Raw genomic sequence first — 54,135 nt, forward strand, 5'->3', positions numbered from 1 at the left:
CTCACTTTCTGCTTCGTCCTACTCCACATAATGCAGAATTTCCAAGAACAAAGCTGTGAAATGCAACCTCACAAAGGATGATGTGTCCGCCTGCGCCACGCGGCCAAGGCCACCAGAACGCACGACATCGCCGCACAATAGGCTGGCCCCGCATGGTCTGACGTCGCCACAGCGCCCAAAGACGCCTGCGCATAAAGGGACCCTGTGCCGCCGCCGGGATGCGCGCGCCCCATGCGTTTGCGCCACCGATCAGACACATCCGCCTGCGCGATCAAACGTTCGGCAAATACCGGCTGATCGGCAGGTGGCACCATCATCACAGCCCGTGCCGCCATATCCAAATCCGCCAGTCCGACGGCCCGCATCACGCAGCCACATCAATGCCCGCATAGGGTCCCGGCCCATATATGTCTGAGATTTGGGCGACTTCGATGCGAATATCACCGCCCCCGTCCAGCAGCCGAAGGATATCCGAATACCTCCAGCTTGGTTCAGACACCGTGGCCCGCCGCACAACGTTTCCATTTCGCGTCACAACAACCGCGTATTTCTCGAAGGCTTCGGACAAGGGCGTTTCTTCCCCATCCCAGCTGTCGCCATCCTTGCGTGTGCGCCGCACCCAAGACACCTCGAGAGCACCGCTGGTCGACGTTGTGCGCAGATGGGCCACGCGGTAGGGGCGCAAACCGGCCCCCTCAACAGTGTCCACACGGTACTGATAACTGGGATCAGACATCGGACGCGTACCAGGGCCAAAGCGAATATGTTGTTCCACACCGCGGGCGCCCAACGTCAGTTGTTCAGGCGTCCCGTTGAGAAGCACAAAGACTGACCCCTCGGGCCATTCGTCCGGCGCAATCCCGTCGGTGCCCGCTTGGCCGCGCAACCGCAATGACAGCTCATAGGTGTTCGGCGCAATAAGGTCGGCACCGGCGAACTGAAAGACCTCCCAGTTGCCAAGCGTGCCATCGCCAATGGCCGCCGTGTTTGCCCCGCTCAGCAATTGCTCAATCGACACCGAAGACAAATCCCCGCGGATCAATTCAACCTGCAAGCTGGGCCCGCGGTCAATCACACCTGGGCAGGCCCGCGTCATCACCGTTTTCGTCAACCCCATCACGGACGCAGCAGGCAGCAAACGGTTCAACTGATAATCCGCATCCTGCGGTGCGGAATAGACCGCAACACTGCCCGGCCACGGCACACCTGCCGCTGCCGCATAAGGGGCCACAGGGTCTTCATCCCCGCGCAAAAGGGGCAAGTCCATCAACACCATTTCCACCGGCACAGGCGCCACGAAATCGCGCAGATTGAACGTCTTTTCTGTCACGTCCTGCGGCTCATAGATCGCAGGCTCAATCCGGACCGCCTCAAGGGCCTGCCGGTCCGTCTGTTCAGCATGGTCGATCCGGAACAGACCGTCGCCATGCGCGTCCGGCAACCGGACCACATCGCCTGCGCCCACGTTCATCAAGGATGGCGGCAAGGTGAACCGCGCCGTATCCCGCGCCACGCGGGCTTCTGACAACCATCGCTCTGCGATGCGCTGCCCCTCGGCGCTCGTAAGAACCAGCGGCAATTCCGACGCCGATGTCGTCAGGCCCCGATCGTCTGCAAAAATGGCTTCCGTGGTGCGGACCTCATAATCGGCGTCCGCCTCGACAAAGCCCAAACGCACGCGGCCCGCGACCTCAGCCTCCTGCGCGCGGGTCAACTCAATCGCGCCCTCCGCGTCGGCCTCATAGACCAGCTGTGACCGGTCCAGATCAGCGTCCAACCGCGCCCCGCGCGTGCGGAACACTAAAACGCCGTCCCGTTCAATCGCATCAAACCCGTAGGCCACCATCAAGGGCTGCAAAGCAGACCGTGCCGTGGTCACATCATCAACGCCGTAGCCACGCACCACACCATGCAGCGCGGACACATCGTAGGACGTGATCCCTGCCCCTTCGCAAACCTCGGCCACGACAGACGGCAAAGACCGTGACGCCGCCCGCCCGTTGATCCAATGCCCCCGCGAATAATTCACATTATCCGACCACAGGCCCCCATTGCCCGGAAAAGCAGGGAACGGCCGCGCATCCCACGCCCAGACATGGATACGGTCCGGATCGACCATGCGCACGCCAGTGACGTCGGACACAGGGTTCAGGTCCTCATCCGCATAGTGCTGGTAGATCGCCCGCAGGTATTGCATTTGGATATAATCATCCCGAATGCCATTGGACGCGCGGGGCAGCCCGCTTTCAGAGGATTTCAAATCCACAAAGCGGTTCGGCTCATTGGTGGCTTTGTCTACCGCCGCACAGCCGATTTCGGTAAACCAAATGGGCTTGGACCCAGGCTCCCACGCGGTGGGCAAGGCCGCACGCACGCCGTCCACACGGTCGTGATGCGCCCGCAACCACCAATTGCGCAGGTCTTTGTAGCGACAGATCCATGGCTCACCCTCCCCGTCCGTGATGGGCGTGCGGATTTGCGCCTCAACCGCTTCGGCGGAATGATAATACCAATCATAGCCTTCGCCGCCTTCCACGTTGGCAGACAGATAATCAAGGTTGTAGATCGACCCATATCCCGCATCGAGGTGATCTTCCCCATCGCGCCAATCGGACAACGGCATGTAATTGTCGATGCCAATAAAATCGATCGCATCATCCGCCCACAACGGGTCGAGGTGGAAAATCTTGTCCGCTGTCCCCGCGGGCTGATAGCCGTGATATTCGGACCAATCCGCAGCATAGCCGATCTTAACGTCCGGCCCCAAAATCTGCCGGACATCGCCCGCCAGCGTCACCATAGCCTCCACCGCAGGAAAACCATTGGCGCCGCGAATTTGGGTCAGCGACCGCATCTCGGACCCGATGCAGAACGCATCTACTGATCCCGCAATCGCACACAGATGGGCGTAGTGCAGGATGAACCGGCGATAAGACCACTCGTTCGGGCCAGAATATATCACGTCTTCGCCGTTGATCGTGAAATCGCCCGGCTGGGCCGCGCCAAAGAACGCCGCGACCTCTGCATCGGCTGTCGCAGTACGGTCCGGCGTGCCAGCCTGACCGGGGGCCAATGACGTGGTGATCCGCCCGCGCCACGGCAAACGCGGCTGGGTCCCCGCACCGGACCATGGATCAGGCAGCGCGTTGCCCTCCAACTGCTCCATCAAAATAAACGGATAAAACACTGCTTTTTGGCCACGATCCGTCAAATCACGCAAGGCTTCTATCACTGACGCATCCGCAGGGGTTCCGCCGTAAACGGGTCTTCCTGCCTCAGTCGGGACAACCTCGGCGGCCGCACGGGATGTGCCCGTCACCCGCCATGCCATTTCATCCCCATCCGCGTCGACCTGTTCGACCTTGGGCTTGATCTGGCAATCCCCGCAGCGCAAATCATCGCCAAACCACGACACAACCATCGTCACAGACCCGCAATTGGGCAATACTTCTTCCAGCGCCTCAACCGAGGTCAGGTAATCCGTCTTACCTGACGGGGTGTTCACATTGGTCGACCGGCGTTGACCAAAGCCGGAGGACACCGTCACAGGTGTCGTCGCCAAGGCATATTCCCCCGTCCCCGGCACCAAAGCCACCCCTGTGACCAAGGACGCCATATCCGAATGCACGGCATCATCACCCTGCCCCGGTCGCATCACCTCGAATGAGAACTGCGGCACGCGGTTGCCAAATTGCCCCAGATCCAAATCTTCAAGTACCACATAGGCCGTTCCACGATAGGCTGGCACTTGGCCTGCCCCCTCAACCGCTTCCATCTTTGGGTCAGGCATCTGATCCAAGGACCCGCTGTAGACACGCATGTTCAAATCATCGCGCGCGATCTCGGCCCCGTCGGCCCAGACCCGTCCAACACGGGAAATCTCACCCTCGCCCAGCGCAATCGCCAATGACACTGTATAGCTGTAGGTGGTCGTCTTGGGCTGCTTCGGCCCACCTTTGCCGCCGCCTGTAGTCACAGAGGCTTCTTCAAACTGCGTGGCCCAGATCACCTGCCCCGCAACCCGCATCCGCCCATACAGCCGCGCCATGCCGGCCCCTTCGCTGGCGCCTGTCAGACGGAACCGGTCCACACGACCGGTCTCAACAGCCTCACTGCCGGCGCCCATCAACCGCTGGTCAATGGCACGGCCCAATGTGGCACCCGCCGCACGGCCAATGGTTGCCATGCCAATGCCCATGACAGTTCCGCCAACGGACCCGCCCAGTGCCATTCCCGCTGCAGATAATACAATCGTCGCCATGATGTTCAGACCTTTTGTTGTTGGGGCACAGGCACGGAAAACCGTGCCACAACCCGCCGCTGCCAAGGGGCCGTCAGGGCGTTTTCAACCACCCCATGTCCCTGATACGCATGAATAAATGTGGGCCGTAGCCCGGTCTCGGCCTGAAGGCCCACGTGCTTGGCCACAGCCCCGCTTTGCATCCGAAAAAGTAACACATCACCGGGCGCTGCATCGGCCTTGTCCTTGCGGTCAAGCAATGCGGCCATGCCGCGCCACAACCGCTCATCCCCTTGGGGTTCCGACCAATCAGCCGTATAAGGCGGCACCGCAATCAGCGCGTCATCGGTGACCGCAGACCACACCCCCCGCAACAGCCCCAGGCAATCACAGCCCGCCCCCTTGCGGGCTGCTTGATGCACGTAAGGCGTCCCGATCCAGCGTCGGGCCTCGGTGACAACAGCACTCATCTTACACATCTCGGCGCAGGCTGCCGCCTGAGGATTGCCCGCTGCGCACTGGCGTGCTGACCAGCCAATCATCCCCCGGAATGTCAGGGAAACCCTGATAGTTCAGCGCATTGCTGAACTTGGACCGACAGGTGTCAAACCGCTTGTCACAGCCTGCTTCGATGCGGACCAAGTCACCTGACGCAATGTCTGTCCGAAACGCCTCCCAGACCTCGATCTGACGTTGGGCGCCCACAAAGCGGTCACGTTTGACCATCCCGACCAGCCCTTGGGCCGCGCCGGTCATCATCCGCAGACGTCCGCGTTCAAACCACGCAGGCTCAAACGTCGCCATGTCGTCAAAAAGGAACCGCCGCCCCTCTTCAATGGCCTCCACCGCGACTTCGGCAAAGAACCCGTGGGCGTTCAAATCAAAACGGCACCGCCCGTCCCCCAAGATCGCCGCACAGGGCGTCTGATACACCCGCCCCTGAGGCTGGTTCAGCATCTCGGTCAGGCCACGCAATTCTGCATGAAACGCGCCACCCGCGCGGCGCAATTCCCCGATGGATCCCGCAAACCGCAGGCTGCGCATCTCAACATCGGCCCAGTTGACCAGCCAGGCCTTGACTTCGGCCCCATCGAAGCGCCCGGCCTCAATATCAGCCTCCGTAATGGCCACGTCGCTCAGCGCACCCATCGCCTCGGAATTGTCGACAGACAATCCCGTAGCCGACACGATCGCCCGCGCCGTCATCCCACTGTCCGCCTTGAACGTGATCCCTTCGAAGGTCAGCGGCCCGTCATGGTCCGTATATCCAAAAACAGTCCCGTCACGCCGGATCACCGCCCAACAGCGGGCAAGCGTCGTCACACCTCTGTCCAAATGCCCCTGAAACGCGGTCATACCCGCACCTCGACCACCGGAATATCGGGGACTTCACCGGCCTGAAACGTCGCCATTGAGGTCACAATCGCATCCGTGTCAAACCGCACGGGCACGTCAAATTCATAACCCGCCGTGACTTCACCCTGCAAATCCGGCGGGTGATTGAACGTGACGATGCCGGTCAGATGATCGACCTCAAAATCGACCCCTTCCACCAGTGCTTCGCCACCCACGGCGACCAGGACACTGCCCAAGACAGGCTTGGTCACAGGCCGTGCGTAGTTCGCCGTGCCAGAGGCATAGTTCTTCACCAGCTGGAATGCGGTCTGCACCTCATCCCCCATCCCGATGACCTGATCCTCACCGGTGATCTGCGCCTTGGGTGCAGCGGATCGGAAATCCGCCCAGTCTTTCCAGCGAAACCCGAACATCTGCCCCTGCCGCGCCTCAAAGAACGCAACAACGGCTTCGACATCATCCAGCGACCGCAGGCCCATGCCCGCATCATACCGACGGCGCGAATGCTGCCACGGCGTGTTGCGCTCCTCGAACCCGTTGGACAGTGTCACGATCTCGGTGCGCCGCTCGGGTCCACCAAGGGCTCCAAAACTCAGGTTCGTAGGGAACCGTACCTCATGAAAACTCATCTGCTTGCTCCCTTACCGATTGCGCTGGCCACGGCTCAAAGCGCGGCTCATGGAGGCCGCGATTTGGCTTTGCGACCGCTGAAACCCGGCCACATCCGGGGTCGAGATATTCATAGTGATGTGCACCGATTGCCCGCCCTGCGCTTTCACGCCAAGGCTGCCATCGGCCCCACGGGTCAGCGGCATAATCGCCTCCGGCCCCGCCTCACCCATCAGGCCGGTGCCGCCCCGCATCGGGAAGGTCGTGGCCCCGTTGACCACCCCGCCCTTGGCAAAAGCCCGTTGTTGTCCACCCGAAAACGCGCCACCCTTTTCAAAAGGCATCAACGCACCGACCAGCGCATTCACACCACCGGCCAGAATACCGCCGAAATGATCCGTCACAGGCTTCATCGCGTTGTTGTAGACCGTGCGGGACATGGCCTCTCCCAAGGTCGAAAACGCGTCCGACAGCGAATTGCCGTCAAAGACCAGCCCGTCAAAGGCCTTGCGCAAACCGCCCGAGAACCCGCGTTCCAGATTGCCCAGATCGCGCGTGGTGTCGCCCAAAGTGCCCTGCATACGGCGCAACTGGCCGTCAAAGGCATCCGTCATCGCCGTCACCGACCCCAGAGTTTCCTCCAGCGCCTTGGCCTCGGTCTCAAGGGCGTCCAACCCGTCGATGTCATCCATAACTCGCTCCTTCATCCGCAACGCGGTCGGGATAATCCGCCGCCAGTTGATCCAACCGGCCCCGTCCCATGGGCATTTCGCCCGCCTCAGGCCCCAACAGAAGCCATAACTCGGCTGGCGTCAGCGCCCAGAATTCATGTGGTTTCAGCCCCAGATCGCGCATGCCGGTGCGCATAAGGCCCGGCCAATCGAAACTCGCCCCGCGGCTCATGGTGTGGCAAAGGCGCGGGCCAACAGCTCGGCTGCCGCCTCCGCTGCCCGCACCGGCCCGCCTTCGATCTCAGCGCACAGCAAATCCCGTGCCGATCCGCGCCAGCCACCCCCACGCAGGCCCGCCACGATCAACGCCAAAACGTCCCGCGTGGAAAATCCGCCCGCTTCAAACCGCCCCACCAGCGCCACTAAAGTATCCGCCTGCAAAGACGCCTCCAGCTCCGCCAATGCCCCCAGCGTCAGCTTGCAGGTGTGCGCCGTTCCATCCAGAATGAGCGCCACCTCCCCCGCCCAAGGGTTTGCCGGGGGCATGTGCGTCGCCAAATCCATTACGGGAAGGCCACAAAGGTGACTTCACCGGCGGACGTCATCGACAACTCATAGGTGGCTTCACCGTTGTAGTTGCCCGCATACTCGATCGAACTCACAAGGAACGCGCCTTCAATGGTGCCAAAATCGGGAATGATCACCTGAAAATCAGGCGTCTCACCGTCAAAGAACACCTGACGCACGCGTTCATCGCTTGTGGCGTCCTTGAACACGCCCGACCCACTGATCGAGGCGGATTTCACACCGGCCCCGCCCAGCACTTCGCGCCAGCCGCCAGTGCTGTCCAGTGACGTCACATCCACGGTCTCTGCGTTGAAACTGATGCGCGTGGCCCGCAGGCCAGCGGCTGTCTCGAACAGGCCATCACCTGTCATGTCGATCTTGATCAACAGATCCTTGCCATTTTGGGCTGTCATAATCCGTACTCCGTAAGGGTTAGAAAGAAAGATTTAATCGTCCGCCACACGGGCGTTGAACGTCAGATCAATGCGCCGCTCATCTGCCGCACCCACCCGCACCGCCTTGGCGCGGTAGAAATTCAGCGCGACCAGTGTGCCGCGGTTCAGGGTCAGATCAGCATCGACCAGCGCGTCAGACACAGCACCCGCCGCTCGTTTGGCGGTGGCAAAGCCTGCGGTGTCAGTCACCACGGAGACAGTGAATTGATGCATCGCACCCCCACCCGTCTTGTCCGATTGGTCCTTCACCAACTCCGGCCCCAGCGCCACGTAGAGAGGCGGCAACGTGCCCGCCGGAAACGCATCATAAATGTGATTGCCAACCAAAGAGGTCAGCGTCGCATCCGCAGAAAGTGCTTGATAAACAGCCGTTTGCAGGGCCGCAGAAACGCCATAGCTCATGCCACAGTCTCCTCTTGCGCGGTGCATGCCAGATAACGTCCGTCCGCATCGTCCTCGGCCACTGCCAAAATGCGGAACACCCGCGTGCCTTCGACAAAGCGCTGATCCGGCTTCGGGCGCGCTTGAGACCCGACAGGGGCCGCACGCACAAAAATCTTGTAAGACACTCGGCTCAGCGGGGCCGCAGTCCCCGCCGCCTCCCGGCCAGAGCGTGCGACCACATGGGCCCACAAATGCCCCAGCGGCATCCAGCTTTGGGTAAACCCGCCCGCGCCATCCGCCACCCGTGCAGGTGTCTCCAGCAGCAGTTGGCGGTTCAAACGATACGCCATTACACCGCACCCCCGCCCGTCAGGCGCATCACCCGGTGACGTTCAATCAAGGCGCTGACACCAAAGGGCATGCAGCCGCCATCGTACTGCACCTCGTGGCGGTACTCGTAGTAATGGGCGGCCAACAGCAATACGGCCTGCGCCAGATCTGCGGGCAAATCGCTCCATTCGGGGCCAAAGCCCGCCAGCATCTGCACCTTCACCGATCCCGCCTGGGGGATCGTCGGCAGTGCGGCGGCGACAGACGCCAGCACGGGCCTCTGCATGTCAGGACGCAACTGATAGCTGTCCGCATCGACGACGGTCTCAGCGCCCATACGGTCCACCAGAACCACATCCACAATCGCACTCACCGGCCCGATCGGCAGCGCCTGCGCACTGCCATCGCGCCACCGCGTCAACGTCCAGCTGAACGTGCGCTCAATCAGCGCCTTGCCGGTCCGCGCCTCAATCGCCGCCATAGCAGAGCGCAAAAAGCTCTCGATCAGCGTGTCCTGCAGTCCGTCATCGGAAAAGCCCGATCCAAGGCGCAGGTGTTCTTTGAACAGGGCGACCGGCAAAGCCCCTGTCGGCACCGTGGTTTCTTCAATCAACATCATTGGGTCTCTCCGAAAACGGTCTTCAAATTGGGTCCGCCATTTGGCTGAAAACCCGGACGCGTGCTCCCCGCATTGCTCGGACGGAAGGAAGCAGCTGGACAACGCGAAGATGAACTCGCGCCCCGCACGCGCCCGGATCCGGCCCTGCCCGAAGGCAGAACCGTTCCGTGCAGCAGCGCGTTTACGCGGTGCCGAACTTCAGCAGCTTGATCGCCGCATAGTCGGAAACAGACCCGCCCACGCGCTTGGTCGCATAGAACAGCACATGTGGCTTGGCGCTGAAGGGATCACGCAGCACGCGCAGATCAGGACGTTCGGCCACGGTGTAACCGGCACCAAAATCACCAAAGGCGATTGGCGTGGTGTCAGACCCGATGTCGGGCATGTCTTCCGCGATCAGAACGGCATAGCCCAGCAGACGTGCAGGCTCACCTGCCGTCAGACCGTCGGACCACAAGAAACGACCGTCATTGTCCTTCAGCTTGCGCACAGCACCTGCCGTTTTGGAATTCATGACGAACGTGCCATTGGCGCGGTACTCAGCCCCCAGCGCATAGACCAGATCGATCAGCGCGTCGGCCCCGTCGAAATCACCATCAACGCCGGTGACGACGTAGCCAAGGTTGCCCAAAGCCCAAACGTCATTGTCCACAGATGGCGCTGTCAGGAAGCCGGTGGGCTTGTCGATGCCGTCACCGTTTACGAAAGCAGCGGCCTCGGAACGGGCAAACTTGTCGGCGATGCGACCGGCCAGCCATTCGTCGATGTTGAAGGCGCTGTCATCCAGCAGACGCTGGGACGCTTTCGGCAGCGCGGATAGTTCATGCAGCGGAATGGTGATGCGGTCGATGGATGGCGTGCCAGTCTCAGCGGTGGACCCCGCCTCAGTGGCCCAGCCAGCACCCATTTCGGTGTGATCAATCAGCACATCGTAGGACGTGGCTTCCACGTTCACGACATTGGCAATCGCACGGATCGACGCCGTGGCGGCCAGTGTGGATTGAACGGTCGCAGATGTCTGCGGGTCCACCAGATAGCCACCGTCAGCGGCCACAGCCGTGGACATGGATTTGCCTTCCATCTCAAGGCCACGCAGCGCGTCATCATCGCCGGAACGCAGATAGTCCTCAAACGCCTTTTGATGGGGCGCCTCAACAGAGGCAGCGGTGGCCAGCGCGGGGCGTGCGCCAAAGGTAGATTTACGATCAAGTTTGGTCATGCGGTCATCCTGCTCTTGCAACTTGGTTTGAATGTTGGTCGTGAAGCCTTTGAATTCGCTCACAAAGCCCGCCATCGCGGACTTCAGCTCAGCGGCTGGGTTCGGGCTTGGGGTCGCCGCACAAGGCGCATCTTCCCCAGCCCGAGCCTTGCACTCGGGTGTCGTCATGTTGGTGATCCTTCAGATCTTTTCGGTGAAAAGCCGGGGCTACATCCCGCCCAGCACGGCACGGGCATCCTCAAACACCCCTGCCAAATCACGCATGGCAGTCTCAAAGGGGTCATCCCCCTTCGCGCCCACCCGCGCATCAGGAAGCATCGGGAAGGTCACCAGCGACACCTCCCAAAGCTCCAGCTCCGACAACAGGCGACCGCCCGTGTCATTCTTCGTGGCCCGCACCGTGCGGTACCCAATGGACAGCCCGTCAATGGCGCCCGCCTCAATCAGCGCGGCGGCCTCACGGCCCTTTTCCACATCTGTCAGAATGCGGCCCTTGACCCACAGGCCCGCCTCATCCTCACGGACCTCATCCCAAACCCCAATGGGCTGTTCAGGGTCGTGCTGCCACAGCATCTTGACGCGATTGTTCTTCGCGGCCATGCGTTCCAACGAATTGGCATAGGCCCCTTTGGCCACCACATCGCCGCCCTGATCGGCCTTGCCAAACAGCGACCCATAGCCCGAAATCTCGATCCCGTTTTCAACCGGCTTGGCATCCCCAAGGGCGATAAATTTATGTTCCAAAGTCATCTCAAATCTCCCTTAGGGGGTCGCCGTCAAAATGGATTCAAACGCCTGCGCTAGGATCACACCGACCACGCCGTAGACCGTCAGCCACAACCGCCGCTCCAGCCGCTCCATCATCGTTTCAATCTTGCCCAGCTGGGTGTTCAGCTGCGCAAATTGCAGCGCCGCCAACCTCTCATGGGCCTCGATGCGCAGGCTGGGGCCACATTCAAACGTGTCGCGCAGATCATTCATCGCCCACCTCCAGCGCAGGCAATCCCAGCAAATGACGCTTTTCTGCGTCAGTCAGGAAAGACGCCTCGCCCACCCGTTTCCATTGCGCGTCCCGCTCGGACGCCAAGGCCGGCACCTGATCCAGATCAGGCTTCAGATCGATCCGCTCACCGGAAAAATCCCCCAACCAATCGGCAATCGCACCCGTCACCCGCGTGACCAACGGCAAGACCGTCAAACGGTAAAACGCGCGGTTCGCCTCTTGATAATTCGCATAGGTCGCATCGCCCTGAATCCCCAACAGCATCGGCGGCACGCCGAAGGCAGTGGCGATCTCACGGGCGGCCCCTTCCTTGGTCTTCAGAAATTCCATGTCCGAGGGGCTAAAGCCCATAGGCTTCCAATCCAGCCCCCCTTCCAGCAACATCGGACGGCCCGCGTTCTTGGCCCCTTGATGCTGTGTCTCCATCTCATGCAGCAACCGATCGTACTGATCGCTCGACAGTTGCGACTGCCCATCAGCCCCGCGATAGACAATCGCGCCCGATGGCCGTGCGGCATTGTCCAGCAAAGCCTTGGACCACCGGCTGGCCGCATTGTGCACATCCAGCGCCGTGGCAGCCGCCTGCATCGGGCTCAACCCGTAATGGTCATCCTGCGGGTGGAACGACTTGATATGACAAATCGGGGATGCACTCTCACCCACGGCAAAGCGATGCTTACGCCCGCCCACGGTGTAATCATAGGCCACAGGCCAGCCATCCGCACCCGGCACAATCGACATCCGGTCCGACCGCAACACATGCAGCTCCACCGGCCCGTCTTCGCCGCCCACTGCCTCAACATAGCCATTGCCCGTCAACAACAGCTGACCAAACAACGCCTCAAACAACTCCGCCCGGCCCTGCGCGCCATTGGGCCGCTGGATCAGGTCCATGACCGGATGGGTCTCATACCGGCGCTGCTCATCTTGCAACACCAACGGCAGCGCCGCTGCCGCCTCCGCGATCATCTTGACCGCGCGAAAGCCCACGGGGTTCGCCGTAAACCCGACCCGCGTCAGGCTGGCCGCATCGCGCGCGCCCCAAACCGTGCGACCCGCAGCCCCCCAAGCGGCAATCTTGCCCGTGGCCGATGCCTTCACCTCAGACGGTGCCGCCTGTGCTGTCTCAACATCAGATCGCTTTAGAAAATCAAACATCCAACTCTCCCTTGGGTCCCGCCCTCTGGCGGCCATCGCTGTAACTTGAATAGAATTTGCACCTTAAAGGTTTCGAAGGTCTGATGGCCCCGCACGGTGCCCCTGCAACACCCTACGAAAGCCCTTGTTTACAGGCCCCTAAAGCCCCCGCACCCGTGGCGCGCGCCATTTGGCAGACGGATCAAGAAACAAATCCGTCAACGCCCAAACCAGCGCATCCACGCGGTCGGGGGACCCTTGTCCATCAAACCCCTGCGCCGTCATCTGGCACATCTCGTCTTCCAACTCACCCAGACCGGACACATGCCGCACTCGGCCCTGCTCGTACAAAGCCGCCACAGGCTCTGCCCGCGCAGATTTTCCGCGCGTGGCATGAACCCCGCGATAGGACACCGTCGGATCAATTGACCGCACGATGGTTTCCACCATGGCACCGCCCTGATTGACCTCGGCGACCATCCGGTCCGCCCCGTGCCGGTCCATCGCGGCCACCGCAGCTGCAGCCCAACCATTGGGCGACAGCCCTTGGACAGTGGCGTCTTCCAACACATAGACACGCCAGTCTTTGACGGGTCCCTGCATCACAATGCCCGCAACCACGATCCCGCAGGCATCCGACGTGGCACCCGATCCCGCAGGCGGGTCCACCGCCACGACGATCCGGTCCAGTTCAGGCACGGTTTTCACATGCACGGTCTCCAACGCATCCGACGTCCAAAGCGCGCCTTCCACATCAGGCAGCAAAATGCCCTCCAATTCCTGTCGACCATAACGCGATCCGCCGAACTGCTCCTGCACGGCCTCAATAAACCCGTCCGCCAGATTGGCGCGGTTCTCGGCGGTGGAGGCATGGGTCTGCACCGTGCCCTCCCGCGCCAACAAATCCTTCAGCACTGCCACGTTCTTCGGTGTCGTGGTCACGCAGGCCCGTGGCTGGTCGCCCAACCGCAGACAAAACTGCAACGTCTCCCACGTCTGGGCCGCTTTGGGCCATTTCGCCAGCTCATCCGCCCAGACCGCATCAAACTGCGGCCCACGCAAACGCTCGGGATCAAACGCGGAATACAACCGCGCCTCAGCCCCGTTGGGCCACGTCAGCATTTGCCGCGTGGCGCTCCACTTGGGGCGACGGTCCGGCGGCGAACAGGCCAAAATCCCGCTCTCCCCGAAAACCATCACCTCGCGCACCTGCTCCATCGTCTCACCGATCAAACCGATCCGCCGCGCCGGGCCGGGGTCGCGCGGACGCGACCCCTCCACCATCGATCTCACCCATTCTGCACCCGCGCGCGTCTTTCCTGCGCCGCGGCCTCCCAGAATGACCCAGGTCCGCCAGTCCCCCTCTGGCGGCACTTGATGGTCCAACGCCCAGAACGCGAACAAATAGGGCAAGGCCCTCAGTTCAGCTTTCGTCAGACCGTTCAGAAACGTCGCTTGATCGGCAGCATTTGCGGATGCGACCAAGGCGGCACCTGATTTGATCCCGGACGGCATCGAAATCGATGTCCCCGTCCCGAAGTCCTGTTCCGTGTTGCTCATTGAACTCTGCCTCTTTCTTATTGATATCGAGGTACGCCTGATGCAGTTGCGTCATCTGTTTCGGCAGCGATGCCACCTCCTTGAGCTCTCCCTGCTCAACCAGATCCAAAACTGCTTTCAGCGTGTCCCGAATGCTTGAATGAAGCCGCCTAGCCTCCTCAATACGTTCGGCGGCCGATTTCTGTTCGGTGGTGTTCCCACCGCTTTGGGTTGTCATGGGGCAATCCCCTCTCAGGTTGCTCCGCCCGATCGTCCAACGAAAAACAGGCCTTGGGGTGAAATGCCCCAAGACCCGTCCAAGTCTCTTCCAGCATGGGGGAAATCTACCCCCGGCTGTCCGTTTTTCCAAATGTTAGCAAAGTGTTAGCGCACGCCCCATGGGACAATCCGTTAACCTTTTAATTGTCAGATGACGCGGCACGCTCCGCTTCCAGACGACGATAAATCGCGACATTGTCGTTGTGTTCGGCCAGCGTGACAGCGAAATTATGCCCGTCACGCGGGTCCAGCGTTTTAGCCACAAAGAAGATGTAATCAGTGTCCGCCGGGTTCAACGCGGCCTCAATGGACCCCGCCCCTGGGTTGGCAATGGGCGTCGCCGGCAAGCCGTCAATCACATAAGTATTCCAAGGGTTATCGGCCCGCAGCTCGCTCTGGCGCAGCCCACGTCCAAGAACCCCGCGCCCTTCTGTGACGCCGTAAATCACCGTGGGGTCCGTCTGCAACCGCATCCCTTGGTTCAACCGGTTCACAAAGACCGATGCCACGTCAAACCGCTCATCCGAGGTCGAAGCCTCTTTCTCAATGATCGACGCCAGAATCAGCGCCTCTTCGGGGCTGTTCAACGGCAACCCATCGGCCCGTGATGCCCACGCCTCAGCCAAGGTGCGCTCCTGCGCGGATTGCATATCCGCCAGCAATTCCGCCACCGAATCCCCCGCGCTCACCTGATAAGAATCAGGTGCCAGCAGCCCCTCGGGCGGAATTTCATCAACCTGACCGTCCATGAATTCCAGCGCGTTCAGCGCCTGAACCACCTGCCAGCTTGTCACCCCTTCCGAAATGACAACGCGGTACTGCGTATCGCTCTGCTCTCGGGTTTCGGTATAAACCGCAGGCGTGTCTTCAACCGCAGGCTCAAAGCTCGCCAGTTGTTCAAACCGGCCCGACGCGGGGTCCAGTTCACGCACCTGTGCCAAGGTCCGCGTCACACCCACACGGTAGACAATCTCGGTCCCGCAGGTGCTTGCCCCGCCGCGCGTCACGATATCCACGATCTCTTCCATGGAAGACGACGCAGGCACCAAAAAACTGCCCGCTTTCAACTGGCTGGTCTTGTCGGAATAATCCGCACCCATCCGGAAAATCGAAGACGACGAAATCGCCCCCTCCCGTTCCAGATTTTCACTGACCCGCCGCATATTGCTGCCCGATGGGACCTGCACGCAGATCGCCTCGTCCAAAGGACCCTCGGCAGAATACTGATTGGTGCCCCAAACGATGACACCACCCAGCAAGAACAGCCCCACAACCAGAAACGTCAGCGCATTGCTGGCGATATGTTTCCACATGGTTAGGTGACCTTACCAAACAGGACGGAGGCATTCGTGCCGCCAAACCCGAACGAATTCGACAGCGCCACATTGATCTCCCGTTCGACCTTGGCATTGGGCGCCAGATCGACCTTTGTTTCAACCGCCGGGTTGTCCAGATTGATCGTCGGCGGTGCCACTTGATCGCGGATCGCAAGGATCGAGAATATGGCCTCAATCGCGCCTGCAGCCCCCAAAAGGTGCCCCGTGGCCGACTTCGTGGAGGACATCGTCACCTTAGACGCAGCCTCCCCCATCATCCGCTCCACCGCGCCCAATTCGATGGTATCCGCCATGGTCGATGTGCCGTGGGCGTTGATGTAATCAATATCCGCAGGCTCCAGCCCCGCATCCTTCAACGCCATCCGCATGGACCGCTCGCCACCTTCACCATCCTCAGACGGGGCCGTGATGTGATAGGCATCGCCTGTCAGGCCGTAGCCCAGCACTTCGGCGTAAATCTTGGCCCCGCGGGCGACCGCTTGATCGTAGTCTTCCAACACGACCATGCCCGCACCCTCACCCATCACAAACCCGTCGCGGTCCGCGTCATAAGGGCGGCTGGCCGCTTTCGGGTCATCCGCACGTTTGGTCGACAGCGCCTTACAGGCGTTAAAGCCCGCGATCCCGATCTCGCAGATCGTGGCCTCGGCCCCGCCTGCAATCATCACATCCGCACGGCCCGATTTGATCAACTGCGTGGCATCGCCAATGGCATGCGCGCCCGTGGAACAGGCCGTCACAACCGCGTGGTTCGGCCCCTTAAATCCGTATTTGATTGCGATCTGGCCAGAAATCAGGTTGATCAAAGCGCCCGGCACAAAGAACGGCGATACACGGCGCGGCCCTTTTTCCTTCATCATAATCGCGGTGTTGGCGATGGAATTGAGGCCGCCGATGCCCGATCCGGTCAGAACACCCGTGCGCTCCAGATCAGCCGCGTCCTCAGGCTGCCAACCGGCATCCTCAACCGCCTGCTTGGCCGCCGCCATGGCGAAGACGATGAAATCATCAACCTTACGGCGCTCTTTTGGCTCCATATAGGCGTCAGGATTGAACGTGCCGTCGCTGCCGTCGCCATAGGGGACTTCGCAGGCATATGTTGTGCCAAACCCTTCAGGGTCAAAATGCGTAATGGGCCCCGCACCGGATTGCGCATCCAAAATACGCTCCCAGCTTTTTTCGACCCCATCTGCAAGGGGTGTCACCAACCCCAAACCTGTAACGACCACTCGACGCATGCCACACCCTCACGCTTGCTTTTCTTTGGGTCCATTTACCCCGCTTCCTAAGCTGGGGGCAAGCCCATGGCCGATCTCTCAGTCAGATCGGCGGCCTTAAGACTTTGGAAAAGATTCATCATTAACATGTCGACAGTTTTGCTGGAGGACCCGTGCAACCCTTTAGATCCCTCATGTCGGTTTTGCTGATTGGCGTCGGCTCCTCAGCGGCAGCGGGCATATGCGACATGATCAAAACTGTGGATGAGATTGAAAACCGCGCCGCCGTCGGACCATCCGCGCAGATGGACGCGGCGTTGCAACAACTGGCCGAAGGCACCGAAACCCTAAACACCTACTTCCCAGACAATCGCGCCCTTCGCGCCGCAATCCGCGACTACACAGCCTCCGTCGACCAAATCCTGTCCGCCACCGATACGCCTCCCGCCGTCAAGCGGACCCAACTCGCCGCCCCCGAACCGCGACGTCTGCTGCGACAGATGTTATCGGCCAGTTTTTCTTTGTGTGGCTCGCACTCCTACCTGATGCTCTCCGCCCCCCGCCCCGGCGCCAGTGCGCCCACAGACCTGACAACCAGCGGCATCAGGGGCGGTTTTTCCGCGTGGAAAGCCGAACTGTCTGCCTACGCCGCCCTTGTGATCGTCACGCTGATCATCCTCGGAGGGACCTTTTACCTTTTCCGGAAACGGGGACGGCGCGCGAAACGGTTCATGTGCAATATTTCCGCCTCTGTTCAACTCGGGGATACCTGTTTTCAAACGCGGGTGTTCGATATCAGTGCGAAGGGTGCAAAGATTAAACTACCAGATTACCCGATCCCCTCGCAGGAGGCGACGATGACCGTGGGCGGCATCAAAATCGCCGCAAAACTTACGTGGCAGAACGGACATTTCGCAGGCGTGGTGTTTCAAAACCCGCTGGTGATGTCGGTCGTCCGGTCGCTTGTTCGCAACAAATAGGCCGGTGTCGTCTGCCCCTCCGGGACCCCAGTACGCCTCAGGCCCGCAGCAACGAAAAAGGGCAGCACCATCTGGCGCTGCCCTTTTCTCTAACCGTCAAAGACAGGGTCGCTTAGGACGCTTCTTTGATGAACTTTACGGCGTCGCCGAAGCTCTGGATCGTTTCGGCTGCATCGTCAGGGATTTCGATACCGAATTCCTCTTCGAAGGCCATAACCAACTCAACTGTGTCAAGGCTGTCTGCGCCCAGGTCGTCGATGAAGGACGCGCCTTCAACAACTTTGTCTTCTTCCACACCCAGGTGCTCTACAACGATCTTGCGAACACGATCTGCGACGTCGCTCATGTCAAATTCCTCACATAGTTCAGGGCTTTGCGCCCGTTGGTCAGCCCACCGTCACTCCCGCAACACCGGACCATTTGCGCCCCCTTCAGGGGCCCGAAGTCCCCGACGCTACGTCACGAACCTCAATTCTGCGTGGCCTATAGCAGAGATTCACCGCTTGGCAAACGCTTTCAGACCGTTTGGTCAGGACCCCAATATAGGGTCACAACATCGCCATACCACCATTGACATGCAAAGTCGTGCCTGTGACGTAGGCCGCCCCGTCGCTGGCCAAATAAAGCGCCGCCGCCGCAATTTCCTCGGGCGTGCCCATGCGACCGGCAGGGATTTGACCGTTGATCTTGTCCTTTTGATCGTCCGTCAGCTTGTCGGTCATGGCTGTCGCGATGAACCCCGGTGCGATGCAGTTGACGGTGATGCCGCGCGACGCGACCTCATAGGCGATGGATTTGCTCATCCCCACCATGCCCGCCTTCGAGGCTGCGTAATTGGCCTGCCCGGGATTGCCCGTGGCCCCCACAATAGAACTGACGTTGATGATCCGCCCCGACCGCGCCTTCATCATGCCGCGAATGACGCCTTTGCACAGCCGCATCGTGGACGTGAGGTTCACGTTGATCACATCTGACCATTCCGCGTCCGACATCCGCATGAAAATCTGGTCGCGGGTGATCCCTGCATTGTTGACCAGAATATCGACCGATCCCATGGCCTCAGCGGCCTGCTTGGGCAGCGCATCGACAGCCTCCCCATCGCTGAGATTGCAAGGCAGCACATGGGCGCGTTCGCCCAATTCAGCGGCCAAGGCCTCAAGCGGTTCCACACGCGTGCCAGACAGCCCCACGGTGGCACCTGCGGCATGCAAGGTCTTGGCGATCTCACCGCCAATCCCACCAGAGGCCCCGGTGATCAGCGCGTTTTTCCCAGTCAAATCAAACATCTCGTTGTTCCTTTCACTTGCCACAGGCGGGCAAATTTTTTTAAAATTTGTGCTCAGAGTTTCCTTGAAACTCTGCTACCCCGCCAAGCTTTCCGCCGCGGCTCTGACATCATCGGGCGTGCCGACGGCGCGTGTCGCCAGGCTGCGATCAACCCGTTTGATCATGCCGGACAGGGCTTTGCCTGCCCCGATCTCCCAGCTTTCGGTGACGCCAGCACCGGCCATCCACTGCACGCTTTCGCGCCAGCGCACCGATCCGGTGACCTGCTCTACCAAAAGCGTCTTGATCTCATCAGCGTCCACAGCTTCGGCACGGACGTTCGCAATCAAAGGCACCGCAGGGGCCGACATCGTCACATCCGCCAAAGCGCCTGCCATGGCCTCGGCCGCAGGGGCCATCAGGGATGAATGGAACGGGGCGCTCACGGGCAGCAACATGGCGCGTTTGGCGCCCTTGGCTTTGGCGATCTCAACCGCGCGTACCACAGCGGCCTTGTGACCGGACACCACCACCTGAGACGGGTCATTGTCGTTGGCCGCTTGGCAGACCTCGCCTTGTGCGGCCTCCTCGGCCACGGCCTGTGCCGCCTCGAAATCCATGCCCAGCAGCACCGCCATGGCGCCCACGCCCACTGGCACGGCCTCTTGCATGGCCTCTCCGCGAATGCGCAACAGCCGTGCGGTGTCTGCCACACTCAACGCGCCCGATGCGGCCAGCGCGGAATATTCCCCCAAGGAATGGCCCGCCACAAAGGACGCCGCTTCAATCGAGACGCCCTCCGCCTCAAGCGCGCGCATGGCGGCGAGCGACGTGGCCATCAAGGCAGGCTGTGCGTTGCGCGTCAGGGTCAAATCCCCAATATCGCCCGTCCAGATCAGATCGGACAGCGTCTCACCCAAAGCCTCGTCCACCTCATCGAACACAGCTTTGGCTGCCGGATAGGCGTCGGCCAAGGCCTTCCCCATCCCGATCGTCTGTGCGCCTTGGCCCGGAAAAACAAAAGCTCTCATGCGGCTTCTCCCTCATTGCTTGCCACAAGGGGTATAGCCACGACCCGAAAGGCACAAGACTTAGGGCGTGTACAAATAAAAACGGCCCCTTACGGGGCCGCCCTCATTCGTTCAAAGGCGGGCTCAGGCCGCCGCCAGTGGTCCGGACCAAATAGCGTCTCGGCGCGACGGACCTTGCAGGCCGCAATCATGGGCGATCCGGTCCCGCAGGCGGTTCAGGCCCACAATCGCCCCGTCACCGGCCACAATCGTGCCATAGCCGGACACCTCAACGTGCACCTGACCAAAAGTGCGGTCGAACCCCGATGCGACCACCTTGACCGATGTCACCGCGTCCAGCCCGTGACAGGTCAAAACCGCCCCACTGCCTACCCGACCGCCAGTCACCTGCCGGATTTCGCCTTTCTGGGTGTCCAACTGAACCTTGATTTTGCGGCAGCGCGCCGCCACCGTCCACGCCAAGCCTGCGGCGCAAATCAAAACCAAGGCGGCCAAACCGCGTGACGCCGCATGCACATCGGGGGCAAGTCCTGCCGGCATCACCATCAAACCAGCCGCCGCCGCTGCAAACACAATCGCTGTGAAAATGGCCGTCATGCGGATGACCGCAGCCGATCCAAGTTCGGCCTGTGACATGGACACTTCGTACCCCCAAAACCTCTCATTCACCTGCGGCAGAACCGAAATCTCACCGGCTGGGGCGGATGTCATCTTGTCGAAAAACGAGGATGGATCGGGTATGGCTGTCATGTCTTCGGTCTCCTGTCTGTCCCGAACACGTTGCCGCCCAAAGGGGGCCAAAAAAGGACAGCTTTGCGACCAATCAAAGTTAATGAACCGTTACCATCAGCCCAGCGTCCCTCAGCCCCAACACGTCTTGCGTCTTTCGCTTGATCCCCCAGCCCACATTTGTATAAGGCCCCATCGGTCCCGCGGTTTTTTATGAACTGCGCAGTCTCTCGTGGGTGAGGGCGGGGCCGCAAACCTCGCCCTATGAAATGCGCCGAATATGACTGGAGTTACGCATGCCGCTTTATGAGCATACGTTTATTGCGCGTCAGGACTTGTCCAACACGCAAGCTGAAAGCCTCATCGAACATTTCTCCACAGTGCTGGCCGACAACGGCGGCAAGGTGGTCGAATCCGAGTACTGGGGCGTCAAGACCATGGCCTACAAGATCAACAAGAACCGCAAGGGCCACTACGCCTACCTGCGCTCCGATGCACCGGCCACAGCCGTGCAGGAGATGGAACGTCTGATGCGCCTGCATGACGACGTGATGCGCGTTCTGACCATCAAGGTCGACGCGCACGAGGAAGGCCCCTCGGTTCAGATGCAGAAACGTGACGAACGCGACAGCCGTCGCGAGCGCCGCTAATCCATCAGTTGAAGAAAGGACTGTAAGTCATGGCTACTAAACCATTTTTCCGTCGTCGTAAGTCCGATCCGTTCGAGGGCGAAAACGCCCCGAAGATCGACTACAAAGACACACGTACCCTGCAGCGCTACATCTCTGAGCGCGGCAAGATCGTTCCCTCCCGTATCACCGCAGTCGGTGCAAAGAACCAGCGTGCCTTGGCACGTGCGATCAAACGCGCCCGGTTCCTCGCCCTGCTGCCTTACGCTGTTAAGTAAAGGACCGACATCATGGATATCATCCTTCTCGAACGCGTAGCCAAGCTGGGTCAGATGGGCGAAGTCGTCTCCGTCAAGGAGGGCTATGCCCGCAACTTCCTGCTGCCCCAAGGCAAGGCGCTCCGTGCCAACGCGCACAACATGAAAGCCTTTGAAGACCAGAAAGCGCAGCTTGAAGCCCGCAATCTGGAAACGAAGAAAGAAGCCGAAGATCTGGCCGCAAAGCTGGACGGCGAAACCTTCATCGTGATTCGTCAGGCCTCAGACGGCGGCAACCTCTACGGCTCCGTGTCCACACGCGACGCCGCAGATGCCGCAACCGAGGCTGGTTTCTCCGTGGACCGTGGTCAGGTCGCCCTGATCGCCCCTATCAAAGAACTGGGCATCCACGACGTGAACGTGACGCTGCACCCTGAGGTGTCCGCGATCGTCAAGCTGAACGTGGCACGCTCCACCGAGGAAGCCGAACTTCAGGCCGCTGGTAAATCCATCGCTGAACTGGCCGCCGAAGAAGAAGCCGCTGCTGAGTTTGAAATTCAGGAACTCTTCGATGACATCGGTGCCGCTGGTATGGATGACTTCGGTGACGACGAAGCCCCTGCCCCTGCGGCAGAGGCAGAAGACGCCTCCGACGAAGACTAATCGTCTTTCCTCAACTCACAACATTGGGCCGCGCAGTAAATTGCGCGGCCCTTTTCGTTCAAATTGTTCCAATTCAGTCAAACTTAACCAGTGACCTTTAGAGGTGGGGATGGCCTTGGGCCGCCCCTATGGAATTGGACATAATATGCAGCCAGTTGGACTAGTCGCGCTTGGCGCCGGTGATGTTTTGTATGAACAAGGCGACGGGAACACCGATGCCTATTTTGTCGCGTCGGGTGAGGTCGTGATGTATCGCACCGAAAACGGCCAGCGGATCAATTATGAAACCCGTGGGCGCGGCGCTGTCTTGGGCGGTTTGTCTGTCCTGACCCGCCATCCGCGATATGTCGGCGCGCAGGCTGTGACCGAAACGGTCGTATTCCGCATTTCGTCCGATCTTATCCTGACAGATTTCGACAACGTCAGCCCGCTTCTGCGCGCCTGTGTCGAAACCTCCATCGCCTTCAACGCCCGACTGGCAACAGTGACAAATGACAACCTGCCCACCTTGCCTGTGGCCCAAGCGAAAGTGCAAAATGCAGATGATCTGATTGAACAATATAAATTCGAAATCGACCTGCTGCGCAGCATCGCCAAGTCCGAACTGACCATGGTTTATCAACCCATTGTAACCCTTCAGACCGGTGACATTGTCGGGTTTGAGGCGCTGATGCGGTGGACCCATCCTGACCGTGGCTTCGTCTCTCCCGAACGGTTCATCACTGTCGCAGAAGACCTTGGCGTGATCGGATCACTCACTGAATTCGCTTTGCACGAAACCTGTAAAACCTTGAACAAGATCGACATTGCCCGGCACAGGGATGTGCCCTTCTTTGCCTCGATCAACATTTCCGGACACGACGTGGCGCGGCCCGGTTTTGCGGCCCAGCTGGCGGATATCCTGACACAACACAATATCCCCCCCGAACTTATCAAACTTGAGGTGACAGAAACCGCCTTCGTGCCCGACAACGAAGACGTTCTCGACAATTTGCACGGCATCCAAAGTCTTGGCTGCGGCCTGTCGATCGACGATTTCGGCACCGGTTATTCCAACCTTGCCCACCTCAAAACAATGCCCCTGTCCGCGCTCAAAATCGACCGCGCCTTTGCCGGTGACGCCCACTGCAACCGCGTCTCGGGCAGCATCGTGTCGATGTTGGTCGGGCTTGGAACCGCCTTGGACGTTGATATTGTTGCAGAAGGCGTTGAAACCGATGTGGACGTGCAAACCCTCTCCGACTTGGGCTGCTCCCTCGCGCAGGGGTATTATTTCCACCGCCCTGCAGAGGGCAAAGACCTGCTCAGCCTGCTGAATGCCCGCCCAAGCGGATCAGAACTCGAAAGCGTGGCCTAACGGTCGAATGTCTCCAGGGTGACGGTGCCCTCGCAGGTCGTCTGTTCCCGCGCCCCGACCCAGACTTGCAACGGCCCATCAGGTGCGCCCCAAACGACCACCTCTTCGCGGTCGTTTGCCGTCTCGCCAACGTGCCACAACCCGTCCGCCGATCGCACCGCCAAAATGGGCGCGCATTGGGCTTCGGCCATGACCATCAAGATGTGGGGACCCATCCCCTCAAGATCAAAAACCGCCGTTGGGGCTACAGGCAAATACCCGTCCAAATCCACCGGTGCTGTACCCTGCAGCACCCATTGCGCACACGGGGCGATACGCTCACCTGCGACCTCTATCGGCCAAGACTTAGGCGCAATCAAATCAGGACCCGTCGCCTCGAACCGTGGCGCATCTTGGGTGGGGTCCGGACAGGACGCCGCAGCACCGCTTGCGTAGCCGATCAAACACAATGCAATCAATCTCATTCCCGAACCCTAGCCCAACCCACGGCAGATCGAAAACCCGTCATCCCCTGACAATTGTGTCAACACGAACAAAGCCGCCCCCTGTCGGGGACGGCTTCGTCATTCATTCTGCCAGACTTTACTGGGCCTGAATGATCAGGTTCGCGTCACAATAACCACCATCATAGGTTCCCACCCAGATGTCGATCTGCCCGCTGCGCGGCCGCGTCAGAACGATCTGCGGGTCCAGATTTCCTGCGTCATCGTCGTCGTAATACCACGTCGCAGTGCCGGTGTTGATCAACAACGCACTGTCGCAATCGCTGTTCACACGCAGCACCAACCGGTTGCCTTCGATGTTGTTCGCGAAAATCCGGACATCCGGCGAAGACGTGAAATATCCCGCCCCCGTATCCGTTTGCGGGTTCACGTTCGGACAGTCCCATACGTAGTTGTTGCCCCCCGCCTGCAGGCCAATCCGCTGGCCGGCCCGCATCTGGCCCAGTGACAAATTGTAGGACCCGTAATTGGGATCCAAGTTCCAATTCGGGCAGGCCTGCGCCGCCCCTGCAAAGCCCACCAATGCTGCAACCGTTGCTAAGAGTTTTTTCATGTTCTTTCCCCAATATCTAAAACGTAAATGAAGTTTATCCAAAAGGTCAAAATTGACCTAGCGGTAATTCGTGGAGATCGGGTCAGGTTTTCCGTAGTTTTCGGCGTTTCGCGGTGCGAGACAAAGAAAAAGGCCGCCCCAACGGGACGGCCTTCGCATCGTCAGTGCGAACTGACTTATTCTTCTTCGAGGGCCTCAACAGCCTTCTGCAGATCATCCTTGGAGACCTCTTTCTCGGTCACTTTGGCGCCCTCAACGATATGGTCGACGACCTTATCTTCGAACAGGGGTGCGCGGATTTGCTGCTGCATCTGTGGGTTTTGCTGAACAAATTCAAAGAACTGGCGCGCTTGGTTGCCGTACTGGCGCGCCTGGTTCATGACCGCTTGGGTGAATTCAGCGTCGGCCACCTGAACTTCGGCCTTCTGACCGATTTCAGCCAAAAGCAGACCCAGCTTCACACGGCGTTCTGCCAGCTTTGTGTGCTCTTCTGTTGGCGTGATTTCGGGGTGATCGTGGCCCTGCACGTCAGGGTTTTCCTCGTGCCACAGCTGGTGGGCAATCTGGCCCGCTTCAGCCTCGACCAGGGACGGTGGCAGTTCAAAGGACACGGCCTTGTCCAGTTCATCCAGCAGTGCGCGTTTGGTCACGGCACGGGCCGCACCTTTGTACTCTTCTTCCAACTTCTCGGAGATTTGCCCCTTCAGACCGGCCAGATCTTCGGCACCGAACTGCTTTGCCATCTCGTCGTCGATCTCGGCGGCCTTTGGTTCTTGGACGTTGTGGATTTTGCACTCGAACACGGCTTCTTTGCCCGCCAGATGTTCGGCGTTGTAATCCTCGGGGAAGGTGACCGTGACGTCTTTTTCATCGCCGGCTTTCACACCGATCAGACCCTCTTCGAAACCGGGGATGAACTGACCGGAGCCCAGCACCAGCGCGTGGCCTTCAGCGGCACCGCCGTCAAATGCTTCGCCGTCGACTTTGCCCAAGAAGTCAAAGATCACCTGATCGCCGTCTTTCGCCTTGGAACCCTTCTTGCGGTCTTCAAAGTTCTGCGCGGTCTCAGCCAGAGAACCCAAGGCTTCTTCAACAGAGGCGTCATCGGCCTTCACCACCAGCTTTTCGAGCTTGATGCCGGAGAAATCGACCTCAGGAATTTCAGGCAGCTTTTCGTAAGACACGGACACGACAACATCGTCGCCCTCTTTCCAGTCTTCGTTGGTCATCTTCATCTCAGGCTGCATCGCGGGGCGATCGCCGGATTCTTCGAGGTGCTTGTTCATGGCACCGTCGACCGCTTCCTGCATGGCTTCGCCCAAAACCTTTGGGCCGAACTGCTTTTTGAGCAGCGCCATAGGAACCTTACCCTTACGGAAGCCCTTCATCTCGATCTCTGGCTGCGCTTCCTTGAGCTTGTCGTTGACTGTGCCATCAAGTTCGGCAGCGGTCACCGTAATCTCATAGCCGCGCTTCAGGCCGTCGTTCAGGGTCTCTTTGACCGTCATGGGTATCGTCCTTTTTGTCTCTCACGCCCCGAAATGGGGCAATTTTGGTGCGGGTGAAGGGACTTGAACCCCCACGCCTTGCGGCGCCAGAACCTAAATCTGGTGCGTCTACCAATTCCGCCACACCCGCTGTATTTATAAGGGGACGGCAAAGCCATCCCCCCAAGTTGGGCGCGTCTTAGCAAAGAGCGACAGGGGATGCGAGAGGAAAACGCCCTGCCCCACAAGGTCTTTTGCCGCTACTGCCGTCACGTCTTTGGGGTTGTTTTCGATCGTTTCATCCGTGACGAAAAAGACTCACATCCCATCAATGCCCTGCAATGATACGAATTATGTCCCACCGGTAACGTTTTCTTGCCATATTTCAGGGCAAAACATTGAGCAGACATAAGCTGAGAGCGAGAAACGCCATGCACCTGGGACGTACTGAAGACTTTGATGACCGCACAATCGTTGCGACACCCCTGAAATCCGTCAGCCGCAAGAATGTGGCCGGTTTGACCCAGGGCACCACGGTGATGACGCTGGATGGCGAAAAACCCGTCGAAAACCTCAAAGTTGGCGACCGGGTGATCACCCGTGACGCAGGCATGTCGGTTCTGCGCGAAATTCGCAGCACCAAAGCAAAAACATCCCCTATCAAGATTAAGGCCGGGTCGCTGGGCCACACCCGCCCCGAGGACGATATGATTGTTGGCCCCGACACGCTGGTCCACATCCGCGATTGGCGCGCCAAGGCCCTGTTTGGCGCAGATGTCGCCACGGTTAAGGCAAAACGCCTGCTGGACGGCGAATTTGTGTCCGAAGAGAGCGAAGCGGCCATGATGGTCTATGAGGTGGTCTTTGACCGCCAGCACATCATCTACGCAGACGGCCTTGAGGTTGCCAGCACCAACGTCTGATCGTCCCGCCTCTGACCTCAAGGGGCGCTGACGCGCGCAGTTTTATAGTCTTTGGCACCGTTGCGTGCCTGTTTCAACGCAGTCTTTCGAGGCTGCGTTTCGCGGTTTAGGGCTCTGCCCTCGCGCTGCGCGCTCACCCGAGGTATTTGCAAACCAGAGAGGCAGGCGGTGCTGCAAATTTGGACGCATAATATCAGGCATCTCGCACCGAAGATTCAATTTCGCCCGCCCTCGCATCTATTTGCCTAATTTTTAAGCAAACACTGTCAAATCGTCATTTCCCTTTGGGCGCCTGACTTGGGTTGAATTGAGCCGCCGGTCCGAAAGTGGTCTGACCCAACCAAACACATGATCCAAGGGGAGTCGGCCGATGAAGAAGATCGAGGCCATCATCAAACCGTTCAAACTGGACGAAGTTAAGGAAGCCCTGCAAGACGCCGGCATCCAAGGTCTGAGCGTTGTTGAAGTCAAAGGTTTCGGCCGCCAGAAGGGCCACACCGAATTGTATCGTGGCGCGGAATACGTCGTCGACTTTCTGCCAAAGGTGAAGATCGAAGTGGTTCTGGCCGACGAGCAGGTCGAAGGCGCCATCGAGGCCATCATCACAGCTGCCAAGACCGACAAGATCGGTGACGGCAAGATTTTCGTATCCGATGTCGCGCAAGCGATCCGCATCCGGACCGGCGAAGAAGGGGACGAAGCGCTCTAAGGCGTTTCATCCCACCTCAACCAACCCATTATTGACCAGGGGAAACTCAAGTAATGACCAACAAAGATCTCGTGAAAATGATCGCTGACGAAGATGTCGACTACGTTGACATCCGTTTTACGGACCCACGCGGTAAGCTGCAGCACGTCACGTTGTGCTCCGACCAAGTGGACGAAGACTTCCTTGAAGAAGGATTCATGTTCGACGGCTCTTCCATCGCTGGTTGGAAATCCATCGACGAATCCGACATGAAGTTGATGCCAGACGTGACCAGCGCCTACATCGATCCGTTCTATGCTGAAAAAACGCTCTGCCTGCACTGCTCCATTGTTGAGCCCGACACCGGCGAAGGCTACGACCGCGACCCGCGCGGCACAGCCGAGCGCGCAGAGGCATACCTCAAATCCACGGGCATCGGTGATGTCGCCTACATGGGTCCTGAGGCGGAATTCTTCCTCTTCGACGACGTGCGGTACTCCGTTTCCATGAACAAAGTGGGTTACGAAGTCGACGCGATTGACGCCGCTTGGAACACAGACACCGAGTACGAGATGGGCAACACCGGCCACCGTCCCGGCGTCAAGGGCGGCTATTTCCCCGTCAACCCAATCGACGACGCACAAGACATCCGGTCTGAAATGCTGTCCACGATGAAGCGTCTGGGCATGAAGGTCGACAAGCACCACCACGAAGTGGCGTCTTGCCAGCACGAGCTCGGCTTGATCTTTGACAGCCTGACCAAACAGGCCGATGAGCTGCAGAAATACAAATACGTCATCCACAATGTCGCCCAAGCCTACGGTAAGTCCGCGACATTCATGCCCAAGCCCATCGCAGGCGACAACGGCACCGGTATGCACGTGAACATGTCCATCTGGAAAGACGGCAAGCCGCTCTTTGCTGGCGACAAATACGCGGACCTGTCTCAGGAAGCGTTGTATTTCATTGGTGGTATCCTCAAGCACGCGAAAGCGCTGAACGCCTTCACGAACCCGTCCACCAACTCCTACAAGCGTCTGATCCCAGGCTTCGAGGCCCCCGTTCTGCGCGCCTATTCCGCCCGTAACCGGTCCGGTTGTGTGCGTATTCCATGGACCGAAAGCCCCAAAGCCAAGCGCGTTGAGGCCCGTTTCCCTGATCCCGCAGCCAACCCCTACCTGTGCTTCGCAGCACTGCTGATGGCTGGCCTTGACGGCATCAAGAACAAGATCGATCCCGGTGCGGCGTCTGACAAAGACCTGTATGATCTGCCTCCAGAAGAGCTGGCCGAAATCCCAACGGTCTGCGCGTCCCTGCGCGAAGCGCTCGACGAGCTGGAAAAAGACATGGACTTCCTGCTGGCCGGTGACGTGTTCACCAAAGACCAGATCGCAGGCTACATGGATCTGAAGTGGGAAGAAGTGTACGAATACGAACACACACCCCACCCTGTCGAATTCAAGCTGTACTACAGCTGCTAATTCGCACGAAAACCATCTGAAGGGCGTCCCATCGGGGCGCCCTTTTTCATTCTGAATCAGGCTCTTGCCGGAATATGCGACTGTGTAATTCAGCCCTGCAGCCGGCAAAGAATTGTTGAAGAATGGACACAAACGAAAACCGGTGGGCCATGATCGTGCCATAGTTTCTTCGCCAATTAACCTTGACGTTAACGTGATGTTGACCAACTCAGATGACACGACGTCAACATGAGTAATGTGAACCAGTATACCCCGCCGTCGTCTCCCTATGAATCCACTCATGGTTTCGGGACCCACCGATCGTCGAACATTCCAGCCTCCGCAGTGCGGGCTGGGGCTTCAACCATGCCTCAGGCATGGCAGTCGCGTGGGATCGCGACAGGCGGCGTGGGATCTTTACGGTATGGCGATGAACCGCGCAGCTTCCTTGACATGATCAAAGATCCACTGCGGTGGTGCTTTTCAAGTTCGATCAAATCCGCTGCGACCATCGGTGTCATGTGCGGCCTGATCCTGATCGCTGTGTTCTGAAGATACGTCGACCACAAAAGTGTGAATGACAAACGCGACCGCATCCTGAACGCCCAGCCGTAAGACAGTTTGGCGTTCGCTTCGGATGAAGGGGGCACTGGGATGTCCAACGGGACGCTGATCATCTTCTGCGCGGGGCTGGAATAAGGTCGGATCGAAATACCGCAGATGATTGGCGCGCCACATGGGCTGCCCCTGTTTCACCCCGTCAAACAGCCGCTGTACCCGTGCAGCAATGCCTGCATCGTAGTCCGCCACCGGTTTGTGGATGCGGACCAAAGGCTTGCCGATCTTCTGCGACAAAGTCCAACTGGCCGGAAAACACAGGACAGCGCCCGTCAGCACATGTTCATCCCCCTGTTTTTCCAGAATACACACATCCTGTTGCAACACATGGCCCGCGGTCAGCAGCGGCGCGTCCCAGTCAATCGCGACGCGCGCGCCATCCGGGCAGCGCAGGTGGTCCGCTGAGGCCTCAAACCCGTCCGGCAAAGCCGTCAAAGCCTCCTCCAGAAAGGCACGCGCTGCGGGCAAACCTGGTGTCAGCTGGGCATAAACCTCCCCCCGCCGCTTGGCCAGCAGCCGGCGCCGCTCTGCCATTTGCGCGCCATATGCGTCATCCATGCGCAGCCATGGACCCTGCACCGGCTGCATAGATGGCAACCGCGCAGCCGCGCGTTCCGCCTGCCCGTCAGGCAATCGCGCTTGTAAAATCGGCCCCGCGTCTTCGCCCATTTGCGCCACACCCCGATGTCGTTTTTTGACCGGACAGGTCATTTTTCTCCCGCCACGCTGATCCCAACACCAGCACGGGAGGACGACCATGAACACCCATTACCGCGACACGCGCAAGATTGATCCCACCCGTGGGGCCACTTTGGGCGACGGAACCCCCAATGACGCCGACAGGATTGAAATCGGCCCAACCCAGCTGGCTTTCCAAGAATGGGAGGCCGCGGGCCTCACCCTGCCCAATCTGTCCGCCCTGCGCGACTTTCGCTGGCGGCGTTTGACATCGCACATCGTCGACCGTGGATACGGCGGCTTGTTGATGTTTGACCCCCTCAACATCCGCTACGCCACCGACAGCACCAACATGCAACTGTGGAACACCCACAATCCGTTCCGCGCCGTGCTGCTCTGCGCGGATGGGTATATGGTGATCTGGGATTACAAGAACTCCCCCTTCCTCAGCACGTTTAACCCTCTGGTGCGCGAACAACGCTCCGGCGCGGATCTGTTCTATTTCGATCGTGGCGATAAGGTGGACGTGGCCGCTGACGTCTTTTCAAACGAGGTCCGCACCCTGATCGCAGAGCACGGCGGCGGCACCATGCGTTTGGCCGTCGACAAAGTCATGCTGCACGGGTTGCGCGCGCTTGAGGCGCAGGGGTTTGAGATCATGGAAGGTGAGGAAGTCACCGAAAAATCCCGCGCCATCAAAGGCCCTGACGAAATCCTGGCCATGCGCTGCGCCAACCACGCCTGTGAAACAGCCGTGCGCGCGATGGAGGATTTCGCGCGCGGCCACGCCGGAAACGGCACCACCTCAGAGGACGACATCTGGGCGGTGCTGCACGCCGAAAACATTCGCCGTGGCGGTGAATGGATCGAAACCCGCCTGCTGGCCTCCGGTCCACGCACCAACCCGTGGTTTCAGGAATGCGGGCCGCGCATCACCCAGCCCAATGAAATCATCAGCTTCGACACCGATCTGGTGGGCAGCTATGGCATCTGTATCGACATCTCGCGCAGTTGGTGGATCGGCCCCGACAAACCCCGCCCCGATATGATCGAGGCCATGAAGCACGGCGTCGAGCATATTGAAACCAATATGGAAATGCTGAAAGCGGGCGTGAATATCGAAGACCTCAGCCGCAACACCCATGTGCTGCACGACAAATATCAGGCGCAAAAATACGGCTGCCTGATGCACGGCGTGGGGCTCTGCGATGAATGGCCCCTCGTGGCCTACCCCGACAAAATGGTCCCCGGCGCGTTTGATTACGAACTTCAGCCCGGCATGACCCTGTGTGTCGAGGCCTTGGTGGGCGAAGTCGGCGGTGATTTCTCCATCAAGCTCGAAGATCAGGTGCTGATCACCGAGGACGGCTATGAACGTCTGACGACCTATCCATGGGATGCTGAACTTATGGGTCAGTAAACCCGATCCGCGCCACGACCCCGTAATGGTCCGACCCCATCAGCGGCCGCACCTCCAGATCGCCGGTTCCGCCGGTTGCCAATACGTGATCGATCCCTAATGGATACCCTGACAGGGAAAATGTCCGCACCAATGGCCCCACCCGCTGCGTTTGCGTGGCCGCTTCGATCAGGGCAAGGCTGTGGCCGCGCGCGACCATGTTGAAATCCCCAGCAACGACGGTCACACCTCCGTCCAAGGGCGCCATTTTTCGTTGCAGATCAAGAACCTGTGCCAGCTGTGGCTTGGGCCACGGCCAATACAGGTGAAGCGCGTAGACCTGAACAGACCGCCCTGCGATCTGTGTTTCGGCCCGCGCAATCCCCCTGCCTGCCGCGCATTGCTGCGCAGTAAGCGTGGTCTTTGACAAAATCGCGACTGCAATTCCGTCATAGCCATCGCACAGGAGCTGATGGGGATAGGCGGACTGCAAGGCCTCCAAAAGCGGGCGGTTGTCCAGACTGACCTCTTGCAAGGTGACCACATCCGCATCGACCAATTCCACATCCGCGACAAAGGCAGTTCTGTCGGCAGGATAAATGAGCAGGTTCTTTTGATAGACTGTCACATCGGCAGGCCCATTCAATGCCGACCTGTTTACAAAACCCGCGGCGTGCACCGCGCCCGCGACCAGACCAATTACGACGCTCATTCGCCCCAGCCTGCGGGTGCGAACAATCAATCCCAAAAGGAAAATGCCGATAACGATCAAAGGCCTAAACACCGCAAGGCTGTCACCAACCGGATGCAGCGCCCCTGCAAAACTGCCCGCAAAAAGAACCAGCACCGCGACCAAAAGCCCGTGCGCACCCCACTGCCACATCTTTCACCTCTCCGTGACGCCACCGTCACATGCCTTGCGGCCTCTGTGTCACGGGTCCACGTTCATCGCAACAGAAGGACCCAAATGAATGCCCACCGAACGTTTTACCTTCCCCGGCCACGACGGCCAACTGCTTGCCGCACGCCTTGATCTGCCCGATGGGCCGCATCTGGCGACAGCGCTTTTTGCCCATTGCTTTACCTGCTCCAAAGACATCCCCGCCGCGCGTCGCATCGCGGCACGGCTTGCCTCCATGGGGATTGCCGTGCTGCGGTTCGACTTCACCGGCCTTGGCCATTCAGAGGGTGAATTTGAAAACACAAACTTCACCACCAATGTGCAGGATCTCATCGCCGCCTGTGCAGAACTCGACAAACGCGACATGTCCCCCTCCCTGCTGATCGGACATTCGTTGGGCGGCGCAGCCATCCTCAAGGCTGCTCCGCAGATGACGTCAATCAAAGGCGTGGTCACCATCGGCGCACCCTTTGATCCCGAACATGTCACTGAAAACTTCGCAGACAGCCTACCCGATATCATCCGTGACGGCGTGGCCGAGGTCAGCCTTGGCGGTCGCCCCTTCCGCATTTCCAATGATTTCCTCGAAGACATCGCCAAGGGCGAACTTACACCGGCCATCGGGTCGCTTGGCGCGGCCCTTCTGGTGCTTCACGCGCCCCGCGATGCCACCGTCAGCATCACCAACGCGTCCGAGATTTTTCTGGCCGCCAAACACCCCAAAAGCTTCATCACCCTTGATGACGCCGACCATCTGCTGGGCCGGGCCGAAGACGCCGAATATGCCGCCACGCTGATCGCAAGCTGGGCCACCAAATACATTGACCTACGCCGTCCCGCCCCCCCCATCGGCATCCCCGAAGGCATCCTGCGCGTGTCAGAGGCCGACCCCGCAGGCTTTCTGCAAGACATCCAAAGTGGCCCCCACCATGTGCTGGCCGACGAACCCGCAGCCTACGGCGGCACCAACAAGGGCCTCACGCCTTACGGCTTTTTGTCCGCAGGTCTGGGCGCCTGTACCTCCATGACCATCCGCATGTACGCCCGCCGCAAAGGCTGGCCTCTTGCTTCAGTGAGCGTCGATGTCACCCACGACAAAGTCCACGGCCAAGACGCGGAAGCCAAATCCAAGATCGACAGCTTCACCCGCACCATCCACCTGACAGGCGATCTGGACGACACCCAACGCGCGCGCCTGCTGGAAATCGCGGATCGCTGCCCAGTGCACCAAACCCTGGAACGCAGCAATCACATCAAAACCGATCTTGCATAATCGCCTGTTTCGTTTTGCTGCAAATACTCCCGCCGGAGGCGCATCTTTCAACCCAGGACCACGCCTTCAGAAATGGGCTCACCCCAGCAACAAGTGCCCATAAACAAAACGAGGCGCGGAGCATCGCTCCGCGCCTCTCATTTTAACACCCATAAACAGGTCTTAGCCGCGGGCGTCGCCCACCAGCTTCCAGATCGCGGGGAATGCGATGACCGCAACCACCAGCTTCAGCGCATCAACCCAGATGAAGGTCTTCACGCCGTAGGCATACCAGTTGGCCCAACCGTAACCGGTGAAGGCTTCGCCGCCCACAAAGCCGGACACTGCTGCCGTCGCCGCACCACCCAACAGGGCCGCACCGGCGCTCAGCCACATCACACCTGGGATGTAGACGCACAAGATGCCCACCGCCATGGCCGCAGCCATGCGCAGCGGGGACCGATCCCAACCGGCAGAGGCCAGCGCGCCAACCGCGTAGGCTGCAATCATAAAGCCCAGCAGGTAGCCACCCGTGGCCCCCAGCACATAGGCCGGACCCGCGACAGCGCCCGCAAACACAGGCAGACCCTGCAAGCCGAGAGCGATGTAAGACGCCACCGTCGCAGCGCCCAGCTTGGGCCCGTAGGCCGCACCGATCACCATGACGACCAGCATCTGCAAGGTCACCGGCACCGGCTGTGTCAGGATCTGGATCTTGGCGGAAACCGTCAGCGCGGCCACACCGGCCACCAGCAAAATTGCGCGTTTGATCCAAAGGGCCGCACCCTGTGCATCCCAGAGGCGGTCGCTCAGGACCATGTTTGTTGTGGCTGTCGACATGACGCTCTCCTTTATTTCGTTGGCCGCAGATAACCCTGTGCGCGCGCGTTCTGCAAGTGCGAAGGCCGCCTTGGCCCCCAGATATCGCTAACGCCGCACATACCACGTGACCGAAGTATAATCCTTGCGCGGGCCAGAGACGTCCCAGCGCAAGGACCAACAGGTCCATTCTGAAAAGTCATACCCCCCCCGATACATATCCGCACCACACAGATGTTCTGTGGCCTGCCCGCCCTGATCGGGATCAAAATCATGAAACGGCTGCCCATCGGCAAAGGCCACCTCAATACGCGCGCCTGCAGGGCGCCACAGATACGACCGTTCTGCGGTGAAGGTGCCCGTGCCCATCTGCAACGCCCCGACTTCCTTGTAGATCGCGCCTGACCCGTCGGCCGTGATGGTGGCCGTGCCCTCAAACGTCGTCTCGCCACCGCTCAACCGGTCCGCGATCCGGCGCGACACGGCATAAGCGCCCAGAAAATCCGCCATGCCCCGCATCAGTCGCTATAGACCCCATCGGTGAAACTGCCGTCTTCGGCAATGAAGCGCAGAACATCACCGTCCCGCGCCATGTCGTAGCAAAACCAGCCGTCGCTGGGGGGCCATTGGCTGCAATAGGCGTCCCCGCGCACGGCCCAATAGCCCCAGCTGTCGCGCCCTGTATTATAGAGCGTCCGTCCAGAGGCGCGGAAATCCTGTGTGGCGCCGTCGGTGTAGATCAGCGCGCGATCCGTCAAGGCGGCCTCAATCTGGGGGCCGGTCATCGCCTCAAACTCAGCCAGTGCGGCACTGGGCACCAGCACAGCCGCCAAAACCATTCGCCACATATGCCACCCCCCTGTTGTTCTTGGCCGCCCCACAGCTTATGACGCAGCGAACCTGATTTCGCACGTCACAAAAAGGCCATTTGCCCATGATTCCCCGTTACGCCCGCTCTGAGATGACCGCCATCTGGGACCCCGCCACCAAGTTCCGCATCTGGTACGAGATCGAGGCCCACGCCTGCGACGCCATGGCCGACATCGGCGTGATCCCTCGCGAAAACGCCGAGGCCGTCTGGAAAGCCAAAGACGTGGAATTTGATGTGGCCCGCATCGACGAAATCGAAGCCGTCACCAAACACGACGTCATCGCCTTTCTAACCCATCTGGCCGAACACGTCGGTTCAGACGAGGCACGGTTTGTGCACCAAGGCATGACATCATCGGATGTGCTGGACACCTGTTTCAACGTGCAACTTGTGCGCGCCGCCGACATCCTGATCGCCGATCTGGATAACCTGCTGGCCGCACTGAAAAAACGTGCGATGGAACACAAGATGACCGTCCGCGTGGGCCGCAGCCACGGCATCCACGCCGAACCCACCACAATGGGTCTGACCTTTGCACGGTTCTATGCCGAAATGGACCGCAACCGCGCCCGTATGGTCGCCGCCCGTGATGAAATCGCAACCGGTGCCATTTCCGGCGCCGTCGGCACCTTCGCCAACATCGATCCCGCGGTCGAAGAACATGTGTGCGAAAAACTGGGCCTGACACCTGAACCCATCAGCACCCAGGTCATCCCCCGCGACCGCCACGCGATGTTCTTTTCCGTGTTGGGCGTCGTCGCGTCCTCCATCGAAAACGTCGCCATCGAAATCCGCCACATGCAGCGGACCGAAGTGCTGGAGGGTGCGGAATTCTTCTCCATGGGGCAAAAAGGCTCCTCCGCGATGCCGCACAAAAAGAACCCTGTGTTGACCGAAAACCTGACCGGTCTGGCCCGTCTGGTGCGCATGACCGTGATCCCCGCGATGGAAAACGTGGCCCTGTGGCACGAACGCGATATTTCGCATTCCTCTGTGGAACGTGGCATCGGGCCGGATGCGACGGTGACGTTGGATTTTGCGTTGAACCGTTTGACCGGCGTGGTCGACAAGATGTTGATCTTCCCCGAAAATATGCTCGACAATATGAACAAATTCCCTGGGTTGGTCATGTCCCAGCGCGTGCTTTTGGCCCTGACGCAGGCCGGTGTGAGCCGCGAAGACGCCTATTCCATGGTTCAGCGCAATGCGCTCAAGGTCTGGGAACACCGCGTTGATTTCCGCGAAGAACTCCTCGCGGATGATGATGTGGTTGCCGCCCTTGGTGTGGACGGCATCAACGAAAAATTCGACATGGATTATCACACCAAACACGTCGACACGATTTTCAAGCGCGTGTTCGGCTAACCCCACCCCTGTGCCTCCGTGGGCCCCCCAAAGCGCCCACGGATGGTTCAGATGCGTCAGGCCGCGTTCAGTTCGATCTGATGCTTGTGACGGGCAGCAATCGCCATGACGGCGTATTTGTGCCCGTCATCGCCGTTCTCATATGGCTCCCCCATCAGTTCCGCACCGTAGCCAAGCCGTTTCAAGGCGCGCAGCAGCCACAGGTTGGACAGTGAAATCAACGTGTCTGCGCCTTCGGCGTTGGCCATGTCGATCAACCCTTCGACAATCAGATCAAGACACTGCGTCCGCGCCCGCATCGACCGCACTTCGGGTGAGATGACCAGCCGCGTGCATTCCCACACGTTCGGGGCGTCGATGACCTTTTCCAACAGATTGTTTGGGATCGTCGACAATTTGCCCGTCATCGCGTCCTTCAGCATATAGGTGTGATCGCCCCATTGGGCGGCACAGGACATGGCCCGCGCGCCAGCCAAGACGCGGCCCTGATCATCCAGAACCAGCGAATAGCGCGCCATAGGGTTGTCGTATTGGTCCATCTCTACATCCGCATTGTGCGGAATTTGCCAATGCAACGTGTCGACGAAGAACTGCTTGCGCAGGGCAAGATAGTCAAAGAAGGCGGGCCCGTGTTGGTGCACGCCGGACAATTCAAAGCTGATGTTTTCCATGTTTGCTCTCCTTTATGGAGAGTCCATTTAGCGTCGGTTCTGACGAATGGTTAATACTTTCCTACCACCAAAAATGAATTTCCCACCAAGAAACGTCATGAGACATAACCCTTGGAAAAAATTAACTATTTGTTAACTATTTTTGACGAAATTCGGCCCGCTCTAAAGCAAGCCAAACTCCTTCGCCAAAGCCGCTGCCTGCGCCGATGTCTGCGCCCCCAGCTTCGTTTTGGCATTCTTAAGACGCTGCTTCACAGCCCCCTCAGACACCCCCAAATCATGGGCAATCTGTTTCAACCGCATGCCTTCACGCAGCATGCCCAAAGCCTCAAGTTCCGCATGGGTCAAATTCGTCGGAGGCGCCTTTTCACGGTGACGGCGTTCGATGTAGCCCGCCAAAGCCGCGATCTCGTCGTCCTCAAAATCACGGTCAGACCGGGCAAAATGTCCAAAAGACCGGTGCCCGTCCGTGTTGCCGTCGAAATAGGACACCGCCAACCCGTACCGCAGCCCGAACGTCTGCGCCTGATCCAGCACGCGCATCGGGTCCGGCAGATCAATGTCGCGCCACCGCACAGCGCCCGTGTTGCTGTAGACCCAGCGTGTGACCGGATCATGCAGCATGAACCGCAATTTGGTGTAGTGATCAATCCAAGGCTGGGGCAAGGCGTTGACCTCTTCCATTGGAAACGCAAACCCCACACGCAACGCGATATAGTATCCCGTGGGGGCCACCATCAGCACATCATCATGGGTTTCCAAATCAGTCAAACAGCGCCCTCTCGCGCGTGTGGCTCTTCAGATGGTCCTGTCTTTCGGAAGACAATCCGACTAACCTACTCTTACCTTGTTCGCTTTATGTATTCTGTCATGTAAGACGCAAGCAACCACAAAGAGAGCAAGAGAGCTCGAAATGGCCGATATAGAAAAAATTACGACGCTATTGGAAACAATCGAAGATTTGGCGCCCGCTGGTTTCGCAATTGCATTTCATCTGCGCCTGACATCCTCGGAATTTCAATTCCAGACCTATCCAAAAGCCTGGATGGAGATCTATTCTCAGAACGGCTACGTCATGTCCGACCCGACTGTGGCGTGGGCATTTGCAAATACGGGATACATTCGTTGGTCAGACCTGGCAGACCAGGATGTTCTGAAAATATTCGAACAATCAGCGCCTTACGGCATGAAATTTGGATCGGCGATTGGAATTGAAATCGACGACACCCGCAGCATTGGCGGCTTTGCGCGGCCGGATCGCGAATATACCGATCAGGAAATGGAGCAATTGCAAGATTACATCCAACAGCTTCACATTCTGACCGCGTCGAAAACCGGAATGGATGCGAAATTGCGTGATGACTTGCATGAACTATCGGTCAGAATGACCCACCCCAGCTAAATCTCAGGTTGTATTTTATTTTTGAGATAAATTAACGGGAGAATCCGAGCCCATGGCCGCGCAAGGGCATTTTGTTCGGCGCGGTTAACCGGTGATTCATGTCCTTTCGGTACGCCAACAGCACCGCAGATGAGAGGTGCATGATGGTGACCCCGACCCAAACTCTTCCGGATATTCCCCGTTCGCGCAAAGCGGCCATGGTCGTGCAATTGCTGTTGCGCAACGATGGAAATCTGCCCCTTGCGGACCTGCCTGAGGCGTCGCAGGCGCGGCTGACGCGGGAACTGGGCGCGCTAAGCCTGATCGACAAAGTAACGCTCAATCAGGTGATCGATGAATTCTCACAGGAACTGTCGTCCGTTGCCCTCACAGCGCCCGGCAGTGTTGAGGCCGCGCTGAAATCTCTTGAGGGTCGCATCTCCCCCGCGACCGCCGCCAAACTGCGGGAGGAGGCCGCAGCACGGGCAGGCCATGACCCGTGGAAATCGGTGCTTGAGCTTGAAAACAGCGCCATGCTGCCCATCACCGAGGCCGAAAGCCCCGAGGTCTGCGCAATCATGCTGTCCAAAATGTCGACCCCCAAGGCGGCTGAACTGTTGGGCATGATGCCAGGTGACCGCGCACGGCGCATTGCATATTCCATGTCGCGCACCACCAAGGTGACCGCGCAGGCCATGGCGCGGATCGGGGCCAGCCTTGCACAGAACTATTGCGGTGCCACCATCCCCGCCTTTGCCGAAAGCGCCGAAAGCCGGATCGGGGCCATCCTCAATTCCAGCTCAGCCAGCACCCGCGACGGCATCCTCGAAGGGCTATTGTCCGAAGACCCGACCTTTGGCGAAGGTGTGCGCAAGGCGATCTTTACCTTTGCGGACATTCCCGCGCGGCTGGCCGTGCCCGACGTGCCCAAAGCGATCCGTGAAGTGGAACAGGGTGACCTGGTCAGCAGCCTCGCCTATGCCGCACAGGCCGGTGGCGATCTGGCCACCGCTGCGGAATTTATCCTTGGCAACATGTCCAGCCGCATGGCCGACAACCTGCGCGAAGAAATTCAGGAGGCTGGAAAAATCAAACAATCCGATGGTGAGAAGGCGCAGACCGCCGTGATTTCCGCCATACGTGGTGCTGCGGATGAAGGCACGATTGTCCTGATCGTCGAGGATGAGGACGACGACGTCTAAAAGGGCAAAAGCAGACTTTCCTTGCGGGGCCTGTGCCCCTAGCATCGGCCCCATGACAGATCCAAAAAATCCCGCGCGCCGCTGGCAAGAGAATCCCGCGCGCCGCTGGCAAGAGAATCCCGCGCGCCGCTGGCAAGAGAATCCCGCGCGCCGCTGGCACGACACCCCCGCGCGCCGCTGGCACGACATGGGCGGCGACGCCGCCGGCCCCGTGCCCAACGACCAGCACGACTTTTCCCTGTGGGAAAAACGGGTTGATGCCCTGATGATCATCGGCTCCGCAAAGGGGTATTTCACCGTAGACGGGTTGCGCCGTGTCCTCGAAGACATGGGCGAAGAGGCGTTTGAGAGCATGACCTACTACGAACGCTGGATCGCTTCGGTCAATCAGAACCTGATCGAAGGCGGCGCATATACGACCGCAGAACTTGCTGAAAAGATGGACGAAATTGCCAAACGCGGGGCCACCTATGGCGACGCGGCACAGGCGCATTGATGCAGCGCGTCCGCGTCAGACCCTTGATGCCGCCCGGTCACGTGCGCACCCCGCATTATCTACGGGGCAAAATCGGCGTCATCGAACGGTCATTGGGGGCGTTTCCCAATCCCGAAGATCTGGCCTACGGCCACCCGGCCCCGGCCCTTCCCCTGCACCGCGTCCGCTTTCGCCTCGGTGACATCTGGGGCGAAGACACCCCCCACCCCGATGATACCCTCGACGCTGAAATCTATGACCACTGGTTGGAGCCTGCCGATGCCCCATGATCACCACGACCATCTGAGCCCCTCCGGCCATCCTTTCCGCGAAGACGACGACACCCCGCTCAGCTATTGGCAAACCATGGAAATCGCCGTGCGCGAATTGCTTGTAGAAAAGGGGATCACCACCCCCGCCGACATTACCGCCCAGATTGAAGCGATGGATGCCCGCAGCCCGGCCAACGGGGCACAGGTTGTGGCCCGCGCTTGGACCGATCCCGCGTTTCGCAGCGCGCTGTTGGCAGACGCGTCCACCGCGACACGCGATATGGGGTTCGACATCGGCCCTCTCAACCTGATTGCGCTTGAGAACACAGATGACGTGCACAACATGATCTTGTGTACTTTGTGTTCATGCTACCCGCGCAACCTGCTGGGCCTGCCGCCCGATTGGTACAAATCCCGCGCGTACCGCAGCCGCACGGTGCGCGAACCCCGCGCTGTCTTGGCCGAATTTGGCGTGACCTTGCCCGACACCACGACTGTGCGCGTCCACGACAGCACCGCCGATATGCGCTACATCGTCATTCCTGCGCGCCCGCAGGGGACAGAAACCCTGTCTGAAATGGAACTTGCAGCGCTCGTGACCCGTGACAGCATGATCGGCACGGGGCTGGCGAAAACGCCCTGATTACCGCAGGACGGCTGTGGCCAAAACGGCACCCGGGCCTTGTTCTTGCACGATCACAACGATGGGGGCGGCCCCTGACACAGGCACCGTCATGTCCAACCTCCCGCCGCCGGACCATTCGCCCACAACGTCCCAGTCGGTGACGATGTTCGAATAGGTGAGCGTGCGGCCTGCGTTTTCACCGCGCCGGATATCGACCGTCTCTGACGGGTTGTAGCGCACCACCTGCACCTGTGTCCCGCGCGGCAGCGCACGGCGGGTTTGCCCTGAAATCGTCAGCTGATTGCCCGACCGCGCGACAGACACGACCACCCCAGTGGGCGCTTTGTGCGCCATGATCGCCTCGGCCACTTGCATGGGTTTGGTGCCGACCACGTGATCCTGCCCGCCGATAACCATCTGCGGTGTGTAGATCGTATTCACCCCCGCAACCGCCGCATAATTCTGTTGCCGTTGGGTGTGGGACGGGTCGGCAAAAATATCGGCCCAGCCGATGTAGTCCCAATAATCCACGTGCAGTGCGAGGGGAATCACATCACTGCGTTCGGCCAAATCATGCAACAGCGCATCCGCCGGTGGGCAGCTTGAACACCCTTGGGAGGTGTAAAGTTCAACAACCACAGGGCCATCCGCCACAACGGGTGTAGCAAAAGACAGGGCAGTAGCAAGACAGGCAAGGATGCGACGCATTGAGGGGATTCCTTTGTGATGCCCATGCCTAACCGACCCACCGCGGACGCGCCAATCAACCGTTTGCGAGGGTACTGTTACAATTCGCCCCACGCCCCTTCCCTAAGGCCCCCGCCAGATGCAACGATAGGGCCGTGGCTGCGTTATAACGTGGTCATAACAGGCTTATCCCATCTGAAGGAGACCCCCATGCCCATCACCGTCGGTCAAGACAGCGCCAAGGCGCGCACGTCCCTCAACGTTGGCACCCAAACCCTTGCGTATTATTCTATTCCCGCCGCACAGGCCGCCGGTCTGGGGGATTTCTCCAGATTACCAGCGGCGTTGAAGGTCGTTCTGGAAAACATGCTGCGGTTTGAAGACGGCAAGACGGTGACGACCGACGACATCAAGGCCTTTGCCGAATGGGGGGCCAAGGGGGGCAAAAACCCCCGCGAAATCGCCTATCGTCCGGCCCGCGTTCTGATGCAGGATTTCACCGGCGTGCCTGCGGTTGTTGATCTGGCTGCCATGCGCGACGGGATCGTGGCCCTGGGCGGCGATGCGCAGCAGATCAATCCCTTGAACCCCGTGGATCTTGTCATCGACCATTCGGTGATGATCGACGAATTCGGCAACCCACGGGCCTTTCAGATGAACGTGGACCGCGAATATGAACGCAACATGGAACGTTACACGTTCCTCAAATGGGGTCAGACCGCGTTCAACAACTTCCGCGTGGTGCCACCTGGTACGGGCATTTGTCACCAGGTGAACCTCGAATACCTCAGCCAGACGGTCTGGACCGACACCGACCAACACGGGGACGAAGTCGCCTACCCCGACACCCTAGTGGGCACCGACAGCCACACCACCATGGTCAATGGTGCTGCCGTTCTGGGCTGGGGCGTTGGCGGGATTGAGGCCGAAGCCGCGATGCTCGGCCAGCCGATTTCCATGCTGATCCCCGAGGTTGTGGGGTTTGAGCTGACCGGCCAGATGATGGAAGGCACCACCGGCACCGATCTGGTCCTTAAGGTTGTTGAGATGCTGCGCAAAAAGGGCGTGGTTGGAAAATTCGTAGAATTTTATGGCGCAGGCCTCGACACCCTGCCCTTGGCCGACCGTGCGACCATCGCCAACATGGCGCCTGAATACGGCGCCACCTGCGGGTTCTTCCCCATCGACGGTGAAACCCTGCGCTATCTGGAAAACACAGGCCGCGACAAAGACCGGATCGCATTGGTTGAGGCTTATGCAAAGGAAAACGGCCTCTGGCGCGGCGATGATTACGCGCCGATCTACACCGATACCCTGCATCTGGATATGGGCACGATTGTCCCTGCGATCTCAGGCCCAAAACGTCCGCAGGATTACGTGGCTCTGACAGCGGCTGCGCAGACATTCGGTGAATACATCACCGGCCAGCGCCCTGAATGGTCCGCCGATCAGGAGGACAAGGCAGACTGGACCGACGAAGGCGGCCAACCGGCCCCGCGCGATATTCCAGGGGATGAGGGCAAACACAAACGCGCCAAGGTCGCGGGGGAAGACTATACGATCCACGACGGATCGATCGTGATCGCCTCCATCACATCCTGCACCAACACATCGAACCCTTACGTCATGATCGGCGCGGGGCTGGTGGCGCGCAAGGCGCGGGAATTGGGGCTGAACCGCAAACCGTGGGTAAAGACATCGCTGGCACCGGGCAGCCAAGTGGTCTCGGCCTATCTGGAGGCGGCGGGTCTGCAGGACGATCTGGACGCCATCGGCTTCAACTTGGTGGGCTATGGCTGCACGACCTGCATCGGCAACTCCGGCCCGATCCAGAAAGAACTGTCCGAGGCAATCAACGAGGGCGATATCATCGCCACCTCCGTCCTGTCGGGCAACCGCAATTTTGAGGGTCGCATTTCGCCCGATGTCCGCGCCAATTATCTGGCCTCACCCCCCTTGGTGGTCGCCTATGCGCTGGCCGGCGACATGAATGTGGACCTGACCAAAGACCCCTTGGGCCAAGACAAAAACGGCAAGGATGTGTTCCTCAAAGACATCTGGCCATCGTCACAAGAGGTGGCCGAGCTGGTCGAAAAGACAGTGACCCGCGCGGCGTTTCAAGAGAAATACGCGGACGTTTTCAAGGGCGATGAAAAGTGGCAAGGCGTGCAAACGCCGGATCAGGAAACCTACGACTGGCCCAGCACATCGACCTATATCCAGAACCCGCCGTACTTTCAGGGCATGTCCAAAGACCCCGGCACGATCACCAATATCGAAGGGGCCAAGGTGCTGGCGGTCTTGGGCGATATGATCACCACCGACCACATCAGCCCCGCGGGATCGTTCAAGGAAAGCACGCCAGCGGGCCAGTATCTGGTGGAACGACAGGTTCCCGTGCGGGAGTTCAACTCCTACGGATCGCGCCGTGGCAACCACGAGGTCATGATGCGCGGCACTTTTGCCAACATCCGCATCAAGAACGAGATGCTCGACGGTGTCGAAGGGGGCTATACTTTGGGGCCGGATGGCAAACAGACCTCGATTTTTGAGGCGGCGATGGCCTATCAGGATCAGGGCACGCCCACGGTGATCTTCGGCGGTGAACAATACGGTGCCGGATCGTCGCGGGATTGGGCGGCAAAAGGCACCAATTTGTTGGGCGTGCGGGCGGTGATTGCGGAGAGTTTCGAACGCATCCACCGGTCGAATCTTGTGGGCATGGGCGTGATCCCGTTCGAGTTCACCGGTGGCGACACACGCAAATCGCTGGGCCTGACGGGTGAGGAAACGGTGACGATCACGGGCCTTGATGCGGTGTCACCGCTGCAAGAGGTGCCTTGCCAGATCACCATGGCCGACGGCACGGTCAAGGACATCACCCTGAAATGCCGCATCGATACCGCGATTGAGGTCGAATACATCGAACATGGCGGCGTGCTGCATTATGTGTTGCGCAATCTGGCCAAGGCAGCCTGACCCTGCGGGGGCGGGCGGCTAAAATTCCGGAATTTTAGCGGATCGTGAGGGCCGATGCGGCGTCTGACAATCGGGCGCCGCATTTTTGTGTGATGGTGGACTTTAGGTATTTTTGAACCAGAGAAACATGGACGTGGCACCTGTGACGGTTAGGGTAGCACGATGACACATAGATCCTATCAGTTCACCCACGCGCTGTGCCGCGCCCCTGCAACCTCTGTCACCGACGGGCTGCGCGCCGCTGATCAGGGCGATCCTGATCCGGCGGTATTCGCAGCGGAACATGACGCCTATGTCAGCGCCTTGCGCGATGCGGGGTGCACCGTCGCGGTGCTGCCCGCAGATGAGGCCTTTCCCGACAGCGTCTTCATCGAAGACCCCGCCTTGGTGTTGAACGGTGTGGCCATCGTCTTGCGGCCAGGTGCCCCGACGCGCTTGGGCGAGGCGGATGCTTTGCGTCCGGCACTGGCCCTGCACATGGCGGATGTCGTCGATCTTGTGACCGATGGATATGTGGATGGGGGCGACATTCTGTGCACCGATGACCGCGTCCTGCTGGGCCTCTCCGCGCGCACCAACGCCACGGGGGCCGAAGACTTGCGCCCCCTTGTCGAGGCGCATGGATACACTTTGGAGGTTCTACAAACCCCGCCGGAGATTTTGCATTTCAAGACCGAGAGTTCCCTATTGGACGCCGAAACGGTTTTGGCCACCCCTGCCTTAGCGGCCTCTGGCGCGTTCAGGGACCTAAAGATCATTGAAACCGTTCCGGGTGAGGAGGCTGCGGCCAATGCGATCCGCGTCAACGATCATGTTATCGTGTCTGAGGGTCATCCGCGCGCGGCGGACAGGCTGGCAGATGCAGGCTATTCGGTGAAGGTTTTGAACACATCGCAGGCGGCCCTTGTGGATGGCGGCCTTAGCTGCATGTCGTTGCGTTATTCGCTGGGCTGAGAGGCCATCGCCGTCTCAAGCGCGGGGCGCAGCCGTTCTTTAAGCCCGCGCTGGGTGACAGGGTTGGCCATGCGGAACAAGATGGTCCCATCGCCGCCCACCACAAAGGTTTCCGGCACACCGTAGACCCCCCAGTCAATGGCATAGAACCCCTGTTTGTCGGCCCCGACGGCGGTGTAGGGATTTTCGAGTTCCTCAAGAAAAGCCACGGCGTTGGGGTCAAAATCCTTGTAATTGACGCCATAGACGGGGGTGCCTTCGGCAGCCAAGGCCATCAGGTTCGGGTGTTCTACGCGGCACGGCGCGCACCAGCTGGCCCAGAAGTTCACGATCTTGACCTGGCCGTCGCGCAGCATCTCCTCCGTCAATGGCGTCAGGCCTGCGATCTCCTCCACCGCGACAACGGGCGCAGGTTCGCCAATTAGTGCGGAGGGCAATTCATCCCCCTGCCCCAAGAACATGCCCGCCGCAAAAAGCCCCGCAAGGGCTGTGAACAGCACCACTGGGATCATCAGGAGCCATTTCATTTGGTCGGCCCTTTGCGCGCCTCAACCTGTTCAAGCTGTGCGCGGACCTTTCGGGCGCGGCGCATTGACAGCGCCACAATGACCACCAACAGGCCAATTGACACGCCATAGGCCAACAAGACCTCGGTCGCGTATTTTCCTAGATCGGGCATCATGACCGCGTCCTCGCCTCAAGCGCACGAATGCGGCGCGCGCGGATTTCGGTGGCGGTGCGCATGAGCACCAGTGCGATGAACAGCAAAACGAAGCCCGCGATACAGACCAGCGCGGGATACCAGAAGACGTCTGCGACGTTTTCTTCCTTATCCAGCGACAGGGACGCAGGCTGGTGCAGGCCCTGGTTCCAGAAATTCACCGCATAACGGGACAGCACCGCAAAAACAGACCCCACGATGCACAGCACCGATGTCAGGTCGGCGGCAGTGTCTGGGTCCTCAATCGCTTCCCACAGGGCGATGTAGCCCAGATAGAACAAGAACAGGATCAAAAAGGACGTCAGGCGCGGGTCCCACGCCCACCACGTGCCCCACATGGGCTGGCCCCAAACGGCCCCAGTGAACAGCGCGATCAGGGTCATGACCACGCCGATGGGGGCTGCCGCGCGGGCGGCCAAGGCGCTGACATGATGGCGGCGGATCAACCAGATCAGGGACGCCACCAACATCATAAACCACGCATTGATCGCCATCAGGGCAGACGGCACATGGATGTAAAAGATTTTGACGGTCGATCCTTGCCGGAAATCATCGGGCGTAAAGAAAAACCCCCAGACAAGCCCCACAGCCAAAATGGCAATGGATCCCCACAGCAACACTGGCACCCAAGGGGTGGTCGTTGCGATGAACTTTTTCGGATTGGCATATTCCCAGATCGACATGGTCGTTAGCTAGCCCTTCCCATAGCGGGCGACAAGGCCGCTCACCTTAAATTCACCCGCAACGCGGCGGAGGCGGCGAAAGGCAGCAAGGCAAAGCAGCCCAGCGTGATCCCCGCCAGCATCATTAGCGGCGTTGTGGCCGACAGCCCGTCGGCCCCGCGCCGCACGGCCTCTGCCCCGAAAATCAGCGTGGGCACATAGAGCGGCAAAACCAGCAGTGACATCAACAGCCCACCCCGTTTCAACCCCACGGTGATGGCCGCCCCGAAGGTGCCGATCATCGACAAGGCAGGTGTGCCAAGGGCGAGGGATGCCAACATCCACACATAGGCCCCCGGCGCCATGTTCAGCAAAAACCCCAGCGCCGGTGCCGCCAGTGTTAAGGGCAGGCCCGTCGTAATCCAATGGGCAACACCCTTGATCAAGGCCACACCCTCCAGCGGCAAAGGTGATGTCGCCAAAAGCGGTAGAGACCCGTCCTCAAAATCCAGCGCGAATATCCGGTCCAACGACAAGAGGGCTGCAAGCAAGGCCGCGACCCATAGGATACCGGGTGCTATGCGCGACAGCACCTCCGCCTCGGGTCCCACGCCGAAGGGAACCAGCACGACAACAATCAAAAAGAACGCAAGGCCAAGGCCAAAGCCGCCGCCTGCCCGCACAGCGAGCGCCAGATCGCGGCGCAACAAGGCGATCATCGCGCGTCTCCGCGCGTCAGCATTACGTAATATCGCGCGTCACCGCGCGTCGGCCTCATAGGAATGCCTCGTCCGACCCGCCGGTGGCCTCAGCCGTGGCTTTGAACGGGGTCAGGTCCATCTCGGGCGCGTCGATGCCAAGGTCGATATGAGTGGCGATGACGGCTACGCCGCCATGTGCCAAATGGCTGTCCCGCAGCCACGCCGCGAACATCTTGACGGAAAAGCCGTCCAGACTGACCGTCGGTTCATCCAGAAACAAAACGCGGCGTCCGATGACACCAAGGCGCGCCAACCCGAGGCGGCGTTTTTGTCCTGCGGACAATGTGCCCGCCAAACGGTCCCGCAGGTCCACCAGATCAAAGGCATCGAACACCTCATCTGGTAATTCCCCCCCATGAACCTGCGCCCAAAAGGCAAGGTTTTCGGTCACGGTCAGCTGCGCCTTAATCCCGTCCGCGTGGCTGGCGTATGCGCCCGTATCTTCCGCGAAATTCACCTCACCGGACAGGGCGGGCTGTAACCCCGCCAGCGTGCGCAACAAGGTGGTTTTGCCCACGCCATTTGGGCCGCGCAACACCAGCGCCTGCCCCTCGGCCACGTCGAAAGACACGCCTTCCAACACCGGCACGCCACCGCGCGCAACCGCAAGGTTACGGACCCGCAGCACCCGCTAGACCGGCAGCAAGGCCAGCCCGACGCGGCGGCCCTCGCTTAGCAAAACATTGTAGGTGCGGCAGGCGGTGGGCGACGACATAACCTCAACCCCCAGGCCTGCGTCCTCAAGGGCTACGCGCAGATCGGCGGGGATATGGGCGATGTCGGCACCGGTGCCCACAAACACCACATCCAGATCGGCCACCGCATCAATTAGGGTCTGCGCATCGGCGTAGCCACCCCAAGGGGCGATGCCCGTGGGCAGCACGACAAGGGCGCCGTGATAGACCTCACCGTCGATGCGGAAAAACCCCGGGCCATAGCCATCGACAGGCTTGGCGTCCGTGTAAACAACCTCATTCAGGCGCATGACGCCCCTCCTTCATCTGGCCCAAAAAACTCCCCCCGGAGGGTCGGCCTGCGACCAGACCGTCAAGCATCAATGTTGGCATATTGTCCGCCCACGTTCTTGTTGTCATTCGACCAGTCCCGTTTCACGCCAAGCACCAGCAAGGTGGTCGAGGCCACAAAGATCGACGAATAGGTGCCCACAATCACGCCCCAAATCATCGCGAAGACGAACCCGCGGATCACATCCCCGCCCAGCACATAGAGCGATATCAGCGCCAGCAAGGTCGTGAACGACGTCATGAACGTCCGGCTGAGCGTTTCGTTGATCGACAGGTTCAAAACCTCCTTCAGGTCCTTGGCCTTATACTTGCGGAGGTTTTCACGAACGCGGTCAAACACCACCACAGTGTCATTCAACGAATAGCCCACGATGGTCAGAAGTGCCGCGATGATCGCCAGATCAAACCGGATTTGCAGCTCCGAGAAGATACCGATCGTCAGCACCACGTCATGCACAAGCGCCGCCACGGCGCCCAAGGCGAACTGCCATTCGAACCGCAGCCAGATGTAGATCAGCACTGCGCCGATGGCCAAGACCACCGCCAAAATCGCCGCCTGAATCAACTCTCCCGACACGGTTGGCCCGACCGATTCCACCGCAGGGAAGGTCATGTCCGGATCGATGGTGCGCAGGGCGTCTTGGACGGCATCGATGGTATCGTTGGTCACCGCCTCCTCGCCGTCTTGCGCCTGAAGCGCCACAGTGGCCACGTTTTCGTCCGGCCCGAAGGTGGGGTCGAACACTTCCGTCACCATGACTTCGCCCACCTCAAGCGCCTCAACCACGGCGCGGTATTCGCCCACGTCGATCACCTGCGCGCTTTCGGTCCGCAAGGTCGTGCCGCCCTTGAAATCAATGCCGAAATTCAAGCCCTGATAGGCAAAGGACCCTGCCGCGATCAAAACCATGATCCCAGAAATCCCAAGCCACATCTTGGCGCGGTTGAAGAAATCAAACGCCGTGCCAGCCTTGACCAGCCGCAGATACTTGCCTGTGAACAACGCCTTGGGACGTTTGCGTTCAAACCAGATCACCACCAGCAAACGGGTCACAAAAATCGCCGTAAAGACCGATGTCAGGATGCCCAGACCCAGCGTAATCGCGAACCCGCGCACAGGGCCTGCGCCCATGGCAAACAGGATCACAGCAGTCAGGAAGGTGGTGATGTTGGCGTCAATGATGGCAGACAGCGCCTTTTCATACCCCAACTCAATCGCGCGGGCGGGGCCTTTGGCGGTGCGGGCTTCTTCACGGATCCGTTCAAAGATCAGCACATTGGCGTCCACCGCCATACCGATGGTCAACACGATCCCCGCAATGCCCGGCAAGGTCAGCGTGCCGCCGATCAGCGACAACAGCCCAAAGATCAGCGCCACGTTCACCAGCAAGGCCACATTGGCAAAGATACCAAACAGCCCGTAGCTGAGGACCATGTAAATCAGCACCAGCGCAAAGGCGACCAGACTGGCGATGGCTCCTGCATTGATGCTGTCCTGTCCCAGATCGGGGCCAACGGTCTGTTCTTGCAAGAAATCCAGGTCTGCCGGCAAGGCACCGGCGCGCAGCAACACGGCCAGATTGGTCGATTCCTCAACCGTGAACTGGCCCGTGATAATCCCTGACCCGCCTGAGATATGCGCCTGAATGGTGGGCGCCGATACGACCTCATCATCCAGAACAATCGCAAAGGGCGACCCAATGTTTTCGAGCGTATAATCGCCAAACTTGCGCGCGCCCGACGGGTTGAATCTGAACGTCACGGCGGGGCGGTTGTTTTGGTCAAACGTGGGCTGGCTATCCACCAGATCCTCACCGGTCACAACGGGGGAGCGTTCGACGATGTAAAACACCCCCTCCTCATCCAGTGACGGCAGCACAACGTTGCCCGCCCCTGCCCGTTCACCCGCGTCATTGGTGCGGCCTACGACGGGGTGAAAGCCCAGTTGCGCGGTGGTGCCAATGATGTCCTTGACCTCTTGCGCCGACCCCACACCGGGCACCTGGATCAGGATACGGGTCGCACCCTGACGCTGGATGGACGGCTCACGGGTGCCGACTTCGTCAATCCGGCGGCGCACAATTTCAAGGGCTTGGCGCACGGTGCGGTCATCCGTGGCCTGCATTTCAGCCTCGGACAGGGTGATGACCAGATCGGTGTCGGACACCGCCCGCACCACGATATCCGTCTGCCCCACGCCTGTGACGCTGACCACTTGCTGGGCCAGACCGCGCACCAATGACAAAGCTCGGTCCATGCCTGCGGGTTCGGAAATCCGCACGCGCAATTCGCCTTCGGTGTTGCTCTCGTCGGTCACAAACCCGACCGTATCCCGCTGGGCGGCCAGCACATCGCGGACCTCAGGCCAAAGCGCGCGCATGCGGGTTTCATAAACCTCTTCAACCTTCACTTCGGCCAAAAGCTGCGCCCCGCCGCGCAAATCCAGCCCCAGATTGACCAGATTGTCGGGCAGGAACGACGGCCAAGCCGCCGCCTGCGCCTCAAGATCGGACCCCGTTTCGCCAGCGGCCAAGGCCGCCTCTGCGTCGTTGGACTGCTCTACCGTGTTGTAGAACCCGTTGGGCATGGCCACGGCGATGCCAAACGCCACCACGAGCCAAATTGCCATGCGTTTCCAAAGATCAATCTTAAGCATCAGGGTGTCCTGTCTTTCGGGCTAAGGCGGCTGCGGGCAGCGGCCATGTTCGTATCTGTCTTGAAAGGGTATTTAGGGCGTCGTCAACAGGGCCCAACGCAAAAGCCCGTGCAAACTGGCCACTAGGGGCAGAAATCTGCCGCCGGGTTGGACCCGTCCACACGGATCTGACGCACAATGGTCATATCGAAGGGCATCACACCGCCCTGCAAAACGGCGGCCAGACGCGCGGTGTCTTGAATGGTAAAGGCGCCGGTCAGCATCCCCTCACCGCCCCAGATCGCATCCATAATGCGCGGGGCTGACATGACCTCTCCACGCACGACAATGGCAAAAACCTCCCCAATATTTTGGGAGGTATAGGTGCCAAAAACCTCACGGCCTTCGGGGGTGAACTGAAAGCTCACCGCAGGTTGGCCGCTGTAATCAAAGATCGTACCCGCATCCACCAGATGATCGGCGGTCAAGATCGGTTCTGCCATGATCACCCAGCTGAGCGCGTCAATCTCCGCGTCAGGCAGGATCACCTGGCCTTCGCCCGGTGCCTCAGCCGTGTCGCGGGCAACTTCGCGGATGGCAGTGTGAAAGCCGAACCCCACTTGTTCAAACAGCGGATCAAGGGATGCGCTGTCCACGTCCGCCACGCCAGGCAAAGACACGATGACCTCATCCCCCATGGCTTCGGCGTAGTGATAGGCGTCACCAAAGACGCCCACCAAACGGTTTGAAACGACCTGCGCTGCCGCTTCGTGGTCTTCGCCGTCCTGCGCCAACACCGGTTGCAAGGCAACCTGCGTGCCACCGCACACATCCAGGACTGAGGCCGCGCGCACGGCCCCTTGGGCACTGACCGCGCCGACGCTTATCCCCAAAAAGGCAAGCGCCAGTCGGATCATCCGTCTGCGGGCTCTGTCTTGTTGAGGACCTGTGCAATGGTCGACCGCACGACGCGCACTTTCATGCCTTCTCCCAGTTCAACGATCACTTCGCCATCGTCCACGACCTTGTTGACCTTTCCGATAAGACCCCCTTGGGTGACAACCTGATCGCCCCGCCGCAGGGCCGCCACCATCGCCTGATGCTGCTGCAGTTTCTTTTGTTGCGGACGGATCAGCAGGAAATACATGATCGCAAAGATCAGAATAAGCGGGATAAATTGGCCGATGGCTTCCATAATCGTTCTTTCTTGTCTCTTGGCCCGGACCCCCCGCGCCAAAGTTGCGGCACCCTACGTTTGCGACCGGGGATTCGCAACGCGCAGCATGTGCTTTTCATGGGGCGCGTTTTGCGCCATATCCCAGCCCACGTAATAATTAGCCAAGGATATTCCAATGCACGACATCCGCGCCATCCGAGAGAACCCTGCCGCCTTCGACGCAGCCCTGTCTCGTCGTGGGGATCAGCCCGTGTCAGGTGAGCTTCTGGCGATGGACGAGGCCCGCCGCGCCAAAATCCAAGCGGCCGAGACCGCACAGGCCGAGGCCAACAAAGCCGCCAAAGAAGTGGGCGCTGCCAAGGGCCGTGGTGATGAGGCGGAATTCGAACGCCTGCGCGCCTTGGTCGCTGAAAAGAAACAACAAATCGCCGCGTTGAATGAGGAAGCCAAGGCGCAGGATGCCGCCCTGACCGCCCGTCTGGCCGAAATCCCCAACCTGCCCGCAGACGATGTGCCC

General features: G+C 59.8%; 63 protein-coding genes and 1 tRNA gene (1 of these 64 running past the window's edge). 19 read left to right on the forward strand and 45 right to left on the reverse strand.

What is annotated here, in order from left to right; all coding sequences use genetic code 11:
• Positions 1–68: 68 nt before the first annotated feature.
• The 20 genes from ACTG36_RS06275 to fabF form a co-directional block, all read right to left on the reverse strand.
• The gene (locus ACTG36_RS06275) at positions 69–365 is read right to left on the reverse strand and encodes a DUF7742 family protein (protein WP_375281158.1); all 297 of its coding nucleotides are present in this window, start codon (positions 363–365) and stop codon (positions 69–71) included.
• A complete protein-coding gene (locus tag ACTG36_RS06280) occupies positions 365–4,261 on the reverse strand; it encodes a baseplate multidomain protein megatron (protein ID WP_375281157.1) in 3,897 nt (1,298 codons plus the stop codon). The genes ACTG36_RS06275 and ACTG36_RS06280 overlap by 1 nt, the downstream gene beginning before the upstream one ends.
• Positions 4,262–4,266: 5 nt before the next feature.
• The gene (locus ACTG36_RS06285) at positions 4,267–4,710 is read right to left on the reverse strand and encodes an NlpC/P60 family protein (protein WP_375281156.1); all 444 of its coding nucleotides are present in this window, start codon (positions 4,708–4,710) and stop codon (positions 4,267–4,269) included.
• Position 4,711: 1 nt separating this feature from the next.
• Positions 4,712–5,596 carry a DUF2163 domain-containing protein gene (locus ACTG36_RS06290; protein ID WP_375281155.1) on the reverse strand — a complete coding sequence of 295 codons (885 nt, stop codon included), beginning with the start codon at positions 5,594–5,596 and terminating at the stop codon, positions 4,712–4,714.
• Positions 5,593–6,225 carry a phage distal tail protein, Rcc01695 family gene (locus ACTG36_RS06295; protein WP_439141738.1) on the reverse strand — a complete coding sequence of 211 codons (633 nt, stop codon included), beginning with the start codon at positions 6,223–6,225 and terminating at the stop codon, positions 5,593–5,595. Before ACTG36_RS06295 ends, ACTG36_RS06290 begins: the two co-directional genes overlap by 4 nt.
• Before the next feature lie 12 nt (positions 6,226–6,237).
• Positions 6,238–6,897, reverse strand: a complete 660-nt coding sequence (locus ACTG36_RS06300) for a phage tail tape measure protein (protein WP_375281153.1) — start codon at positions 6,895–6,897, stop codon at positions 6,238–6,240.
• Positions 6,890–7,108, reverse strand: coding sequence for a rcc01693 family protein (locus ACTG36_RS06305; protein ID WP_375281152.1), 219 nt, complete (start codon positions 7,106–7,108; stop codon positions 6,890–6,892). The genes ACTG36_RS06300 and ACTG36_RS06305 overlap by 8 nt, the downstream gene beginning before the upstream one ends.
• Positions 7,105–7,422: a gene transfer agent family protein gene (locus ACTG36_RS06310; protein WP_375281151.1), complete on the reverse strand. Its 318-nt coding sequence runs from the start codon at positions 7,420–7,422 to the stop codon at positions 7,105–7,107. Before ACTG36_RS06310 ends, ACTG36_RS06305 begins: the two co-directional genes overlap by 4 nt.
• Positions 7,423–7,439: 17 nt before the next feature.
• Positions 7,440–7,856, reverse strand: a complete 417-nt coding sequence (locus ACTG36_RS06315) for a phage major tail protein, TP901-1 family (RefSeq protein ID WP_296417364.1) — start codon at positions 7,854–7,856, stop codon at positions 7,440–7,442.
• 33 nt (positions 7,857–7,889) lie between these two features.
• Positions 7,890–8,300, reverse strand: coding sequence for a DUF3168 domain-containing protein (locus ACTG36_RS06320; protein WP_375281150.1), 411 nt, complete (start codon positions 8,298–8,300; stop codon positions 7,890–7,892).
• On the reverse strand, positions 8,297–8,632 hold the full coding sequence (locus ACTG36_RS06325; protein WP_375281149.1) for a head-tail adaptor protein: 336 nt from the start codon (positions 8,630–8,632) through the stop codon (positions 8,297–8,299). The genes ACTG36_RS06320 and ACTG36_RS06325 overlap by 4 nt, the downstream gene beginning before the upstream one ends.
• Entirely contained in the window at positions 8,632–9,231 is a 600-nt protein-coding gene (locus ACTG36_RS06330; protein WP_375281148.1) for a head-tail connector protein, read from the reverse strand. Before ACTG36_RS06330 ends, ACTG36_RS06325 begins: the two co-directional genes overlap by 1 nt.
• A gap of 181 nt (positions 9,232–9,412) precedes the next feature.
• Positions 9,413–10,618 (reverse strand): phage major capsid protein, encoded by a 1,206-nt coding sequence (locus ACTG36_RS06335; RefSeq protein ID WP_439141742.1) that lies wholly within the window; start codon positions 10,616–10,618, stop codon positions 9,413–9,415.
• A 39-nt stretch (positions 10,619–10,657) separates the two neighbouring features.
• Positions 10,658–11,200, reverse strand: coding sequence for an HK97 family phage prohead protease (locus tag ACTG36_RS06340; RefSeq protein ID WP_375281146.1), 543 nt, complete (start codon positions 11,198–11,200; stop codon positions 10,658–10,660).
• A 12-nt stretch (positions 11,201–11,212) separates the two neighbouring features.
• Positions 11,213–11,431: a GTA head formation protein, RCAP_rcc01685 family gene (locus ACTG36_RS06345; protein ID WP_375281145.1), complete on the reverse strand. Its 219-nt coding sequence runs from the start codon at positions 11,429–11,431 to the stop codon at positions 11,213–11,215.
• Positions 11,424–12,611: a phage portal protein gene (locus ACTG36_RS06350; protein WP_375281144.1), complete on the reverse strand. Its 1,188-nt coding sequence runs from the start codon at positions 12,609–12,611 to the stop codon at positions 11,424–11,426. The genes ACTG36_RS06345 and ACTG36_RS06350 overlap by 8 nt, the downstream gene beginning before the upstream one ends.
• A 138-nt stretch (positions 12,612–12,749) precedes the next feature.
• Positions 12,750–14,105: a DNA-packaging protein gene (locus ACTG36_RS06355; RefSeq protein ID WP_375281197.1), complete on the reverse strand. Its 1,356-nt coding sequence runs from the start codon at positions 14,103–14,105 to the stop codon at positions 12,750–12,752.
• On the reverse strand, positions 14,014–14,367 hold the full coding sequence (locus tag ACTG36_RS06360) for a hypothetical protein (protein WP_375281199.1): 354 nt from the start codon (positions 14,365–14,367) through the stop codon (positions 14,014–14,016). Before ACTG36_RS06360 ends, ACTG36_RS06355 begins: the two co-directional genes overlap by 92 nt.
• 181 nt (positions 14,368–14,548) lie before the next feature.
• On the reverse strand, positions 14,549–15,721 hold the full coding sequence (gene mltG, locus ACTG36_RS06365; protein ID WP_375281143.1) for an endolytic transglycosylase MltG: 1,173 nt from the start codon (positions 15,719–15,721) through the stop codon (positions 14,549–14,551).
• 2 nt (positions 15,722–15,723) lie between these two features.
• On the reverse strand, positions 15,724–16,983 hold the full coding sequence (gene fabF, locus ACTG36_RS06370) for a beta-ketoacyl-ACP synthase II (protein WP_375281142.1): 1,260 nt from the start codon (positions 16,981–16,983) through the stop codon (positions 15,724–15,726).
• A 227-nt stretch (positions 16,984–17,210) separates the two neighbouring features.
• Between fabF and ACTG36_RS06375 the strand changes: the two genes are divergently transcribed.
• The gene (locus tag ACTG36_RS06375; protein WP_375281141.1) at positions 17,211–17,942 is read left to right on the forward strand and encodes a PilZ domain-containing protein; all 732 of its coding nucleotides are present in this window, start codon (positions 17,211–17,213) and stop codon (positions 17,940–17,942) included.
• 112 nt (positions 17,943–18,054) lie between these two features.
• On the opposite strand, the gene ACTG36_RS06380 is transcribed toward ACTG36_RS06375, so the two are convergent.
• From ACTG36_RS06380 to ACTG36_RS06395, 4 genes are all read right to left on the reverse strand, one after another.
• Entirely contained in the window at positions 18,055–18,288 is a 234-nt protein-coding gene (locus tag ACTG36_RS06380) for an acyl carrier protein (RefSeq protein ID WP_085865552.1), read from the reverse strand.
• 202 nt (positions 18,289–18,490) lie between these two features.
• On the reverse strand, positions 18,491–19,228 hold the full coding sequence (gene fabG, locus ACTG36_RS06385; RefSeq protein WP_439141747.1) for a 3-oxoacyl-[acyl-carrier-protein] reductase: 738 nt from the start codon (positions 19,226–19,228) through the stop codon (positions 18,491–18,493).
• Between the two features lie 75 nt (positions 19,229–19,303).
• Positions 19,304–20,239, reverse strand: coding sequence for an ACP S-malonyltransferase (gene fabD, locus ACTG36_RS06390; protein WP_439141749.1), 936 nt, complete (start codon positions 20,237–20,239; stop codon positions 19,304–19,306).
• Between the two features lie 123 nt (positions 20,240–20,362).
• Positions 20,363–20,989, reverse strand: a complete 627-nt coding sequence (locus ACTG36_RS06395; RefSeq protein ID WP_375280963.1) for a hypothetical protein — start codon at positions 20,987–20,989, stop codon at positions 20,363–20,365.
• A 275-nt stretch (positions 20,990–21,264) separates the two neighbouring features.
• Here ACTG36_RS06395 and rpsF point away from each other — a divergent pair, with 275 nt between their 5' ends.
• From rpsF to ACTG36_RS06415, 4 genes are all read left to right on the forward strand, one after another.
• Entirely contained in the window at positions 21,265–21,618 is a 354-nt protein-coding gene (gene rpsF, locus ACTG36_RS06400; protein WP_375280964.1) for a 30S ribosomal protein S6, read from the forward strand.
• Positions 21,619–21,647: 29 nt separating this feature from the next.
• A complete protein-coding gene (gene rpsR, locus ACTG36_RS06405; RefSeq protein WP_049834805.1) occupies positions 21,648–21,875 on the forward strand; it encodes a 30S ribosomal protein S18 in 228 nt (75 codons plus the stop codon).
• Positions 21,876–21,887: 12 nt separating this feature from the next.
• On the forward strand, positions 21,888–22,517 hold the full coding sequence (gene rplI, locus ACTG36_RS06410) for a 50S ribosomal protein L9 (RefSeq protein ID WP_375280965.1): 630 nt from the start codon (positions 21,888–21,890) through the stop codon (positions 22,515–22,517).
• A 145-nt stretch (positions 22,518–22,662) separates the two neighbouring features.
• Complete coding sequence (locus tag ACTG36_RS06415; RefSeq protein WP_375280966.1) at positions 22,663–23,874, forward strand: EAL domain-containing protein; 1,212 nt, start codon at positions 22,663–22,665, stop codon at positions 23,872–23,874.
• Here ACTG36_RS06415 and ACTG36_RS06420 read toward each other — a convergent pair.
• The 4 genes from ACTG36_RS06420 to ACTG36_RS06435 form a co-directional block, all read right to left on the reverse strand.
• The gene (locus ACTG36_RS06420) at positions 23,871–24,338 is read right to left on the reverse strand and encodes a hypothetical protein (protein ID WP_375280967.1); all 468 of its coding nucleotides are present in this window, start codon (positions 24,336–24,338) and stop codon (positions 23,871–23,873) included. The two genes, ACTG36_RS06415 and ACTG36_RS06420, sit on opposite strands and share 4 nt — an antisense overlap.
• A gap of 118 nt (positions 24,339–24,456) precedes the next feature.
• Positions 24,457–24,930, reverse strand: a complete 474-nt coding sequence (locus tag ACTG36_RS06425) for a hypothetical protein (protein WP_375280968.1) — start codon at positions 24,928–24,930, stop codon at positions 24,457–24,459.
• A gap of 176 nt (positions 24,931–25,106) precedes the next feature.
• Positions 25,107–26,438 carry a trigger factor gene (tig, locus tag ACTG36_RS06430; RefSeq protein WP_375280969.1) on the reverse strand — a complete coding sequence of 444 codons (1,332 nt, stop codon included), beginning with the start codon at positions 26,436–26,438 and terminating at the stop codon, positions 25,107–25,109.
• A 45-nt stretch (positions 26,439–26,483) separates the two neighbouring features.
• A tRNA-Leu gene (locus ACTG36_RS06435) sits at positions 26,484–26,568 on the reverse strand.
• Positions 26,569–26,848: 280 nt separating this feature from the next.
• Between ACTG36_RS06435 and ACTG36_RS06440 the strand changes: the two genes are divergently transcribed.
• From ACTG36_RS06440 to glnA, 3 genes are all read left to right on the forward strand, one after another.
• Entirely contained in the window at positions 26,849–27,340 is a 492-nt protein-coding gene (locus tag ACTG36_RS06440) for a Hint domain-containing protein (protein WP_375280970.1), read from the forward strand.
• A gap of 370 nt (positions 27,341–27,710) precedes the next feature.
• Positions 27,711–28,049, forward strand: coding sequence for a P-II family nitrogen regulator (locus ACTG36_RS06445; protein ID WP_375280971.1), 339 nt, complete (start codon positions 27,711–27,713; stop codon positions 28,047–28,049).
• Positions 28,050–28,102: 53 nt separating this feature from the next.
• Positions 28,103–29,509, forward strand: a complete 1,407-nt coding sequence (gene glnA, locus ACTG36_RS06450; RefSeq protein ID WP_375280972.1) for a type I glutamate--ammonia ligase — start codon at positions 28,103–28,105, stop codon at positions 29,507–29,509.
• Between the two features lie 462 nt (positions 29,510–29,971).
• Here the strand turns inward: glnA and ACTG36_RS06455 are convergent, their stop codons facing one another.
• Complete coding sequence (locus ACTG36_RS06455) at positions 29,972–30,817, reverse strand: heme-dependent oxidative N-demethylase family protein (protein WP_375280973.1); 846 nt, start codon at positions 30,815–30,817, stop codon at positions 29,972–29,974.
• Positions 30,818–30,863: 46 nt separating this feature from the next.
• On the opposite strand from ACTG36_RS06455, the gene dddP reads away from it, so the two are divergent.
• Complete coding sequence (gene dddP, locus ACTG36_RS06460) at positions 30,864–32,204, forward strand: dimethylsulfonioproprionate lyase DddP (RefSeq protein ID WP_439141754.1); 1,341 nt, start codon at positions 30,864–30,866, stop codon at positions 32,202–32,204.
• On the opposite strand, the gene ACTG36_RS06465 is transcribed toward dddP, so the two are convergent.
• Positions 32,191–33,066 carry an endonuclease/exonuclease/phosphatase family protein gene (locus ACTG36_RS06465; RefSeq protein ID WP_375280975.1) on the reverse strand — a complete coding sequence of 292 codons (876 nt, stop codon included), beginning with the start codon at positions 33,064–33,066 and terminating at the stop codon, positions 32,191–32,193. The genes dddP and ACTG36_RS06465 overlap by 14 nt on opposite strands.
• A gap of 88 nt (positions 33,067–33,154) precedes the next feature.
• Between ACTG36_RS06465 and ACTG36_RS06470 the strand changes: the two genes are divergently transcribed.
• On the forward strand, positions 33,155–34,357 hold the full coding sequence (locus ACTG36_RS06470) for a bifunctional alpha/beta hydrolase/OsmC family protein (protein ID WP_375280976.1): 1,203 nt from the start codon (positions 33,155–33,157) through the stop codon (positions 34,355–34,357).
• 162 nt (positions 34,358–34,519) lie between these two features.
• Here ACTG36_RS06470 and ACTG36_RS06475 read toward each other — a convergent pair whose 3' ends face one another.
• The 3 genes from ACTG36_RS06475 to ACTG36_RS06485 all read right to left on the reverse strand — a co-directional run bounded on the left by ACTG36_RS06475 (position 34,520) and on the right by ACTG36_RS06485 (position 36,003).
• The gene (locus ACTG36_RS06475) at positions 34,520–35,176 is read right to left on the reverse strand and encodes a biotin transporter BioY (RefSeq protein ID WP_296417336.1); all 657 of its coding nucleotides are present in this window, start codon (positions 35,174–35,176) and stop codon (positions 34,520–34,522) included.
• Positions 35,177–35,263: 87 nt separating this feature from the next.
• The gene (locus ACTG36_RS06480; protein WP_375280977.1) at positions 35,264–35,665 is read right to left on the reverse strand and encodes a DUF6314 family protein; all 402 of its coding nucleotides are present in this window, start codon (positions 35,663–35,665) and stop codon (positions 35,264–35,266) included.
• A gap of 8 nt (positions 35,666–35,673) precedes the next feature.
• Entirely contained in the window at positions 35,674–36,003 is a 330-nt protein-coding gene (locus ACTG36_RS06485) for a hypothetical protein (RefSeq protein ID WP_375280978.1), read from the reverse strand.
• Between the two features lie 86 nt (positions 36,004–36,089).
• Here ACTG36_RS06485 and purB point away from each other — a divergent pair, with 86 nt between their 5' ends.
• On the forward strand, positions 36,090–37,391 hold the full coding sequence (gene purB, locus ACTG36_RS06490) for an adenylosuccinate lyase (protein ID WP_375280979.1): 1,302 nt from the start codon (positions 36,090–36,092) through the stop codon (positions 37,389–37,391).
• A gap of 56 nt (positions 37,392–37,447) precedes the next feature.
• On the opposite strand, the gene ACTG36_RS06495 is transcribed toward purB, so the two are convergent.
• A complete protein-coding gene (locus ACTG36_RS06495; protein ID WP_375280980.1) occupies positions 37,448–38,062 on the reverse strand; it encodes an acyl-homoserine-lactone synthase in 615 nt (204 codons plus the stop codon).
• A gap of 162 nt (positions 38,063–38,224) precedes the next feature.
• Positions 38,225–38,800, reverse strand: a complete 576-nt coding sequence (locus tag ACTG36_RS06500) for a helix-turn-helix transcriptional regulator (RefSeq protein ID WP_375281015.1) — start codon at positions 38,798–38,800, stop codon at positions 38,225–38,227.
• A 175-nt stretch (positions 38,801–38,975) separates the two neighbouring features.
• Here ACTG36_RS06500 and ACTG36_RS06505 point away from each other — a divergent pair, with 175 nt between their 5' ends.
• The 5 genes from ACTG36_RS06505 (at position 38,976) to nthA (ending at position 42,035) form a co-directional block, all read left to right on the forward strand.
• On the forward strand, positions 38,976–39,464 hold the full coding sequence (locus ACTG36_RS06505; RefSeq protein ID WP_375280981.1) for an autoinducer binding domain-containing protein: 489 nt from the start codon (positions 38,976–38,978) through the stop codon (positions 39,462–39,464).
• 140 nt (positions 39,465–39,604) lie between these two features.
• Positions 39,605–40,645 carry a FliG C-terminal domain-containing protein gene (locus ACTG36_RS06510; protein WP_375280982.1) on the forward strand — a complete coding sequence of 347 codons (1,041 nt, stop codon included), beginning with the start codon at positions 39,605–39,607 and terminating at the stop codon, positions 40,643–40,645.
• Between the two features lie 187 nt (positions 40,646–40,832).
• The gene (locus tag ACTG36_RS06515) at positions 40,833–41,141 is read left to right on the forward strand and encodes a ScnB-like protein (RefSeq protein ID WP_375281016.1); all 309 of its coding nucleotides are present in this window, start codon (positions 40,833–40,835) and stop codon (positions 41,139–41,141) included.
• On the forward strand, positions 41,141–41,410 hold the full coding sequence (locus ACTG36_RS06520; protein WP_375280983.1) for an SH3-like domain-containing protein: 270 nt from the start codon (positions 41,141–41,143) through the stop codon (positions 41,408–41,410). Before ACTG36_RS06515 ends, ACTG36_RS06520 begins: the two co-directional genes overlap by 1 nt.
• Entirely contained in the window at positions 41,400–42,035 is a 636-nt protein-coding gene (gene nthA, locus ACTG36_RS06525; protein WP_439141759.1) for a nitrile hydratase subunit alpha, read from the forward strand. Before ACTG36_RS06520 ends, nthA begins: the two co-directional genes overlap by 11 nt.
• Here the strand turns inward: nthA and ACTG36_RS06530 are convergent, their stop codons facing one another.
• Complete coding sequence (locus ACTG36_RS06530) at positions 42,036–42,725, reverse strand: DUF1223 domain-containing protein (RefSeq protein ID WP_375280985.1); 690 nt, start codon at positions 42,723–42,725, stop codon at positions 42,036–42,038.
• 189 nt (positions 42,726–42,914) lie between these two features.
• Here ACTG36_RS06530 and acnA point away from each other — a divergent pair, with 189 nt between their 5' ends.
• Positions 42,915–45,683 carry an aconitate hydratase AcnA gene (gene acnA, locus ACTG36_RS06535; protein WP_375280986.1) on the forward strand — a complete coding sequence of 923 codons (2,769 nt, stop codon included), beginning with the start codon at positions 42,915–42,917 and terminating at the stop codon, positions 45,681–45,683.
• 162 nt (positions 45,684–45,845) lie between these two features.
• Positions 45,846–46,637 carry a dimethylarginine dimethylaminohydrolase family protein gene (locus tag ACTG36_RS06540; protein ID WP_375280987.1) on the forward strand — a complete coding sequence of 264 codons (792 nt, stop codon included), beginning with the start codon at positions 45,846–45,848 and terminating at the stop codon, positions 46,635–46,637.
• On the opposite strand, the gene ACTG36_RS06545 is transcribed toward ACTG36_RS06540, so the two are convergent.
• The 9 genes from ACTG36_RS06545 to yajC form a co-directional block, all read right to left on the reverse strand.
• Entirely contained in the window at positions 46,622–47,164 is a 543-nt protein-coding gene (locus tag ACTG36_RS06545; RefSeq protein WP_439141762.1) for a DsbE family thiol:disulfide interchange protein, read from the reverse strand. The genes ACTG36_RS06540 and ACTG36_RS06545 overlap by 16 nt on opposite strands.
• Positions 47,161–47,319, reverse strand: a complete 159-nt coding sequence (gene ccmD, locus ACTG36_RS06550; protein WP_375280989.1) for a heme exporter protein CcmD — start codon at positions 47,317–47,319, stop codon at positions 47,161–47,163. The genes ACTG36_RS06545 and ccmD overlap by 4 nt, the downstream gene beginning before the upstream one ends.
• Positions 47,316–48,041, reverse strand: coding sequence for a heme ABC transporter permease (locus ACTG36_RS06555; protein WP_375280990.1), 726 nt, complete (start codon positions 48,039–48,041; stop codon positions 47,316–47,318). The genes ccmD and ACTG36_RS06555 overlap by 4 nt, the downstream gene beginning before the upstream one ends.
• A gap of 41 nt (positions 48,042–48,082) precedes the next feature.
• Complete coding sequence (gene ccmB, locus ACTG36_RS06560; RefSeq protein ID WP_375280991.1) at positions 48,083–48,739, reverse strand: heme exporter protein CcmB; 657 nt, start codon at positions 48,737–48,739, stop codon at positions 48,083–48,085.
• A 55-nt stretch (positions 48,740–48,794) separates the two neighbouring features.
• Positions 48,795–49,409, reverse strand: a complete 615-nt coding sequence (ccmA, locus tag ACTG36_RS06565; protein ID WP_375280992.1) for a heme ABC exporter ATP-binding protein CcmA — start codon at positions 49,407–49,409, stop codon at positions 48,795–48,797.
• A 3-nt stretch (positions 49,410–49,412) separates the two neighbouring features.
• Positions 49,413–49,766: an Mth938-like domain-containing protein gene (locus tag ACTG36_RS06570; RefSeq protein WP_375280993.1), complete on the reverse strand. Its 354-nt coding sequence runs from the start codon at positions 49,764–49,766 to the stop codon at positions 49,413–49,415.
• Positions 49,767–49,828: 62 nt separating this feature from the next.
• The gene (gene secD, locus ACTG36_RS06575) at positions 49,829–52,462 is read right to left on the reverse strand and encodes a protein translocase subunit SecD (RefSeq protein WP_375280994.1); all 2,634 of its coding nucleotides are present in this window, start codon (positions 52,460–52,462) and stop codon (positions 49,829–49,831) included.
• Positions 52,463–52,584: 122 nt separating this feature from the next.
• Positions 52,585–53,358 carry a SecDF P1 head subdomain-containing protein gene (locus tag ACTG36_RS06580; protein WP_375280995.1) on the reverse strand — a complete coding sequence of 258 codons (774 nt, stop codon included), beginning with the start codon at positions 53,356–53,358 and terminating at the stop codon, positions 52,585–52,587.
• A complete protein-coding gene (gene yajC / locus ACTG36_RS06585) occupies positions 53,355–53,636 on the reverse strand; it encodes a preprotein translocase subunit YajC (RefSeq protein WP_375280996.1) in 282 nt (93 codons plus the stop codon). Before yajC ends, ACTG36_RS06580 begins: the two co-directional genes overlap by 4 nt.
• A 157-nt stretch (positions 53,637–53,793) precedes the next feature.
• Here yajC and serS point away from each other — a divergent pair, with 157 nt between their 5' ends.
• On the forward strand, positions 53,794–54,135 hold the beginning of the coding sequence (gene serS / locus ACTG36_RS06590) for a serine--tRNA ligase (RefSeq protein WP_375280997.1). The gene runs 948 nt beyond the window's last position; the window shows 342 of its 1,290 coding nt (coding positions 1–342); the start codon lies at positions 53,794–53,796; the stop codon falls past the right edge of the window.

This window comes from Pseudooctadecabacter sp. (assembly GCF_965657175.1).
Taxonomy (GTDB): domain Bacteria; phylum Pseudomonadota; class Alphaproteobacteria; order Rhodobacterales; family Rhodobacteraceae; genus Octadecabacter.

What these genes read in the sequence shown, in the direction of transcription:
- ACTG36_RS06275 (WP_375281158.1), bottom strand. Translation starts at nt 365, where the DNA reads ATGCGGGCCGTCGGACTGGCGGATTTGGATATGGCGGCACGGGCTGTG.
- ACTG36_RS06280 (WP_375281157.1), bottom strand. Translation starts at nt 4,261, where the DNA reads ATGGCGACGATTGTATTATCTGCAGCGGGAATGGCACTGGGCGGGTCC.
- ACTG36_RS06285 (WP_375281156.1), bottom strand. Translation starts at nt 4,710, where the DNA reads ATGAGTGCTGTTGTCACCGAGGCCCGACGCTGGATCGGGACGCCTTAC.
- ACTG36_RS06290 (WP_375281155.1), bottom strand. Translation starts at nt 5,596, where the DNA reads ATGACCGCGTTTCAGGGGCATTTGGACAGAGGTGTGACGACGCTTGCC.
- ACTG36_RS06295 (WP_439141738.1), bottom strand. Translation starts at nt 6,225, where the DNA reads ATGAGTTTTCATGAGGTACGGTTCCCTACGAACCTGAGTTTTGGAGCC.
- ACTG36_RS06300 (WP_375281153.1), bottom strand. Translation starts at nt 6,897, where the DNA reads ATGGATGACATCGACGGGTTGGACGCCCTTGAGACCGAGGCCAAGGCG.
- ACTG36_RS06305 (WP_375281152.1), bottom strand. Translation starts at nt 7,108, where the DNA reads ATGAGCCGCGGGGCGAGTTTCGATTGGCCGGGCCTTATGCGCACCGGC.
- ACTG36_RS06310 (WP_375281151.1), bottom strand. Translation starts at nt 7,422, where the DNA reads ATGCCCCCGGCAAACCCTTGGGCGGGGGAGGTGGCGCTCATTCTGGAT.
- ACTG36_RS06315 (WP_296417364.1), bottom strand. Translation starts at nt 7,856, where the DNA reads ATGACAGCCCAAAATGGCAAGGATCTGTTGATCAAGATCGACATGACA.
- ACTG36_RS06320 (WP_375281150.1), bottom strand. Translation starts at nt 8,300, where the DNA reads ATGAGCTATGGCGTTTCTGCGGCCCTGCAAACGGCTGTTTATCAAGCA.
- ACTG36_RS06325 (WP_375281149.1), bottom strand. Translation starts at nt 8,632, where the DNA reads ATGGCGTATCGTTTGAACCGCCAACTGCTGCTGGAGACACCTGCACGG.
- ACTG36_RS06330 (WP_375281148.1), bottom strand. Translation starts at nt 9,231, where the DNA reads ATGATGTTGATTGAAGAAACCACGGTGCCGACAGGGGCTTTGCCGGTC.
- ACTG36_RS06335 (WP_439141742.1), bottom strand. Translation starts at nt 10,618, where the DNA reads ATGACGACACCCGAGTGCAAGGCTCGGGCTGGGGAAGATGCGCCTTGT.
- ACTG36_RS06340 (WP_375281146.1), bottom strand. Translation starts at nt 11,200, where the DNA reads ATGACTTTGGAACATAAATTTATCGCCCTTGGGGATGCCAAGCCGGTT.
- ACTG36_RS06345 (WP_375281145.1), bottom strand. Translation starts at nt 11,431, where the DNA reads ATGAATGATCTGCGCGACACGTTTGAATGTGGCCCCAGCCTGCGCATC.
- ACTG36_RS06350 (WP_375281144.1), bottom strand. Translation starts at nt 12,611, where the DNA reads ATGTTTGATTTTCTAAAGCGATCTGATGTTGAGACAGCACAGGCGGCA.
- ACTG36_RS06355 (WP_375281197.1), bottom strand. Translation starts at nt 14,105, where the DNA reads ATGCCGTCCGGGATCAAATCAGGTGCCGCCTTGGTCGCATCCGCAAAT.
- ACTG36_RS06360 (WP_375281199.1), bottom strand. Translation starts at nt 14,367, where the DNA reads ATGACAACCCAAAGCGGTGGGAACACCACCGAACAGAAATCGGCCGCC.
- mltG (WP_375281143.1), bottom strand. Translation starts at nt 15,721, where the DNA reads ATGTGGAAACATATCGCCAGCAATGCGCTGACGTTTCTGGTTGTGGGG.
- fabF (WP_375281142.1), bottom strand. Translation starts at nt 16,983, where the DNA reads ATGCGTCGAGTGGTCGTTACAGGTTTGGGGTTGGTGACACCCCTTGCA.
- ACTG36_RS06375 (WP_375281141.1), top strand. Translation starts at nt 17,211, where the DNA reads ATGATCAAAACTGTGGATGAGATTGAAAACCGCGCCGCCGTCGGACCA.
- ACTG36_RS06380 (WP_085865552.1), bottom strand. Translation starts at nt 18,288, where the DNA reads ATGAGCGACGTCGCAGATCGTGTTCGCAAGATCGTTGTAGAGCACCTG.
- fabG (WP_439141747.1), bottom strand. Translation starts at nt 19,228, where the DNA reads ATGTTTGATTTGACTGGGAAAAACGCGCTGATCACCGGGGCCTCTGGT.
- fabD (WP_439141749.1), bottom strand. Translation starts at nt 20,239, where the DNA reads ATGAGAGCTTTTGTTTTTCCGGGCCAAGGCGCACAGACGATCGGGATG.
- ACTG36_RS06395 (WP_375280963.1), bottom strand. Translation starts at nt 20,989, where the DNA reads ATGACAGCCATACCCGATCCATCCTCGTTTTTCGACAAGATGACATCC.
- rpsF (WP_375280964.1), top strand. Translation starts at nt 21,265, where the DNA reads ATGCCGCTTTATGAGCATACGTTTATTGCGCGTCAGGACTTGTCCAAC.
- rpsR (WP_049834805.1), top strand. Translation starts at nt 21,648, where the DNA reads ATGGCTACTAAACCATTTTTCCGTCGTCGTAAGTCCGATCCGTTCGAG.
- rplI (WP_375280965.1), top strand. Translation starts at nt 21,888, where the DNA reads ATGGATATCATCCTTCTCGAACGCGTAGCCAAGCTGGGTCAGATGGGC.
- ACTG36_RS06415 (WP_375280966.1), top strand. Translation starts at nt 22,663, where the DNA reads ATGCAGCCAGTTGGACTAGTCGCGCTTGGCGCCGGTGATGTTTTGTAT.
- ACTG36_RS06420 (WP_375280967.1), bottom strand. Translation starts at nt 24,338, where the DNA reads ATGAGATTGATTGCATTGTGTTTGATCGGCTACGCAAGCGGTGCTGCG.
- ACTG36_RS06425 (WP_375280968.1), bottom strand. Translation starts at nt 24,930, where the DNA reads ATGAAAAAACTCTTAGCAACGGTTGCAGCATTGGTGGGCTTTGCAGGG.
- tig (WP_375280969.1), bottom strand. Translation starts at nt 26,438, where the DNA reads ATGACGGTCAAAGAGACCCTGAACGACGGCCTGAAGCGCGGCTATGAG.
- ACTG36_RS06440 (WP_375280970.1), top strand. Translation starts at nt 26,849, where the DNA reads ATGCACCTGGGACGTACTGAAGACTTTGATGACCGCACAATCGTTGCG.
- ACTG36_RS06445 (WP_375280971.1), top strand. Translation starts at nt 27,711, where the DNA reads ATGAAGAAGATCGAGGCCATCATCAAACCGTTCAAACTGGACGAAGTT.
- glnA (WP_375280972.1), top strand. Translation starts at nt 28,103, where the DNA reads ATGACCAACAAAGATCTCGTGAAAATGATCGCTGACGAAGATGTCGAC.
- ACTG36_RS06455 (WP_375280973.1), bottom strand. Translation starts at nt 30,817, where the DNA reads ATGACCTGTCCGGTCAAAAAACGACATCGGGGTGTGGCGCAAATGGGC.
- dddP (WP_439141754.1), top strand. Translation starts at nt 30,864, where the DNA reads ATGAACACCCATTACCGCGACACGCGCAAGATTGATCCCACCCGTGGG.
- ACTG36_RS06465 (WP_375280975.1), bottom strand. Translation starts at nt 33,066, where the DNA reads ATGTGGCAGTGGGGTGCGCACGGGCTTTTGGTCGCGGTGCTGGTTCTT.
- ACTG36_RS06470 (WP_375280976.1), top strand. Translation starts at nt 33,155, where the DNA reads ATGCCCACCGAACGTTTTACCTTCCCCGGCCACGACGGCCAACTGCTT.
- ACTG36_RS06475 (WP_296417336.1), bottom strand. Translation starts at nt 35,176, where the DNA reads ATGTCGACAGCCACAACAAACATGGTCCTGAGCGACCGCCTCTGGGAT.
- ACTG36_RS06480 (WP_375280977.1), bottom strand. Translation starts at nt 35,665, where the DNA reads ATGGCGGATTTTCTGGGCGCTTATGCCGTGTCGCGCCGGATCGCGGAC.
- ACTG36_RS06485 (WP_375280978.1), bottom strand. Translation starts at nt 36,003, where the DNA reads ATGTGGCGAATGGTTTTGGCGGCTGTGCTGGTGCCCAGTGCCGCACTG.
- purB (WP_375280979.1), top strand. Translation starts at nt 36,090, where the DNA reads ATGATTCCCCGTTACGCCCGCTCTGAGATGACCGCCATCTGGGACCCC.
- ACTG36_RS06495 (WP_375280980.1), bottom strand. Translation starts at nt 38,062, where the DNA reads ATGGAAAACATCAGCTTTGAATTGTCCGGCGTGCACCAACACGGGCCC.
- ACTG36_RS06500 (WP_375281015.1), bottom strand. Translation starts at nt 38,800, where the DNA reads ATGGTGGCCCCCACGGGATACTATATCGCGTTGCGTGTGGGGTTTGCG.
- ACTG36_RS06505 (WP_375280981.1), top strand. Translation starts at nt 38,976, where the DNA reads ATGGCCGATATAGAAAAAATTACGACGCTATTGGAAACAATCGAAGAT.
- ACTG36_RS06510 (WP_375280982.1), top strand. Translation starts at nt 39,605, where the DNA reads ATGATGGTGACCCCGACCCAAACTCTTCCGGATATTCCCCGTTCGCGC.
- ACTG36_RS06515 (WP_375281016.1), top strand. Translation starts at nt 40,833, where the DNA reads ATGGGCGGCGACGCCGCCGGCCCCGTGCCCAACGACCAGCACGACTTT.
- ACTG36_RS06520 (WP_375280983.1), top strand. Translation starts at nt 41,141, where the DNA reads ATGCAGCGCGTCCGCGTCAGACCCTTGATGCCGCCCGGTCACGTGCGC.
- nthA (WP_439141759.1), top strand. Translation starts at nt 41,400, where the DNA reads ATGCCCCATGATCACCACGACCATCTGAGCCCCTCCGGCCATCCTTTC.
- ACTG36_RS06530 (WP_375280985.1), bottom strand. Translation starts at nt 42,725, where the DNA reads ATGCGTCGCATCCTTGCCTGTCTTGCTACTGCCCTGTCTTTTGCTACA.
- acnA (WP_375280986.1), top strand. Translation starts at nt 42,915, where the DNA reads ATGCCCATCACCGTCGGTCAAGACAGCGCCAAGGCGCGCACGTCCCTC.
- ACTG36_RS06540 (WP_375280987.1), top strand. Translation starts at nt 45,846, where the DNA reads ATGACACATAGATCCTATCAGTTCACCCACGCGCTGTGCCGCGCCCCT.
- ACTG36_RS06545 (WP_439141762.1), bottom strand. Translation starts at nt 47,164, where the DNA reads ATGAAATGGCTCCTGATGATCCCAGTGGTGCTGTTCACAGCCCTTGCG.
- ccmD (WP_375280989.1), bottom strand. Translation starts at nt 47,319, where the DNA reads ATGATGCCCGATCTAGGAAAATACGCGACCGAGGTCTTGTTGGCCTAT.
- ACTG36_RS06555 (WP_375280990.1), bottom strand. Translation starts at nt 48,041, where the DNA reads ATGTCGATCTGGGAATATGCCAATCCGAAAAAGTTCATCGCAACGACC.
- ccmB (WP_375280991.1), bottom strand. Translation starts at nt 48,739, where the DNA reads ATGATCGCCTTGTTGCGCCGCGATCTGGCGCTCGCTGTGCGGGCAGGC.
- ACTG36_RS06570 (WP_375280993.1), bottom strand. Translation starts at nt 49,766, where the DNA reads ATGCGCCTGAATGAGGTTGTTTACACGGACGCCAAGCCTGTCGATGGC.
- secD (WP_375280994.1), bottom strand. Translation starts at nt 52,462, where the DNA reads ATGCTTAAGATTGATCTTTGGAAACGCATGGCAATTTGGCTCGTGGTG.
- ACTG36_RS06580 (WP_375280995.1), bottom strand. Translation starts at nt 53,358, where the DNA reads ATGATCCGACTGGCGCTTGCCTTTTTGGGGATAAGCGTCGGCGCGGTC.
- yajC (WP_375280996.1), bottom strand. Translation starts at nt 53,636, where the DNA reads ATGGAAGCCATCGGCCAATTTATCCCGCTTATTCTGATCTTTGCGATC.